General features: G+C 71.0%; 46 protein-coding genes and 1 pseudogene (2 of these 47 only partly in view). 24 read left to right on the plus strand and 23 right to left on the minus strand.

What is annotated here, in order from left to right; translation table 11 throughout:
* Nucleotides 1-210, minus strand: the 5' portion of a protein-coding gene (locus tag AB0I54_RS09110; RefSeq protein ID WP_363295512.1) for a deoxyribose-phosphate aldolase. The gene continues 681 nt to the left of window position 1, outside the view; the window shows 210 of its 891 coding nt (coding positions 1-210); its start codon is at nt 208-210; its stop codon lies off the left edge, out of view.
* A 44-nt stretch (nt 211-254) separates the two neighbouring features.
* Nucleotides 255-1205 carry a 5-dehydro-2-deoxygluconokinase gene (iolC, locus tag AB0I54_RS09115; protein WP_363295265.1) on the minus strand — a complete coding sequence of 317 codons (951 nt, stop codon included), beginning with the start codon at nt 1203-1205 and terminating at the stop codon, nt 255-257.
* 307 nt (nt 1206-1512) lie between these two features.
* Between iolC and AB0I54_RS09120 the strand changes: the two genes are divergently transcribed.
* Complete coding sequence (locus tag AB0I54_RS09120; RefSeq protein ID WP_263208920.1) at nt 1513-1713, plus strand: MerR family transcriptional regulator; 201 nt, start codon at nt 1513-1515, stop codon at nt 1711-1713.
* Between the two features lie 67 nt (nt 1714-1780).
* Here the strand turns inward: AB0I54_RS09120 and AB0I54_RS09125 are convergent, their stop codons facing one another.
* Both AB0I54_RS09125 and AB0I54_RS09130 read right to left on the minus strand, forming a co-directional pair.
* Complete coding sequence (locus AB0I54_RS09125; RefSeq protein WP_363295266.1) at nt 1781-2824, minus strand: zinc-dependent alcohol dehydrogenase family protein; 1044 nt, start codon at nt 2822-2824, stop codon at nt 1781-1783.
* A 31-nt stretch (nt 2825-2855) separates the two neighbouring features.
* Complete coding sequence (locus AB0I54_RS09130) at nt 2856-5066, minus strand: MMPL family transporter (RefSeq protein WP_363295267.1); 2211 nt, start codon at nt 5064-5066, stop codon at nt 2856-2858.
* A 175-nt stretch (nt 5067-5241) separates the two neighbouring features.
* Here AB0I54_RS09130 and AB0I54_RS09135 point away from each other — a divergent pair, with 175 nt between their 5' ends.
* From AB0I54_RS09135 to AB0I54_RS09150, 4 genes are all read left to right on the plus strand, one after another.
* On the plus strand, nt 5242-5913 hold the full coding sequence (locus AB0I54_RS09135; protein ID WP_363295268.1) for a TetR family transcriptional regulator: 672 nt from the start codon (nt 5242-5244) through the stop codon (nt 5911-5913).
* Between the two features lie 108 nt (nt 5914-6021).
* Complete coding sequence (locus tag AB0I54_RS09140) at nt 6022-6972, plus strand: PrsW family glutamic-type intramembrane protease (RefSeq protein WP_363295269.1); 951 nt, start codon at nt 6022-6024, stop codon at nt 6970-6972.
* A 73-nt stretch (nt 6973-7045) separates the two neighbouring features.
* Nucleotides 7046-7285: a heavy-metal-associated domain-containing protein gene (locus tag AB0I54_RS09145; RefSeq protein ID WP_316754217.1), complete on the plus strand. Its 240-nt coding sequence runs from the start codon at nt 7046-7048 to the stop codon at nt 7283-7285.
* 114 nt (nt 7286-7399) lie between these two features.
* On the plus strand, nt 7400-9673 hold the full coding sequence (locus AB0I54_RS09150; RefSeq protein WP_363295270.1) for a heavy metal translocating P-type ATPase: 2274 nt from the start codon (nt 7400-7402) through the stop codon (nt 9671-9673).
* 1067 nt (nt 9674-10740) lie between these two features.
* Here the strand turns inward: AB0I54_RS09150 and AB0I54_RS09155 are convergent.
* Together AB0I54_RS09155 and AB0I54_RS09160 are read right to left on the minus strand one after the other, a co-directional pair.
* Nucleotides 10741-12030 (minus strand): citrate synthase, encoded by a 1290-nt coding sequence (locus tag AB0I54_RS09155; protein WP_363295271.1) that lies wholly within the window; start codon nt 12028-12030, stop codon nt 10741-10743.
* Between the two features lie 197 nt (nt 12031-12227).
* A complete protein-coding gene (locus tag AB0I54_RS09160) occupies nt 12228-14486 on the minus strand; it encodes an ATP-dependent RecD-like DNA helicase (RefSeq protein ID WP_363295272.1) in 2259 nt (752 codons plus the stop codon).
* A gap of 106 nt (nt 14487-14592) precedes the next feature.
* Between AB0I54_RS09160 and AB0I54_RS09165 the strand changes: the two genes are divergently transcribed.
* Nucleotides 14593-15495 (plus strand): ribokinase, encoded by a 903-nt coding sequence (locus tag AB0I54_RS09165; protein WP_363295273.1) that lies wholly within the window; start codon nt 14593-14595, stop codon nt 15493-15495.
* Nucleotides 15496-15869: 374 nt separating this feature from the next.
* Here AB0I54_RS09165 and AB0I54_RS09170 read toward each other — a convergent pair whose 3' ends face one another.
* The 3 genes from AB0I54_RS09170 to AB0I54_RS09180 are packed head-to-tail and all read right to left on the minus strand — an operon-like array spanning nt 15870 to nt 18999.
* Nucleotides 15870-16670, minus strand: a complete 801-nt coding sequence (locus tag AB0I54_RS09170; RefSeq protein ID WP_363295274.1) for a sugar phosphate isomerase/epimerase family protein — start codon at nt 16668-16670, stop codon at nt 15870-15872.
* A gap of 29 nt (nt 16671-16699) precedes the next feature.
* The gene (locus tag AB0I54_RS09175) at nt 16700-17851 is read right to left on the minus strand and encodes a dihydrodipicolinate synthase family protein (protein WP_363295275.1); all 1152 of its coding nucleotides are present in this window, start codon (nt 17849-17851) and stop codon (nt 16700-16702) included.
* On the minus strand, nt 17848-18999 hold the full coding sequence (locus AB0I54_RS09180; RefSeq protein ID WP_363295276.1) for a Gfo/Idh/MocA family oxidoreductase: 1152 nt from the start codon (nt 18997-18999) through the stop codon (nt 17848-17850). Before AB0I54_RS09180 ends, AB0I54_RS09175 begins: the two co-directional genes overlap by 4 nt.
* 306 nt (nt 19000-19305) lie before the next feature.
* On the opposite strand from AB0I54_RS09180, the gene AB0I54_RS09185 reads away from it, so the two are divergent.
* From AB0I54_RS09185 to AB0I54_RS09200, 4 genes are all read left to right on the plus strand, one after another.
* Nucleotides 19306-20352, plus strand: a complete 1047-nt coding sequence (locus tag AB0I54_RS09185; RefSeq protein ID WP_363295277.1) for a LacI family DNA-binding transcriptional regulator — start codon at nt 19306-19308, stop codon at nt 20350-20352.
* A 233-nt stretch (nt 20353-20585) separates the two neighbouring features.
* Nucleotides 20586-21518, plus strand: coding sequence for a bifunctional helix-turn-helix transcriptional regulator/GNAT family N-acetyltransferase (locus tag AB0I54_RS09190; RefSeq protein WP_363295278.1), 933 nt, complete (start codon nt 20586-20588; stop codon nt 21516-21518).
* 16 nt (nt 21519-21534) lie between these two features.
* On the plus strand, nt 21535-22335 hold the full coding sequence (locus AB0I54_RS09195; RefSeq protein WP_363295279.1) for a sugar phosphate isomerase/epimerase family protein: 801 nt from the start codon (nt 21535-21537) through the stop codon (nt 22333-22335).
* Nucleotides 22336-22456: 121 nt separating this feature from the next.
* Nucleotides 22457-23725, plus strand: a complete 1269-nt coding sequence (locus tag AB0I54_RS09200) for an MFS transporter (protein WP_363295280.1) — start codon at nt 22457-22459, stop codon at nt 23723-23725.
* Here the strand turns inward: AB0I54_RS09200 and AB0I54_RS09205 are convergent.
* On the minus strand, nt 23700-24302 hold the full coding sequence (locus tag AB0I54_RS09205) for an alpha/beta hydrolase (protein WP_363295281.1): 603 nt from the start codon (nt 24300-24302) through the stop codon (nt 23700-23702). The genes AB0I54_RS09200 and AB0I54_RS09205 overlap by 26 nt on opposite strands.
* Entirely contained in the window at nt 24299-25567 is a 1269-nt protein-coding gene (aroA, locus tag AB0I54_RS09210) for a 3-phosphoshikimate 1-carboxyvinyltransferase (protein ID WP_363295282.1), read from the minus strand. Before aroA ends, AB0I54_RS09205 begins: the two co-directional genes overlap by 4 nt.
* 398 nt (nt 25568-25965) lie before the next feature.
* Here aroA and AB0I54_RS09215 point away from each other — a divergent pair, with 398 nt between their 5' ends.
* Nucleotides 25966-27798 (plus strand): glycoside hydrolase family 3 protein, encoded by a 1833-nt coding sequence (locus AB0I54_RS09215; protein ID WP_363295283.1) that lies wholly within the window; start codon nt 25966-25968, stop codon nt 27796-27798.
* Between the two features lie 113 nt (nt 27799-27911).
* Entirely contained in the window at nt 27912-28532 is a 621-nt protein-coding gene (locus tag AB0I54_RS09220; RefSeq protein WP_363295285.1) for a hypothetical protein, read from the plus strand.
* Nucleotides 28533-28571: 39 nt separating this feature from the next.
* Here the strand turns inward: AB0I54_RS09220 and AB0I54_RS09225 are convergent, their stop codons facing one another.
* From AB0I54_RS09225 to AB0I54_RS09245, 5 genes are all read right to left on the minus strand, one after another.
* Nucleotides 28572-30005 (minus strand): aminopeptidase, encoded by a 1434-nt coding sequence (locus tag AB0I54_RS09225; RefSeq protein ID WP_363295286.1) that lies wholly within the window; start codon nt 30003-30005, stop codon nt 28572-28574.
* 84 nt (nt 30006-30089) lie between these two features.
* A complete protein-coding gene (locus tag AB0I54_RS09230) occupies nt 30090-30479 on the minus strand; it encodes a hypothetical protein (protein ID WP_363295287.1) in 390 nt (129 codons plus the stop codon).
* A gap of 112 nt (nt 30480-30591) precedes the next feature.
* On the minus strand, nt 30592-34335 hold the full coding sequence (locus AB0I54_RS09235) for an ABC transporter ATP-binding protein (protein ID WP_363295288.1): 3744 nt from the start codon (nt 34333-34335) through the stop codon (nt 30592-30594).
* A 110-nt stretch (nt 34336-34445) separates the two neighbouring features.
* Nucleotides 34446-35471 (minus strand): esterase-like activity of phytase family protein, encoded by a 1026-nt coding sequence (locus AB0I54_RS09240; protein ID WP_363295289.1) that lies wholly within the window; start codon nt 35469-35471, stop codon nt 34446-34448.
* Between the two features lie 53 nt (nt 35472-35524).
* Nucleotides 35525-36448, minus strand: a complete 924-nt coding sequence (locus tag AB0I54_RS09245; protein ID WP_363295290.1) for a serine hydrolase — start codon at nt 36446-36448, stop codon at nt 35525-35527.
* 251 nt (nt 36449-36699) lie between these two features.
* Here AB0I54_RS09245 and AB0I54_RS09250 point away from each other — a divergent pair.
* Nucleotides 36700-37494: pseudogene (locus AB0I54_RS09250) on the plus strand (hypothetical protein); the annotation flags it as partial.
* A 32-nt stretch (nt 37495-37526) separates the two neighbouring features.
* On the opposite strand, the gene AB0I54_RS09255 reads toward AB0I54_RS09250, so the two are convergent.
* The 3 genes from AB0I54_RS09255 to AB0I54_RS09265 are packed head-to-tail and all read right to left on the minus strand — an operon-like array spanning nt 37527 to nt 41721.
* Nucleotides 37527-39212, minus strand: coding sequence for a thiamine pyrophosphate-binding protein (locus AB0I54_RS09255; protein ID WP_363295291.1), 1686 nt, complete (start codon nt 39210-39212; stop codon nt 37527-37529).
* 23 nt (nt 39213-39235) lie between these two features.
* Nucleotides 39236-40204, minus strand: coding sequence for an agmatinase (gene speB / locus AB0I54_RS09260; RefSeq protein WP_020940210.1), 969 nt, complete (start codon nt 40202-40204; stop codon nt 39236-39238).
* Between the two features lie 56 nt (nt 40205-40260).
* A complete protein-coding gene (locus AB0I54_RS09265) occupies nt 40261-41721 on the minus strand; it encodes a sodium:solute symporter (RefSeq protein WP_363295292.1) in 1461 nt (486 codons plus the stop codon).
* 206 nt (nt 41722-41927) lie between these two features.
* On the opposite strand from AB0I54_RS09265, the gene AB0I54_RS09270 reads away from it, so the two are divergent.
* A complete protein-coding gene (locus AB0I54_RS09270; RefSeq protein ID WP_363295293.1) occupies nt 41928-43400 on the plus strand; it encodes a PucR family transcriptional regulator in 1473 nt (490 codons plus the stop codon).
* Between the two features lie 65 nt (nt 43401-43465).
* Entirely contained in the window at nt 43466-44254 is a 789-nt protein-coding gene (locus tag AB0I54_RS09275) for a phosphatase (RefSeq protein WP_363295294.1), read from the plus strand.
* Nucleotides 44255-44358: 104 nt separating this feature from the next.
* Here the strand turns inward: AB0I54_RS09275 and AB0I54_RS09280 are convergent, their stop codons facing one another.
* The 4 genes from AB0I54_RS09280 to AB0I54_RS09295 form a co-directional block, all read right to left on the minus strand.
* Nucleotides 44359-44745 carry a hypothetical protein gene (locus tag AB0I54_RS09280; protein ID WP_363295295.1) on the minus strand — a complete coding sequence of 129 codons (387 nt, stop codon included), beginning with the start codon at nt 44743-44745 and terminating at the stop codon, nt 44359-44361.
* 331 nt (nt 44746-45076) lie between these two features.
* Nucleotides 45077-45943 carry an acyl-CoA thioesterase II gene (gene tesB, locus AB0I54_RS09285; protein ID WP_363295296.1) on the minus strand — a complete coding sequence of 289 codons (867 nt, stop codon included), beginning with the start codon at nt 45941-45943 and terminating at the stop codon, nt 45077-45079.
* Nucleotides 45944-45979: 36 nt separating this feature from the next.
* Entirely contained in the window at nt 45980-47137 is a 1158-nt protein-coding gene (locus tag AB0I54_RS09290; RefSeq protein ID WP_363295297.1) for an acyl-CoA dehydrogenase family protein, read from the minus strand.
* 521 nt (nt 47138-47658) lie between these two features.
* Complete coding sequence (locus AB0I54_RS09295) at nt 47659-48258, minus strand: TetR/AcrR family transcriptional regulator (RefSeq protein WP_363295298.1); 600 nt, start codon at nt 48256-48258, stop codon at nt 47659-47661.
* A 95-nt stretch (nt 48259-48353) separates the two neighbouring features.
* Here AB0I54_RS09295 and AB0I54_RS09300 point away from each other — a divergent pair, with 95 nt between their 5' ends.
* The 9 genes from AB0I54_RS09300 to desA all read left to right on the plus strand — a co-directional run.
* On the plus strand, nt 48354-49970 hold the full coding sequence (locus AB0I54_RS09300) for a carboxyl transferase domain-containing protein (protein ID WP_363295299.1): 1617 nt from the start codon (nt 48354-48356) through the stop codon (nt 49968-49970).
* Nucleotides 49971-49981: 11 nt separating this feature from the next.
* Nucleotides 49982-51922, plus strand: coding sequence for an acetyl-CoA carboxylase biotin carboxylase subunit (locus AB0I54_RS09305; RefSeq protein ID WP_363295300.1), 1941 nt, complete (start codon nt 49982-49984; stop codon nt 51920-51922).
* Nucleotides 51919-52863 (plus strand): hydroxymethylglutaryl-CoA lyase, encoded by a 945-nt coding sequence (locus AB0I54_RS09310; protein WP_363295301.1) that lies wholly within the window; start codon nt 51919-51921, stop codon nt 52861-52863. The genes AB0I54_RS09305 and AB0I54_RS09310 overlap by 4 nt, the downstream gene beginning before the upstream one ends.
* Nucleotides 52864-52868: 5 nt before the next feature.
* Nucleotides 52869-54032, plus strand: coding sequence for an acyl-CoA dehydrogenase family protein (locus AB0I54_RS09315; RefSeq protein WP_363295302.1), 1164 nt, complete (start codon nt 52869-52871; stop codon nt 54030-54032).
* Between the two features lie 238 nt (nt 54033-54270).
* On the plus strand, nt 54271-54591 hold the full coding sequence (locus AB0I54_RS09320; protein WP_363295303.1) for a hypothetical protein: 321 nt from the start codon (nt 54271-54273) through the stop codon (nt 54589-54591).
* A gap of 125 nt (nt 54592-54716) precedes the next feature.
* Nucleotides 54717-55151 carry a hypothetical protein gene (locus AB0I54_RS09325; protein ID WP_363295304.1) on the plus strand — a complete coding sequence of 145 codons (435 nt, stop codon included), beginning with the start codon at nt 54717-54719 and terminating at the stop codon, nt 55149-55151.
* 169 nt (nt 55152-55320) lie between these two features.
* Nucleotides 55321-56367 (plus strand): ABC transporter substrate-binding protein, encoded by a 1047-nt coding sequence (locus tag AB0I54_RS09330; RefSeq protein ID WP_363295305.1) that lies wholly within the window; start codon nt 55321-55323, stop codon nt 56365-56367.
* A 56-nt stretch (nt 56368-56423) separates the two neighbouring features.
* Nucleotides 56424-57257: a siderophore-interacting protein gene (locus AB0I54_RS09335; RefSeq protein ID WP_363295306.1), complete on the plus strand. Its 834-nt coding sequence runs from the start codon at nt 56424-56426 to the stop codon at nt 57255-57257.
* A 154-nt stretch (nt 57258-57411) separates the two neighbouring features.
* Nucleotides 57412-57671: the 5' end (the start) of a lysine decarboxylase DesA gene (gene desA, locus AB0I54_RS09340; protein WP_363295307.1), read on the plus strand. The gene runs 1207 nt beyond the window's last position; the window shows 260 of its 1467 coding nt (coding positions 1-260); its start codon is at nt 57412-57414; the stop codon falls past the right edge of the window.

The following is a 57671-nucleotide window of genomic DNA, read 5'->3' on the forward strand; positions in this document are numbered from 1 at the left end:
GAGCAGGTCGGCGCGGTTGGCCATGGCCAGTCTGCGGTTGCCGACACCGAGGGCGCCGCGGGCCGGGTGGTCGGCGGCGACGATCATCAGCCGGCCGTCCTCGTTGAGGAGGGGCCGGCGGGCGCGGCGGACGGCGGCCTCGGCGATCGCCTCGGGGTGGTGGGTGCGGGTGTGGACCAGCGCGGAGACGTCCACGCGCGCGTGCCCGATGCCCTCCCCGCCCTCGTGGTGGGCGCCGCCCACCTTGCCGGCCCTCACAGCACCGCTCCCGCGGCGAGGGCGGCGGCCACCTCGTCCTGGGTGGGCATCGCGGAGGAGCACTCCAGCCGGGAGGCGACGATCGCGCCGGCCGCGTTGGCGTGCCGCATGGTCTTCTCCAGGTCCCAGCCGGCCAGCAGTCCGTGGCAGAGCGAGCCGCCGAAGGCGTCGCCGGCGCCGAGTCCGTTGAGGACGTGGACCGGGAGCGGCGGGACCTCGGCCGACTCGCCCTCCCGGTTCACGGCGAGGACGCCCTTCGGCCCCTGCTTGACGACGGCCAGTTCGACACCGGCGTCGAGCAGCGCGCGGGCGGCGGCGTGCGGCTCGCGCACACCGGTGGCGACCTCCACCTCGTCCAGGTTGCCCACGGCGACCGTGGTGTGGCGCAGGGCCTCGGCGTAGAAGGGGCGGGCGTTGTCCGGGTCGTGCCAGAACATCGGGCGCCAGTCGAGGTCGAAGACCGTCGTACCGGACTTGGCCCGGTGCGCGAGGGCCGCCAGCGTCGCCGTACGGCTCGGCTCCTCGCTCAGTCCCGTACCGGTGACCCAGAAGATGCCCGCCTCGCGGATGGCGTCGAGGTCCAGCTCATGGGCGTCGATCTCCAGGTCGGGCGCCTTGGGCTGCCGGTAGAAGTAGAGCGGGAAGTCGTCCGGCGGGAAGATCTCGCAGAAGGTGACCGGCGTGGGCAGTCCGGGGACCGGGGTGACCCAGCGGTCGTCGACTCCGAAGCCGCGCAGGGCCTCGTGCAGATAGGCGCCGAAGGCATCGTCACCGGTGCGGGTGATGACGGCGGTGCTCCGGCCCAGGCGGGCCGCGGCGACGGCGACGTTGGTGGCCGACCCGCCGAGGAACTTGCCGAAGGACGACACCTGGGCGAGTGGAACACCTGTCTGCAGCGGATAGAGGTCCACTCCGATCCGCCCCATGGTGATCAGGTCGTACGCCATCGGTTTCCCTTCGTCACGGCTCTCCCCCGGTTTGTAGTCCCGTAACCGGAGCCCTGTCAATGGTTTGTCCGGACATTCGGACCAGTGTCGGCGTGTGGGTCTGCCACGGCCGTGTCACAAACACCTGCCGCGTGTCACATACGTCACGCGTACGCGGGTCCTCGGTCACACTCGGCCGACAGGCCCTGCCCGTTGCTCACTGTGCGTCGTTCACCGTGCACAGGCTTGGCGATCGCCAGCGAAGCGCCCGGCTCCCCCGACGGCCGTCCCCGGCCGCCCCCGCGGTGCGCGCACGGAGGTGCAGCTCATGACCGACCGACGGCTCTGGTCCTACAAGGAGATCGCGGCCCACATCCGCGTCCAGCCCGACACCGTGCGGTCCTACCGCAAGCACGGGCTGCTGCCCCCGCCCGACCATGTGGAGGGCGGCAAGCCCTACTGGTACGCCGACACCGTGCGGGCCTGGGTCGCCTCCCGGCCCGGCAACCGCGGGCGCAGACAGGCCTGAACCCGCCCGGCGCGCCCGGTGTCCCACCCTGGCGTGGGACACCGGCGACACGGGCACCTCGGCCGGCTCAGCTCCAGGGTTCGACGACCGTGACGCCCGCGCCCGGTGCCGTGTCCATCGCCGCGAGTGCGGCCGGGGCCGCGTCCAGTGGGATCGTCGCGGTGACCAGCAGGTCGGGGCGGAGGACTCCCGCGCGGACCAGTTCCAGCATCGCCGGGTAGGTGTGCGCGGCCATGCCGTGGCTGCCGAGGAGTTCGAGCTCCAGGGCGATCGCGCGGGCCATGGGGACCGGCGTCGTACCGTCCGGGGAGGGCAGGAGACCGACCTGGACATGGCGGCCGCGGCGGCGCAGACCGTTCACCGAAGCGGCGCAGGTGGACGGGGAGCCGAGCGCGTCGAGGGAGAGGTGGGCGCCGCCCGAGGTGAGGTCGAGGACGGCCGCCGCCGTGTCCGGAACCCGCGTCGCGTCCACGCACTGCGCCGCGCCGAACTTCCGTGCCAGGTCCAGGGCTTGGGGTGATACGTCGATGGCGACCACCCGGGCTCCCGACGCCGCGGCGATCATCACCGCCGACAGGCCCACGCCCCCGCAGCCGTGCACCGCGACCCACTCCCCCGCCGACACCCGGCCCTGCTGGACCACCGCGCGGAAGGCGGTCGCGAAGCGGCAGCCGAGGGAGGCCGCGGTGGCGAAGGACATGCCGTCCGGGACCGCGACCAGGTTCACATCGGCGTGGTCGAGCGCCACGTACTGGGCGAAGGAGCCCCAGTGGTGGAAGCCCGGCTGGGTCTGCCGCTCGCACACCTGCTGGTCGCCCGCCGCGCAGGCGGAGCAGCTTCCGCAGGCGCAGACGAAGGGCACGGTGACCCGGTCGCCGGGGCGCCATCCGGTCACCCGCGGGCCCACCGCCTCGACGACACCGGCGAGTTCGTGCCCCGGCACGTGCGGGAGCCGGATGTCCGGGTCGTGCCCCATCCAGCCGTGCCAGTCACTGCGGCACAGCCCGGTCGCCTCGACCCGGACCACGACCCCGTGCTCGGCGGGCTCCGGGTCGGGCACCTCCCGCACCTCGGCCGGCTTCCCGTACTGCTCGAACACCACGGCTCTCATGCGCCACAGCTTCGCAGAACACGCCCGCCGTTCACACCGCCGCGGCCTCCTTCTCCTTGTCGGCCTCGGCGGGCGCGGCCGGCTCTCCCTCGCTCAGTCCGAACCGCTGGTGGAAGCGGCGCAGCGGACCCGGCGCCCACCAGGTGGCGCGGCCGGTCAGGCGCATGATCGCCGGGACCAGCAGGCTGCGCACGACCATCGCGTCCATCACGACGGCGAGCGCGATGCCCAGGCCGAGCATCTTGGTGTTGGTCACCCGGGAGGTGCCGATCGCGACCATCACCACGGCCAGGATGACCGCCGCCGCGGTGATCAGCCCGCCCGTGCGCTGCAACCCGTGCCGCACCGCCTCGTTGTGGTCGCCCGTGCGGTCGTACTCCTCCTTGATGCGGTAGAGCAGGAACACGCCGTAGTCCATGGAGAGACCGAAGGCCACACAGAACATCAGGACCGGCAGGGTCGTCTCGATGGAGCCGGGGCTGGTGAAGCCGAGCGGGCCGGAGAGATGGCCGTCCTGGAAGACCCAGACCACCGCGCCGAACATCGCCGTCAGACTGAGCGCGTTGAGCACCACCGCCTGGACCGGTATCAGCACGCTGCCGGTGAGCAGGAAGACCAGGAACAGGGTGACGATCGCGATGAACGCGGCCGCCCACGGCAGGCGCTCGGCTATCGCGTGCTTGGAGTCGACCAGGACGGCGGCCGTGCCGGTCACCTTGGTGTCGAACGGGGCGTCCAGGGCGCGCAGGTCGCCCACCAGGCTCTGGGCCGCGTCGTCGACGGCCTCGCCCTTCGGCAGCACCGTGAAGTACGCCGAGTCGCCCTTCACCAGCGGGCCGTCGACCCGTGCCACCTCCGGCAGGGCGGAGACCCGCTGCGCGTAGGCGGCGTACTGCGCCTTGGTCGCCGTCCCCTCGGCCAGCACCTCGAGTCCGCCGCCGGGGCTGCCGGGGAAGCCGTCCCGGACGTGCTGCTGCACGACGTGGGACTCGGCGCCCGACGGCAGCTGGCGGTCGTCCGCAGTGCCGAACTTCACGCCCAGGAAGGGCAGTCCGAGGAGGATCAGGAGCGCCGTGGTGCCGATGGCGAAGAACGGGGCGCGGCGCATCACCAGCGCCGCGGTGCGCGACCAGGCCGTGCCTTCCTCGCCCGAGGCCTTCGGCTCCCGGCCACGGCGGAACAGTCGGCGCAGGTCGAGGGAGTTCACCCGGTGGCCGAGCAGCATCAGCGCGGCAGGAAGCAGGATCAGGGCGGCCGCGGCGGCCAGCAGCACGACCGCTATGCCCGCGTAGGCGAACGAGCGCAGGAAGTACTGCGGGAAGAGCAGCATCGCCGCCAGGGACACCGCGACCGTGAGCGCGGAGAAGAGCACTGTGCGCCCTGCCGTGCGCAGGGTTGTGCCGACGGCCGTCAACGGATCGGCGCCCGTGGACAGTTCCTCGCGGAAGCGGCGGACGATGAAGAGTGCGTAGTCGATGGCGAGGCCGAGTCCCAGGGCCGTGGTGAGGTTCAGCGCGAAGACGGAGACGTCGGTGAGCTCCGTCAGGCCGCGCAGCACCGCGTTCGTTCCCAGGATGGCGACGATGCCGATGCCCAGCGGCAGCAGGGCCGCGACGGCGCTGCCGAAGACCATCACCAGCAGCAGGAGCGTCACCGGAAGGGCGATCAGCTCGGCCCGGGCCAGGTCCTCCTTGATGATCGTCTGCATCTCGTGCCGTACGGCGACGATGCCGCCGACCTTGACCTTCACCGGACCGTGCGCCCCGCGGTAGTGGGGCGCGATGCGGTCCAGGGTGTCCCCCATCGCCTTCTCGTCGCCCGTGATGCGGGCGGCTATCAGCGCCTCGTGGCCGTCCTTGGCGCGCAGGGCCGGAGCCGCCGAAGGATCGGCCTGCCAGTAGGAGCCGACGCCCACGACGCCCTTCTCACCGGACAGGCGCTCGACGAGGGTGCGGGCCTGGGCGGCGACCGCCGGGTCGTCGACCGAGGCCCGGCCGGAGTCGACGAGGAGCAGGAGGTTGGGCTGGGAGTCGGGGAACGCGCGCTCCAGTGCCTTGGTCGCATAGGTGGACTCGGCGTTCGGGTCCTCCCAGCCGCCGCTGCCGAGGCGGTCGGCGACGCCGCTGCCGGCCAGCACCGCGAGCACGGTGAGCACCAGGGCCGCGAGCAGCGACAGCCGCGGCCGGGCGGTCACGAAGCGGGTCCACCCTCCGACCCGGGGTGGCCTGTTGACTTCGGTCATCGTGCGGTGTCCCCTTCACCGTGACCCGTGCTGTACGCAGGCAGGCAGCATGGATCGGTCATTGCCATAGACTGACAAACACGAGAGATCGCTCGCGTTTCTCAAGAATGCGAGCGAGCACTCGCGTTTGTCAATCACGCTCGGAAGCTGGGGATAAGCCGTGCCCGATAAGGCCGTGCCCGATAAGCCGGGGAAGGAACAGGGCAAGGAACAGCCGCGCCGCCGCCAGGCCCGCGGCGAGCGGCGCATCGCCCAGTTGCTGGAGGCCGCGGCCTCCGTCTTCTGCACGACCGGCTACACGGCGGCCAGCACCAACGCCATCGCCCGCGAGGCGCGTGTCTCACCGGGCACGCTCTACCAGTTCTTCCCGAACAAGGAAGCGATCGCGATCGAACTGGGCGACCGGCTCATGCACGAGATGCGGGAGACCTACGGCGAGGCGCTCGCGCCGGTCGGCCCCGACACCCCGCTGGAGGAGGCCGTCTCCGCGGCCGTCGACCGCTTCATGGCCTTCAACACCGAGCACCCCGTCTTCTTCGCGCTCATGCACGGCCCCGACATCCCCGGCCGGATGGCCGAGCAGCACGACGCGCTGCACACCACCCTCGTCGGCCGCATCGAGGGGCTGATCTCCTCGTACCTCCCCGACGCGCCCCCGGCCGACGTCACGCGCACGGCGCAGATCTGCCTCGGCATCTACAAGGCGGGACTGGAGCTGGTCCTCACCCATGAGGGTGCGCAGCGCGAGGCGTACATCCAGGAAGTGAAGAACGTCCTCATCCGCTATCTGGAGCCCCTGGTCGGCAGCCGACTCGGCGTCAGTGACAGCCGCCGGGCAGCGACATAGGGTGCACCGGTCGTATTCACCGCATTCCCCTCGTCCTGCGGCACAAGGCACATCTGCTTAAGGTGCGGATGAATCGCCTCAGCCAGCAGGAGCACGAGGGGACTTGCCGTGACCCACTCTCCGCCGCCCGGCGCACCCCGCGCCCGCATCCCCGGACCCAAGCAGCCCCCACCGCCCTACCCCCGCATCCGCGCCGGTCTGTGGCGGCGCTGCCTGGCCGGCGGGCTCGGTCTGTGGGTGCTGACCGCGCTGGTGACGTACGCGACGAGGAGCTTCGCGCCGCTGCCCACCCTGATCCTGCTCGGCGGCTTCCTGGTCCCCGTCACCTTCGTGCTCTGGGCCTATGAGCGGCACAGCCGCGACCTTGGGGTCAGCGCGATCCTCGGCTGCCTCCTGGCCGGCGGCGCGCTCGGCGTGCTCGGCGCGTCGGTGATGGAGTACCACCTGCTCCGCCCCTCCCTGTCGCTGTTCGTCGGCGTCGCGCTGATCGAGGAGGCGGCGAAGCTCGGCGCGCTGGTGTTCGTGCTGCGCCGGCAGCCGGGGATCCGCGGCACCCGGGCCGGGATGGTGCTCGGCGCGACCGTCGGTCTCGGCTTCGCGGCGCTGGAGAGCGTCGGCCACGCGTTCGACGCGGCCGTCTCCGCCTACGGCGTCGATCTGCGGACCCTGCTCGAAACCGAGCTTCTGCGCGGGGTGGTGGCGCCCTTCGGGCACGGCCTGTGGACGGCGATCACGGGCGCCGTCCTGCTCTCCCACCGCCGCCCGAACGGCCGCTTCCGGCTCGTCTCCCCGGTCGTCGCCGCCTACGCCGGCGTCTGCCTGCTGCACACCCTGTGGGACTCCACGCACGGCGCGGCGGTCTGGATCGTGGCCCATCTGGTCGGCACCGGACCGGACCGGCAGCCGCTCGCCCAGGGGTACCTCCCCGCGCCCACCGAGGTGCGGGACCACCTCTTCGCGCTCTTCTCGATCGGCACTCTGGTGCTCGTGTCGCTGCTCGGCGTCGGCTGGGCGGGCTCGCTGGCACGCCGGGACACCTCTTGGAGAAATACCCCCTAGGGGTATAGTCTGAGGAATGAGGGCCTCATCGTGGGCCCCACCGGCCTCACACGCCTCGACGAGGAGCAACAACATGACCACCCAGACCGACACCCCGGGCTCCGTCACCACCGTCTACAAGGTGAGCGGGATGAGCTGCGGACACTGCGAGGGCTCCGTCTCCAGTGAGATCTCCGAGATCCCCGGCGTCGACTCGGTGAAGGCCGTCGCGTCCACCGGCGAGGTCACCGTGGTCTCCGCCGCCCCGCTCGACGAGGAGGCCGTCCGCGCCGCCGTCGACGAGGCCGGCTTCGAGCTCGTCGGCAAGGCCTGACCCTCCGGGCCCGGCGCAGCGAGCGGGGCCCGAAACCTTTCGCCACCGACCGGGCCGTACCGACCAGCTGATACTGGCTTCCGTACGGTCCGGTCCGATGTCTGGAGTCCGGACATGACCAGCAGCACCACAGACACGACCAGCAGCACCGCGGATACGCCGATACACACCGGGACCGCCGAGGTCGAGCTCGTCATCGGTGGGATGACCTGCGCCTCCTGCGCCGCCCGGGTCGAGAAGAAGCTCAACCGGATGGACGGCGTCACCGCCACGGTGAACTACGCGACGGAGAAGGCGAAGGTCTCGTACGCCGAAGGCGTGCAGGTCGCCGATCTGATCGCCACCGTGGTGAAGACGGGGTACACGGCCGAGGAGCCCCCGCCGCCGCTCCCCGAACCCGAGACCGGGCCCGAGAACGCGGAAGCGCCCGAGGCGGACCCCGAACTCACCGCCCTCCGTCACCGTCTGCTGGTCTCCGCCCTGCTCGCCGCCCCGGTGGTGCTGCTGGCCATGATCCCGGCGCTGCAGTTCGACAACTGGCAGTGGCTCTCGCTCACCCTCGCGGCCCCGGTCGTCGTCTGGGGCGGTCTGCCCTTCCACCGGGCCGCGTGGACCAACGCCCGGCACGGCGCCGCCACCATGGACACGCTCGTCTCGGTGGGCACGCTGGCCGCGTTCGGCTGGTCGCTGTGGGCGCTGTTCTTCGGCGACGCGGGCATGGCGGGCATGCACGACGAGTTCCGGTTCACCGTCTCCCGCATGGACGGCGCGTCCACCATCTACCTGGAGGTCGCCGCCGGAGTCGTCGCGCTGATCCTGCTCGGCCGCTATCTGGAGGCCCGCTCCAAGCGGCGCGCCGGGGCGGCGCTGCGGGCGCTGATGGAGCTGGGCGCCAAGGACGTCGCCGTCCTGCGGGACGGCCGTGAGGTGCGCGTTCCGGTGGCCTCCCTGGCGGTCGGCGACCGGTTCGTCGTACGGCCCGGCGAGAAGATCGCCACCGACGGCACCGTGGTCGAGGGCGTGTCCGCGGTCGACGCCGCCATGCTGACCGGCGAGTCGGTGCCGGTGGACGTGTCGGTCGGCTCCAAAGTGACGGGCGCGACGGTCAACGCCGGGGGCCGGCTGGTCGTCGAGGCGACCCGGGTCGGCGCGGACACCCAGCTCTCGCGGATGGCGAAGCTCGTGGAGGACGCTCAGAACGGCAAGGCGGAGGTGCAGCGGCTGGCCGACCGGGTCTCGGCGGTGTTCGTGCCGGTGGTCATCCTCATCGCGCTGGGCACGTTCGGCGTGTGGCTCGGCGTCACCGGGGACAGCGTGGCCGCCTTCACCGCGGCCGTCGCCGTGCTGATCATCGCCTGCCCGTGCGCGCTGGGCCTGGCCACGCCGACCGCGCTGATGGTCGGCACCGGCCGGGGCGCCCAGCTCGGCATCCTGATCAAGGGCCCGGAGGTCCTGGAGTCCACGCGCCGCGTCGACACGGTCGTCCTGGACAAGACCGGCACGGTCACCACCGGCCGGATGACCCTCCAGGAGGTGTACGCCGCCGAGGGCACCGACGAGAAGGAGCTGCTGCGGCTCGCGGGCGCCCTGGAGCACGCCTCCGAACATCCGGTCGCCCGGGCGGTCGCCGCGGGCGCCGAGAAGCGTGTCGGGACGCTGCCGGACGTCGAGCACTTCGAGAACGTCCCCGGGCGGGGCGTGCGCGGGCGCGTGGCGGGGCGTGAGGTGGCCGTGGGCCGCCTTTTCGAGACCCTTCCGGAGGATGTGGCCCGCGCCCGTGACGAGGCCGAGAAGGGCGGTCGTACGGCCGTCGTGGTCGGCTGGGACGGAACGGCACGGGGTGTCCTCGCCGTCGCCGACGCGGTCAAGCAGACCAGTGCGGAGGCGGTGCGCGAGCTGCGCGCGCTCGGGCTCACGCCGGTGCTGCTCACCGGGGACAACCGGGCGGTGGCCGAGACGGTCGCGCGTGCCGTGGGGATCGACGAGGTGATCGCCGAGGTGCTCCCCGAGGACAAGGTGGCGGTCGTACGACGGCTGCAGGGCGAGGGGCGGACGGTCGCCATGGTGGGTGACGGCGTCAACGACGCGGCCGCGCTCGCCACCGCCGATCTGGGTCTTGCGATGGGGACCGGTACGGACGCGGCGATCGAGGCGGGCGATCTGACGCTGGTGCGGGGGGATCTGCGGGTGGCCGCGGATGCCATCCGGCTGTCGCGGCGGACGCTGAGCACGATCAAGGGCAACCTGGTGTGGGCGTTCGGCTACAACGTCGCCGCGCTGCCGCTGGCCGCGGCCGGGCTGCTGAACCCGATGATCGCGGGGGCGGCGATGGCCTTCTCGTCGGTGTTCGTGGTGACGAACAGCCTCCGTCTCCGTACGTTCCGCTGAAGTTACCGACAGTAAGGCCAAGTCGAAGTAAGAGTCCCCCTAGAGTCCAACGCGCGCCTCACATAAGCTCTTCACAAGGCTCGCGCATCATCCTTACGCTTGGGCTTCGATCGTCGTATCGGGGCTCTTGCGTATCTAACGGACATATGCAAGAGACGCAGATCACAGTGATGTGAACGTAACCATCGAAGGGGTTCGAAGGTCTAAGTTGGCGATGTCGTACAGCGTCTTGGGGGGCGTTGGGCGGCATCTGGGGATGTCTTGGGGGACTTCCTCAGAAATGCGTTGCCGGGGCGCGTACTTCGGGAAGCTTTGAGCGGCCCTCCCGATCGGTACGGGTCCCGGCAGATCGCACCGCATCACTGGAGCACGACCGGGTACGGCGAGTTCTGCTCGTTGTGCTCAACCAGCGATTCAGGCGCTGTCCTCGCAAGCGCCCGGCCGGATCCCGTGGGGGGAATCCGCACCGGGACATGGGAAGGCGCCCTGGTCGTCGGCCCGTGGGGGGACCGACGCTCCAGGGCGCCTTCTGTCTGTCTCTCTCTTTACGGCTCGCTTCGCCGCCGGGGCGCCGCAGTACGGATATTCCAGCAATCCCGCGCCCTCCACCGGCAGGCCCGCGCCGCCCCACACCGGGACGAAGTCCCGCACGCCCGACCCGAGGCCGCGCCGCCCCGGGGTCAACCCCAGACCGAGGGACCCCGCCGAACCGGCGCCCCCTACCGGCAGGCATCAGCGCTCCCCGCCAAAACGACAGCGGCCCCCGCCGCAGCCGCGACCATGCCCACCGGGCCACGAAGCCCCCGCAGCACCGAAGCCGACGGAGCACCAGCCAAGCGGCGGGAGCCTCAGACCAGCAGCAGGGACACCAGCGAACCGGCGCCCCCCACCGGCAGGCATCAGCGCTCCCCGCCAAAACGACAGCGCGCCCCGCCGCAGCCGCGACCATGCCCACCCGGCCACCAAGACCCCCCAGCACCGAAGCCGACGGAGCACCAGCCAAGCGGCGGGGAGCCTCGGACCAGCAGCAGGGGCACCGGCGGACCGGCGCCCCCCACCGGCATGTGTCAGCGTTCCTCGACCGGGATGAAGTCGCGCTCCACCACGCCCGTGTAGATCTGGCGCGGGCGGCCGATGCGGGAGCCCGGCTCCTTGATCATCTCGTGCCACTGGGCGATCCAGCCCGGCAGCCGGCCGAGGGCGAACAGGACCGTGAACATCTCGGTCGGGAAGCCCATGGCCCGGTAGATCAGACCGGTGTAGAAGTCGACGTTCGGGTAGAGGTTGCGCGAGACGAAGTAGTCGTCGGAGAGCGCGTGCTCCTCCAGCTTCAGCGCGATGTCCAGCAGCTCGTCGGACTTGCCGAGGGCGGAGAGGACGTCGTGCGCGGCGGCCTTGATGATCTTGGCGCGCGGGTCGAAGGACTTGTACACCCGGTGGCCGAAGCCCATCAGGCGGACGCCGTCCTCCTTGTTCTTCACCTTGCGGATGAAGGAGTCGACGTCGCCGCCGTTCGCCTGGATGCCCTCCAGCATCTCCAGGACGGACTGGTTGGCGCCGCCGTGCAGCGGGCCCCACAGGGCGGAGATGCCGGCCGAGATCGACGCGAACATGTTCGCCTGCGACGAGCCGACCAGGCGAACCGTCGACGTCGAGCAGTTCTGCTCGTGGTCGGCGTGCAGGATGAGCAGCTTGTCGAGCGCGGAGACGACGACCGGGTCCAGGTCGTAGTCCTGCGCCGGGACCGAGAAGGTCATACGGAGGAAGTTCTCGACGTAGCCGAGGTCGTTGCGCGGGTAGACGAACGGGTGACCGATCGACTTCTTGTACGCGTAGGCCGCGATCGTCGGGAGCTTGGCGAGCAGACGGATCGTCGAGAGGTTGCGCTGCTTCTCGTCGAACGGATTGTGGCTGTCCTGGTAGAAGGTGGACAGCGCCGAGACGACCGACGACAGCATCGCCATCGGGTGGGCGTCACGCGGGAAACCCTTGTAGAAGTTCTTGACGTCCTCGTGCAGCAGGGTGTGCTGCGTGATGTCGTTCTGGAAGGAGGTGAGCTCGTCGATGGTCGGCAGCTCACCGTTGATCAGCAGATAGGCCACCTCGAGGAAGGTGGAGCGCTCGGCCAGTTGCTCGATCGGGTAGCCGCGGTACCGGAGGATGCCCGCCTCGCCGTCGAGGTAGGTGATCGCGGATTTATAGGCGGCGGTGTTGCCGTAGCCGCTGTCCAGAGTCACCAGACCGGTCTGGGCGCGGAGCTTCCCGATGTCGAAGCCCTTGTCGCCGACGGTGCTGTCGATCACCGGGTAGGTGTACTCGCCGTCGCCGTACCGCAGTACTACAGAGTTGTCGCTCACGTCTTCCCTCACCGACGTAGTGCCTCATCTTCGAGGTGCCCTGACTGTCTCTACCATCCCCCATTTGGCTCAGGAGAGTGCACTCGGGGTCGACCATTGGGCCTACTGACGGCACTCAGTGCCGCCAACCTGCTCATCCTGCCCGGTTGTTTCCCCATCTGGAAGTGCTCTGTGACCTTCGCGACTCATTTGATCGATCATTTTTTGGGAGCGAGCCGGAAGTCCAGTGCCGTACAGCGTCGCCCGGCCGACACCGTGCGCACCGCCTGGCCGATCGCCTTGCGTGAACCGACGAGGACGACCAGCTTCTTGGCGCGCGTGACCGCCGTGTAGAGGAGGTTGCGCTGCAGCATCATCCAGGCACCCGTGGTGACCGGGATCACCACCGCCGGATACTCACTGCCCTGCGAGCGGTGGATGGTCACCGCATACGCATGCGCCAGTTCGTCCAGCTCGTCGAATTCGTACGGAACCTCCTCGTCCTCGTCCGTCAGCACCGTGAGGCGCTGGTCGACCGGGTCGAGCGAGGTGACCACGCCCACGGTGCCGTTGAAGACACCGTTCTTGCCCTTCTCGTAATTGTTGCGAATCTGGGTGACCTTGTCTCCGACCCGGAAGACCCGGCCGCCGAACCGTTTCTCGGGCAGGTCGGGGCGGCCGGGCGTGATGGCCTGCTGGAGCAGGCCGTTGAGCGTGCCGGCGCCCGCGGGACCGCGGTGCATGGGCGCCAGGACCTGGACGTCCCGGCGCGGGTCGAGCCCGAACTTGGCCGGAACACGCCGGGCCGCCACATCCACGGTGAGCCGCCCCGCCTCCTCCGTGTCGTCCTCGACGAAGAGGAAGAAGTCCTTCATGCCGTCGGTGAGCGGATGCTGCCCCGCGTTGATCCGGTGCGCATTGGTCACCACCCCGGACTGCTGCGCCTGACGGAAGACCCTGGTCAGACGGACCGCCGGGATCGGGCTGCGGTCGGCCAGCAGATCCCTCAGCACCTCTCCCGCGCCCACGCTGGGCAGCTGGTCCACGTCCCCCACGAACAGCAGATGGGCCCCCGGAGCCACCGCCTTGACCAGCTTGTTGGCGAGGAGCAGGTCCAGCATGGAGGCCTCGTCCACGACCACCAGGTCGGCCTCCAGCGGGCGGTCCTTGTCGTACGCCGCGTCGCCGCCCGGCCTGAGTTCGAGGAGCCGGTGGACGGTGGACGCCTCGGCTCCGGTCAGCTCGGCCAGGCGCTTGGCGGCCCGGCCGGTGGGCGCGGCGAGCACGACCCTGGCCTTCTTGGCGCGGGCCAGCTCCACGATCGAGCGGACCGTGAAGGACTTGCCGCAGCCTGGCCCGCCGGTCAGGACGGCGACCTTCTCGGTCAGCGCCAGCCTGACCGCGGCCTCCTGCTCCGGGGCGAGCTCGGCACCGGTACGGGACTTCAGCCAGCCCAGCGCCTTCTCCCAGGTCACGTCCCGGAAGCCGGGCATCCGGTCCTCGTCGGTGCGCAGCAGGCGCAACAGCTGGGCGGCGAGGGAGAGTTCGGCGCGGTGGAAGGGGACGAGGTAGACGGCGGTGACCGGCTCGCCGCCGTCCGGGCCCGGGACCTTCTCCCGTACGACACCGGGGTCGGACCCGTCCTCGGGCGGCTCCGCCAACTCGGCGAGGCACTCGATGACCAGCCCGGTGTCGACCTGCAGCAGCTTCACCGCGTCGGCGATGAGCCGCTCCTCGGGCAGATAGCAGTTCCCCTGGTCGGCGGATTGCGAGAGCGCGTACTGCAGTCCGGCCTTGACGCGCTCCGGGCTGTCGTGCGGGATGCCGACGGACTGGGCGATCTTGTCGGCGGTGAGGAAGCCGATGCCCCAGACGTCGGCGGCCAGTCGGTACGGCTGGTTCTTCACGACCGAGATCGAGGCGTCGCCGTACTTCTTGTAGATGCGCACCGCGATGGACGTCGAGACCTCCACCGTCTGCAGGAAGAGCATGACCTCCTTGATCGCCTTCTGCTCCTCCCAGGCGTCGGCGATCTTCCTGGTCCGCTTGGGCCCCAGGCCGGGGACCTCGATCAGCCGCTTGGGCTCCTCCTCGATGATCCGCAGGGTGTCCATGCCGAAGTGCTGGGTGATGCGGTCGGCGAAGACCGGTCCGATGCCCTTGACCAGCCCGGATCCGAGGTAGCGCCGGATGCCCTGGACCGTGGCCGGCAGGACCGTCGTGTAGTTCTCGACGGTGAACTGCTTGCCGTACTGGGGATGAGAGCCCCAGCGGCCCTCCATGCGCAGGGACTCGCCCACCTGGGCGCCGAGCAGCGCGCCGACAACGGTGAGGAGATCGCCGGCGCCTCTGCCGGTGTCGACCCGGGCGACCGTGTAGCCGTTCTCCTCGTTGGCATACGTGATCCGTTCGAGCACGCCTTCCAGCGTGGCCGATCGCCGCTCCCCGGGCTGGGAAGCCCCCGCCTGATTGGACATGATCCGACGCTACAGGGGGCCTGTGACAGTCCGGGAAGCCCACGGGCAACGGGCGGGATGTACAGGCGCGCCATACACGTCGGAACAGTCGGGACAGGAGCCTCATATGTACGACTACGACCTCCTGGTCGTGGGATCGGCCAACGCCGACCTGGTGATAGCTGTCGAGCGGCGTCCCGGCGCCGGAGAGACGGTGCTAGGCGGAGACCTGGCCGTCCACCCCGGCGGCAAGGGCGCCAACCAGGCGGTCGCGGCCGCCCGGCTCGGGGCCCGTACGGTCCTGCTGGCCCGGGTCGGGGACGACGCCCACGGCCGACTGCTCCTGGAGTCGCAGCGGGCGGCCGGTGTCGACACGGTGGGGGTGCTGGTCGGCGGTGCGCCGACCGGGGTCGCGCTGATCACGGTGGACCCGTCCGGGGACAACAGCATCGTGGTGTCGCCGGGCGCGAACGGCCGGCTGACGCCGACGGACATACGGGCTGCCGGGAGCCTCTTCCACGCCTCCCGGGTGGTGTCGGCGCAGCTGGAGATCCCGCTGGAGACGGTCGTGGAAGTCGTACGCGGCATCGCCCCCGACAGCCGCTTCGTCCTGAACCCCTCCCCGCCGCGCCCGATCCCGGCCGAGGTGCTGGCCGCCTGTGACCCGCTGATCGTGAACGAGCACGAGGCGAGGGTCGTCCTGGGGGACGCCTGTGTGAGCGAGCGGCCCGAGGACTGGGCGCGGCTGCTGCTGGCGAAGGGCCCGCGGTCGGTGGTCGTGACGCTGGGCGCGGAGGGCGCGCTGGTGGCCGACGCCCAGGGCGTGGCGCGTGTTCCGTCGGTGAAGGTGGCCGCGGTGGACACCACCGGCGCGGGCGACGCGTTCACCGCGGCACTGGCCTGGCGCCTGGGGACGGGCGCGTCCCTCACTGAGGCGGCGGCCTACGCGGCCCGCGTGGGAGCCGCCGCCGTGACGAAGCGGGGCGCGCAGGAGTCGTTCCCGACGGAAGAAGAGGTCGCGAGGCTCTGAGAGAAGGCGCCGGCCACGTCGGCAGGCGCCGGACAGCTTCGAGGGGGCCTGGTCCGTCGACCAGGCCCCCTCGGCTCTTCCCCTCCGTATCAGAACCCCCGCGATCCCCCCGGATCCCCCTCCAGAAGTCCTGACGCCAAGTACGACACGGCGGGTGGGAAAAGGGTTGTACGGGCATTCCAAGATTTTTTCAGCCTCATGCGGCCGAGCCAGTCCGCGTTGCCGAGCAGGTGCGGCTCGTCGGCGGCGACGGTCTGCGACAGCAGTTCCCCGAGCAGCGTGACCTCGGTGAGGTTGTATCAGCGGTCGTGACGGTCGAAGCGGGCCGTCCGCGTTCCAGCCGCCCCAGTACCGCGCCCATTTCCGTTACATGATCATTTGATCACGTGTTCCATGAATCGCGCCGCGGTCTCCGCGAGCACCTCCCGCCCGTCCCGCGCCCACAACTCCTCGTTGAACAGCTCCACTTCGATGGGACCGGTGTAACCGGCCGCCTCCACGTACCGCGTCCACTCCCGCATGTCGATCGAGCCGTCCCCGAGCTGCCCGCGTCCGTTGAGGACGCCCTCCGGCAACGGGGTGGTCCAGTCGGCGAGTTGGAAGCTGTGGATACGGCCGCCCGCGCCCGCCCGCTCGATCTGCGCGGGCGCCGAGTCGTCCCACCAGATGTGGTAGGTGTCCACCGTGACGCCCACCTGGTGCGCGGGGAAGCGTTCCGCGAGGTCCAGGGCCTGGGCGAGGGTGGAGACCACACAGCGGTCGGAGGCGTACATCGGGTGGAGGGCCTCGATGGCCAGCCGTACCCCCCGGGACTCCGCGTACGGGCCCAGCTCCGCGACCGCGTCCGCGATGCGCTCGCGGGCGCCGTACAGGTCCCGGGAGCCGGCCGGGAGGCCGCCCGAGACCAGCACCAGGGTGTCGGTGCCGAGCGCGGCCGCCTCGTCGACGGCGCGGCGGTTGTCGGCAACGGCGACGGCACGCGCGTCCGGGTCGACGGCCGTGAAGAAGCCGCCCCGGCACAGGGTGGTCACCGTCAGACCCGCGTCACGGACGAGCTTCGCGGTCTCCTCAAGGCCGTACGTCTGCACGGGCTCCCGCCACAGGCCGACGTTGCCGATGCCCAGCTCGCGGCAGGCGTCGACCAGTTCGGGCATCGACAGCTGCTTCACGGTCATCTGGTTGATGCTGAAACGCTCAAGACCGGTCACTGGTTCACCCCGTACAGACAGAGCAGACTCTTCATCCGTTCCTCCGCGAGCTTCGGGTCCGGGAACAGGCCGAGGCCGTCGGCGAGTTCGTAGGCGCGGGTGAAGTGCGGCAGGGAGCGGGCCGACTGGAGGCCGCCGACCATCGTGAAGTGCGCTTGGTGCCCCGCGAGCCAGGCCAGGAAGACGACCCCGGTCTTGTAGAAGCGGGTCGGGGCCCGGAAGAGGTGGCGGGACAACTCGACGGTCGGGTCGAGCAGTTCACGGAAGCCGGCCCGGTCGCCCGTGTCGAGGACCCGGACCGCCTCCGCCGCCAGGGGACCGAGCGGGTCGAAGATGCCGAGCAGTGCGTGACTGAAGCCCTTCTCGTCGCCCGCGATCAGTTCGGGGTAGTTGAAGTCGTCGCCGGTGTAGCAGCGCACCCCCTGCGGGAGCCGGCGGCGCAGATCGATCTCCCGCTGGGCGTCCAGCAGGGAGACCTTGATTCCGTCGACCTTGTCCGGGTGCTCGGCGATGACCTCCAGGAAGGTGTCGGTGGCGGCGTCGAGGTCCGCCGACCCCCAGTAGCCCTCCAGCGCCGGGTCGAACATCGGCCCGAGCCAGTGCAGGATCACCGGTTCGGAGGCCTGCCGCAGGAGATGGCCGTACACCTCCAGGTAGTCCTCGGGCCCTTCGGCGGCCGCCGGCAGCGCCCGCGACGCCATCAGGATCGCCTGCGCCCCGGACTCCTCGACGAGCGCGAGCTGCTCCTCGTACGCCGCGCGGATCTCCACGAGTGACCCGCCGGTGATCTGATCGGTGCCGACTCCGCAGGCGATCCGCCCGCCGACCGCCTTCGCCTCGGCGGCGGACCGCCGGATCAGCTCGGCCGCGCCCGCCCAGTCCAGTCCCATTCCGCGCTGTGCGGTGTCCATGGCCTCGGCGACGCCCAGCCCGTGGGACCACAGATGGCGGCGGAAGGCGAGGGTGGCGTCCCAGTCGACGGCGGCCGGCGAGTCGGGCGACACGTCGGCGAACGGATCGGCGACGACATGCGCGGCGGAGAAGACCGTACGGGAGGTGAAGGAACGGCCCGGGGCGAGCGCGAGCGGCTCCGCACGAGGCTCGTAGGCCCGCAACCGGCCGCCACGTCCAGGGAGTCGAATGGTCACAGCGAGATCTCCGGAACCTCGATACGGCGGCCCTCGGCCGAGGACTTCAGGCCCAGTTCGGCGAGTTGGACGCCACGCGCTCCTGCGAGCAGGTCCCAGTGGTACGGCGCGTCGGCGTACACGTGCTTCAGGAACAGCTCCCACTGCGCCTTGAAGCCGTTGTCGAACTCGGCGTTGTCCGGCACCTCCTGCCACTGGTCGCGGAAGACCTCGGTGGCGGGGACGTCCGGGTCCCACACGGGCTTGGGGGTGGCGGACCGGTGCTGGACGCGGCAGTTGCGCAGCCCGGCGACGGCCGACCCCTCCGTCCCGTCGACCTGGAACTCGACGAGCTCGTCCCGGTTGACCCGCACCGCCCAGGAGGAGTTGATCTGGGCGACGGCACCGCCCTCCAGTTCGAAGATGCCGTAGGCGGCGTCGTCAGCGGTGGCGTCGTAGGGCTTGCCGTCCTCGTCCCAGCGCTGCGGAACATGCGTGGCGGCGAGCGCCTGCACGGTCGCGACCCGCCCGAAGAGCTCGTGCAGCACGTACTCCCAGTGCGGGAACATGTCGACGACGATGCCGCCGCCGTCCTCGGCACGGTAGTTCCACGAGGGCCGCTGGGCGGACTGCCAGTCGCCCTCGAAGACCCAGTATCCGAACTCGCCCCGGACGGACAGGATCCGCCCGAAGAACCCGCCGTCGATGAGCCGCTTCAGCTTGAGCAGCCCCGGCAGGAAGATCTTGTCCTGTACGACACCGTGCTTGATCCCCTTCTCATGGGCGAGGCGGGCGAGTTCGAGGGCGCCCTCCAGCCCCGTGGCGGTGGGCTTCTCGGTGTAGATGTGCTTGCCTGCGGCGACGGCCCGCATGATGGCCTCCTCGCGGGCGGAGGTGACCTGGGCGTCGAAGTAGATGTCGACGGTCGGGTCGGCGAGGACCGCGTCCACGTCCGTCGACCAGTGTTCCAGCCCGTGCCGCTCGGCGATCTCGCGCAGGGCGTGCTCACGGCGGCCGACGAGGACCGGTTCCGGCCACAGCACGGTGCCGTCGCCGAGGTCGAGGCCGCCCTGGTCGCGCAGGGCGAGGACCGACCGGACGAGGTGCTGGCGGTAACCCATACGCCCGGTCACGCCGTTCATGGCGATACGCACGGTCTTGCGTGTCACGTCATTCCCTTCGTAGGCGTTCGACGCCTGGATACCGGTCTTCTCTTGCCTTCCCCGGTACTACTGGTAGACCGCACAGCAAGCGCTTTCTACCACAGGAGAAGCTAGCCTCTGACCCATGGTCCGGACAAGGCCGTGTCCACATCGAGTTGTTCGAGGGGGCGAACAAGAGGGGTCGTGGGCCGTAAGGTCTGCTCGAACTGCACAAAACCGTGACCGTGGAACCGTTCCCCGTGCGCGGCCTGTGTATGACGACGTACGCCGCACGTGGACGTACGACGAGAAGCGCGACCGGAGGACGACGAGATGACGGTGACCCTGGCGGACGTGGCGGCCCGCGCCCAGGTCTCGCCCGCGACGGTGTCGCGCGTGCTGAACGGCAACTATCCCGTGGCCGCCTCCACGCGGGAGCGGGTGCTGCGGGCGGTCGACGAGCTGGACTACGTCCTCAACGGCCCGGCGAGTGCCCTCGCGGCGGCGACCTCGGACCTGGTCGGCATCCTGGTCAACGACATCGCGGACCCCTTCTTCGGCATCATGGCGAGCGCGATCCAGGGCGAGATCGGCGGTCCCGGCGGGCGCGCGGGCGGCGAGAGGCTGGCGGTCGTCTGCAACACCGGAGGCTCCCCGGAGCGCGAACTGACCTATCTGACCCTGCTCCAGCGGCAGCGGGCCGCGGCGGTGATCCTCACGGGCGGCGCGGTGGAGGACGAACCGCACGCGGCCGCCATGACGGCCAAGCTCCGCAAGCTGACGGAGGCCGGAACACGGGTGGTCCTGTGCGGACGGCCGCCGGCCCCCGACACCCAGGCCATCGCCCTCACCTTCGACAACCGCGGCGGCGCCCGCCGGCTGACCGAGCACCTGATCGGCCTGGGCCACCGCCGCCTCGGCTACATCGCCGGCCCCGAGGAGCGGACCACGACCCGGCACCGTCTGGAGGGACACCGGGAGGCGCTGGAGGCGGCGGGCATCGAGGAGGACGCGCGCTGGACCGTCCACGGCCGCTACGACCGCCGGTCGGGCTACGAGGCGACGCTCGAACTGCTGCGCAGGGACCCGTCCCTGACGGCGGTGGTGGCCGCGAACGACTCCGTCGCCCTGGGCGCCTGCGCGGCCCTGCGCGACTCCGGCCGCCGCATCCCCGAGGACGTCTCGGTGGCGGGCTTCGACGACCTGCCCTTCAGCCTCGACGCGGTACCGTCCCTGACGACGGTACGCCTGCCCCTCTCCGAGGCCGGAGCCCGAGCGGGCCGCATCGCCATGGGCCGGGAGGAACCCCCGCCCGGCGGAATCGCCACGGTACGCGGAGAACTGATGGTCCGAGCCTCCTCCGGAGTACCGCGGTCCTAGCACCGCCGCACCCCACGACTCGGCCCGCCCTACCCACTCCAGCAGAGACGGAGTGTCCAACAGAGACAGAGCGGAAGCCCTGGGCCACCCACACCCGGCGAGGCGCGACCGCGTCCCCGCGGCCCAACGGCAACCGGACACTCCGCCGGAGCATGGACGCCCCCGTCCCCGTGCCCTAGCCTCGAATCGGCGGTATCTCTGACTGAGTCAAGCATCCGGGGAGCCGAGTGATCATGAGCGTTCAGGACATCCGTGCCTTCAACCGCTTCTACACCAACGTCATCGGCGCCCTCGACTACGGCCGCCACCTCTACGCGCCCTACACCCTCACCGAGTCCCGCGTCCTGTACGAGCTGGCGCACTCCCCGCGCACCGACGCGGCCGATCTGCGCACCGAACTCTCCTTGGACGCCGGTTACTTGAGTCGGATCCTGAACAAGTTCGAGCAGGACGGCCTGGTCGAGCGCTCGGCCTCCGAAACGGATCCGCGGCGGCGGCGCATCGCGCTCACCCCGCGGGGGCGGGAGGCCGCCGAGCTGCTCGACGAGCGGGCCCGGGAGAGCGTCGGCTCGCTGCTCGGCACCGTGCGCCCCGGTGACCGGCCGCGCCTCGCGGAGGCGATGCGGACCATCCGTACCCTCCTGGGGGACAAGGCCGCCCCAGGTCCGGGCGAGGTCGTGCTGCGCGAGCCCGGTCCCGGTGACCTCGGCTGGATCGTGCAGCGCAACGCCGCGCTGTACGCCGCCGAGTACGACTGGAACGCGGACTACGAAGGGCTGGTCGCGCGTATCGTCGCGGACTTCGCGCAGGACCACGACCCGCATCTGGAGCGGGTGTGGATCGCCGAGCTGGGCGGGCGGCCCGTGGGATGCGTGATGTGCGTACGGGACGAGGCCCCGGCCACCGCCCGCCTCCGCCTCCTCCTCGTCGAGCCCGACGCGCGCGGCCTCGGCATCGGCGACCGGCTCGTCGAGGCCGTCATCGACTTCGCGCGCGGTGTCGGCTACCGCGAGCTGGTCCTGTGGACGAACGACGTCCTCTCCGCCGCCCGCCGTATCTACCAGCGCCACGGCTTCGCCCTGGTCACCGAGGAGGCCCACCGCTCCTTCGGCAAGGATCTGACGGGACAGGACTGGCGTCTGGATCTGCACGGATCGGGCGATTGACGAGTAGGGTCCAAACATGAAGCTCGCCTTCTCCACCCTCGGTGTTCCCGGTCTGCCCGTACCTGAGGTACTGGCGCTCGCGACCGCGCACGGCTATCACGGCGTCGAGCTGCGCGCCCATCCGGAGGAGCCGGTGCACATCGGCCTCGGACCGGACGAACGGACCGATGTGGCCGCCGAGTTCAAGGCGGCGGGGATCGAGATCATGGGCATCGCCGGGTACACGCGCGTCGCCGCGCCGGGTGACGACGAACCCGTGCTCGACGAGCTCCGCGGGCTCCTCGATCTCGCCCATGACCTGAGCGCCCCCTTCGTCCGGGTCTTCCCGGGCGCCGCCCCCGGCCGGCCCCGGGAAGAGGCCGACGCCACGGCCGCCCGGCGGCTGGGCACCGCCGCCGAGCACGCCTCCGCACTGGGCGTACGCATCCTGCTCGAAACCCACGACTCGCACCGCACCGGCGCCGACGCGATCCGCGTCCTGGGCCTGGTCGGCCACCGCCAGGTCGGCGCGCTGTGGGACGTGATGCACACCTGGCTGGGCGGCGAGCAGCCCTCGGAGTCCTACGCGGCGCTCGCCCCGTATCTCGGATACGTCCAGGTCAAGGACATCGCCTCGGCCGACGACACCACCCCGCTGCCGCTCGGCGCCGGAGTGCTGCCGCTCACCGAGTGCGTGGACGTGCTCTGCCGGCACAGCTGGGAGGGCTGGCTGTGCTGGGAGTACGAGAAGCGGTGGTACGAGGCGGCACCGCCGCTTCCGGAGCTGCTGGGCAGGGGCCGGGAACATCTCGCACGACTGCTCACCGACGCCGCCTGAGACTCCCTCCCCAGTACCTGAGACTCCCTCCCCGGTAATTGGTTGGCCCGCCCCGCAGCCCCGCGGTTAGCCTCCCCCGGGTGACTCACCCACCCGCCTCGCCGCACCCCGTCATGCCCTCATGAGCCTGACGAGGCTGACCGGCCTGACACGCCTGTCGCGTTCCCTCATCGACGTCACGCCCCTGCGCACCTCCCCCGTCTTCCGGCGGCTGCTGATCGGCCGGACGGTGTCCTCGCTCGGTGGCTTCATGACCATGGTCACCGTCATGTACCAGGTCTGGGACATGACCCACAGCGCGGCCTGGAGCGGTGCGATCGGGTTGGCGCAGGCGCTGCCGCTGGTGGTGTTCGGGCTGTTCGCCGGGGCCTGGGTGGACCGGGCCGACCGGCGCCGGGTCTTTCTGACGGCGACCGTCGGCCAGGCGGCCTGCTCCGTGCTGCTCGCCGTGCAGGGCTTCACCGGGCACGTCCCGGTGTCCGCCGTCCTCGCCCTGGTGGCCACGCAGTCGGCCTTCGGCGCGCTCGGCGCACCGGCGGCGGGCGTCTTCGTCCCCCGACTGCTGCCCAAGGACCAGGTGGCCGCGGGACTGGCCCTCAACCAGATCACCGGCAAGTCGATGATGCTGGCCGGCCCCGCACTGGGGGGTGTGCTGCTGGGCTCGCTGGGCATCGGCGCCTGCTACCTCCTGGACGCCCTGAGCTTCGCCCTCGCCTTCTACGGCGCCTTCGGCCTGCCCGCGCTGCCACCCGAGGGCGAGCCGTCGCGGGCGGGCCTGCACGGGGTGCTGGACGGGCTGCGCTTCCTGGCCCGGCACCGGGTGGTGCGGGGCGCGCTGATCACCGACCTGGCCGCGACCGTGCTGTCCTTCCCGACCAGCCTCTTCCCCCTGGTCAACGCCGAGCGCTTCGGCGACAACCCGCGCACCCTGGGCCTCCTCCTCTCCGCGATGGCGATCGGCGGCATCGGGGCGACGGCCCTGTCCGGCTCGGTGACCCGGCTCGGCCGGCCGGGCCGGGTGATGCTGTGCGGGGCGGGGACCTGGGGCGCCGCACTCGTCCTGTTCGGCATGTCCACCGACCCGTGGACCGGCCTCGGCCTCCTGGTCGTGGCCGGAGCGGCCGACGCCCTGTCCGTGGTCTCGCGCTCGACGATCGTGCAGACCCGTACCCCCGACGCCCTGCTGGGCCGGGTCACGGCGGCGGAGACGATCGTCGGCCAGGCGGGCCCCAGCCTCGGCAACGTGCGCGGCGGTCTGGTGGCCGGCTGGACCTCCGGTGCCACCGCCCTGATCACCGGCGGGCTGCTGTGCCTGCTGGCGGTCGGCGCGGTGGGCGCCACGACACCGGAGCTGCGCGACGGGGCTAGTGCGCCGCCGGACGAGCGGTGAGCGGCGCGGAGGCTTCCAGGCACCACTCCAGTACGGCGGGCCAGGAGCCGTAGCCCGCGACGAGGTCGAGATGGCCGGCGCCCGGGATGATCTCGGTGGGGATGCCGAGCGGGTCGCCGTAGAGGGTGCGCGCGCCCTCGGGGCAGTACGGGTCGTCGTCGCCGGCGACGAGCCGGGTGGGCCCGGGGAGGGCGAAGTCCGGGGCGGGCGGCACGAACCCGGCGATCTCCGGATGCCGTACGAGCACGGAGGCGGACGGCGGCGCGACGAGCAGCACCCGGTCGGCCGCCCGTTGCTCCTGCATGCCGCGGGCGGCCGCGTGCAGCCAGAGCACGGCGGAGGCGCTGTGCGCGAGGACGACGCGTTCCCCGGCCGGGTCGAGCCCGCCGAGGTGGCGGGCCAGTTCGCCGAGCCAGACGTCGAGGTCCGGGTCGTCGGGGTCGGGCAGTTGCGGATAGGTGACCCGGTGTCCCAGCTCGGTGAGCCGGTCGGCCAGCCAGTGCTGCCAGTGGTCCGCGGGGCGGCGGTTCTGCCAGCCGTGCAGGATGAGGTAGGAGCCCGGAGTGTGCTTGGTCATGCGTTCGATGATCCCAGTGACCCCAGTGAACCCAGTGCGGCCCTCAGGTTCCCGAAGGCCCCGTGGAACCCGGGGAACGTCTTCCGCACGCACCCGGGTTCGTCGAACGACACTCCCGGCACCCGAAGTCCCGTCACCGCGAAGGACATGACGATGCGGTGGTCGCCGTAGGACTTGAGCTGGACGTCGGGCAGGGGTTCGCCGGGCTGGATCTCGATCCGGTCGGGGCCGGTGGACACGGAGATCCCCAGCCGCCGGAGGTTCTCCGCGCAGGCGTCCAGCCGGTCGCACTCCTTCACCCGCGTGTTGGCCACGTCCTCGATGCGGACCGGGCCGGAGGCGAAGGGCGCGATCGCGGCCAGCGTGGGCATCGTGTCGGAGATGTCCCGCATGTTGACCGTCAGGCCCCTCAGCACCCCCGTCCCCCGCACCGTCGTGCGGTCGGGTCCGATCTCCACCTCGGCACCCATCCTGCGCAGTACGTCCACGAAGGCCAGGTCCCCCTGGAGGGCACCGGCGCCCAGCCCGGGGACGGTGACCTCCGCGCCCGGGGTGACGGCCGCCGCCGCGAAGAAGTAGCTCGACGTCGACGCGTCCGGCTCCACCGCGTATGTCGTGGCCCGGTAGCCGCCCGGCCCGACCACGAAGACGTCGCCCTCCCGCCGTACTTCGGCCCCGAACTCCCGCATCATCGCGATGGTGATCTCCACGTACGGCGCCGAGACCAGGTCCGTCACCCGGATCCGCAGGCCCTTGCGGGTCAGCGGGCCCAGCAGGAGCAGGGCCGTCAGGTACTGGGACGACTGGCCCGCGTCCAGGACCACCTCGCCGCCCTCGACGCCCGCCGCCTCGATGCGCAGCGGGTGGTGCCCCTCCGCCTCCTCGTGGCGCAGGTCCACGCCGAGGTCGCGCAGGGCCCGGGTCAGCGGGGCCAGGGGACGGCGGCGCATCTGGGGCGAGGCGTCGAAGCGGTAGCTGCCGTGGCCGGCCGCGGCCAGGGTGGGCAGGAAGCGGGCCGTGGTCGCGCCGTCGCGGCAGTAGACGTCGGCCTCGGGCAGCGCGGGGCCCTCGGGGCGGCCGTCGATCTGCCAGGTGTCCGGGGTGCGGCCCACGCGGTAGCCGAGCCGGGTCAGGCCCTCGGCGAAGCCCTCGGTGTCGTCCGAACGAAGCGGGCGTACGAGGGTGGTGACTCCGTCGGCCGCGGCCGCGAGGAAGAGGGCGCGGGCGGTGATGGACTTGGAACCGGGGATGTCGACTACGGGCATGCCCACATGATCCGGTCAACGGCCCGGCGTGTGCCGGTGCGTCCGCCGACTGGACCGCGCGCCGTCGCACGCGCCTCCCCCGGCACCCCCGCCACCCCTTCACCGACTTGCGGGAATCCACCCGGGCGGGGGAACCCTGCCCCACCCCGGTCCGTCCAACCCGCAGGCTGCCGGACGAGTCTCCGCGGTGCGGTGTCGGCCTCGCTGCTGGCTGCGATCGCTGACCACCCTCTCCGCCGCACTGCGGCCGGCAGCACGCCGTCATCGGCGCGCCCCCCTCCAACTGCGCCGATGGCGGCCCCGGTCTGGTTACTGTGCATTCCCTTGACTGGCAGAAACTTCCTGGATATGGGTGACTTCTCGGAAGTTTCCTTCAGTGATCTCCGAAAGGAGCGCACGTGCCCGACACCAGCACGGGAAGCACAGGAAGCACCGCACGTCCGTCCAGACGAACCGTCCTCGCCGCCACCGCCGGCGTCACCGCCTCGCTGACGGTCGGCGGTACCGCGAACGCCGCCGGTCCCGGCGAAATGAGGCTCCGCGCCCTCATCTCCCGCATGACGCTGGAGGAGAAGGTCGGCCAGCTCTTCGTGATGCGGGTCTACGGCCACTCCGCCACCGCCCCCGACCAGGCCGACATCGACGCCAACCTCAAGGAGATCGGCGTACGCACGGCCGCCGAACTGATCGCCAAGTACCGCGTCGGCGGCATCATCTACTTCACCTGGGCCCACAACACCCGCGATCCCCACCAGATCGCCGATCTGTCCAACGGCATCCAGCGGGCCTCGCTGGAACAGCCCCGCGGGCTCCCCCTCCTCGTCGCCACCGACCAGGAGCACGGCATCGTCTGCCGGGTCGGCAAGCCCGCCACGCTCTTCCCGGGCGCCATGGCCATGGGGGCCGGCGGCTCCCGCGCCGACGCCCGCGCCCTCGGCCGGATCTCCGGCGCCGAACTGCGCGCCATCGGCATCAACCAGGACTACTCCCCCGACGCCGATGTGAACGTCAACCCGGCCAACCCGGTCATCGGCGTACGGTCCTTCGGCGCCGATCCGGACGCGGTCGCCGGGCTGGTGGCGGCCGAGGTGACGGGATATCAGTCGGCGCGGGTCGCGGCCACCGCCAAGCACTTCCCGGGCCACGGCGACACCGCCGTGGACAGCCACTACGGCTTCCCGGTCATCACGCACAGCCGGGAGTTGTGGGAGCGGCTGGACGCGGTGCCCTTCCGGGCGGCGATCAGGGCGGGCATCGACTCGATCATGACCGCGCACATCCAGTTCCCGGCGCTGGACGACTCCGGCGACCCGGCCACGCTCTCCCACCCCATCCTCACCGGCATCCTCCGTGAGGAACTGGGCTACGACGGAGTCGTCGTCACCGACTCGCTCGGCATGGAGGGCGTGCGCACGAAGTACGGGGACGACCGGGTGCCGGTGCTCGCCCTGAAGGCGGGAGTCGACCAGCTCCTCAACCCGCCCAACCTGAGCGTGGCGTGGAACGCCGTCCTCAAGGCCGTACAGAACGGCGAGCTCACCGAGGCGCGGCTCGACGAATCGATCCTGCGCATCCTGCGGCTGAAGGCGAGGCTGGGGATCCTCGACCAGCCGTACGTCAGCCCGTCCGGCATCGACCACGTGGTCGGTACGGCGGCGCACCTCGCGATGGCCGACCGTATCGCCGAGCGGACGACGACCCTCCTGGTCAACGAGGGCGGAGTCCTGCCGCTGTCCCGTCTGACGCACCACAAGATCCTGGTCGTCGGCGCCGATCCCGCCTCCCCGTCCGGCACCACGGGCCCGCCCACCTCGGTGCTGGCCGCCGCCCTCACCGAACTCGGCTTCACGGCCACCGCCCTGCCGACCGGCACGGCCCCCTCCGCCGCGACCATCGCCAAGGCGGTCACGGCGGCGCGGGACGCGGACGCGGTGGTCGTCGGGACGTACAACGTCACGGCGGCCGGCAGCCAGAAGACGCTGGTGGAACAGCTGGTGGCGACCGGGAGGCCGGTGGTGGCGATCGCGGTCCGCAACCCGTACGACGTCGCCCAGCTCCCCTCCGTCCAGGGCTGCCTGGCCACCTACTCCTGGACCGACGTCGAACTGCGCGCCGCCGCGCGGGTCGTCGCCGGGCGGGTCGCACCGCGCGGGAAGCTGCCGGTACCGGTGCAGCGGGCGGACGATCCGACACAGGTGCTGTACCCCATCGGCCATGGGCTGTCGTACTAGGCGTACGTCGCACACCGGGCGTACCACCGCCGACAGGCGGAAAGCCTCCCACACCGCTGGCGTGTGCCCGCCGTCGCGGGCCACGCTGTGCGGGGGTGTCTGGGGGGATCGCCATGCGCGGGAGACGGTCGGTGGGGGTGGTGTGCGCACTGCCGGCACTGGTCGTCGCCCTGATGACGACCGGCTGCCAGCGCTCGCAGGGCCCCGGCGAGCCCGTCGCGAGACCGACGCCCGCCCGAACCTCCGGATACGGCGTCCAGTTCCTCGCGACCCACGAGTGCAGTTCCTTCGGCACGACGAGCGTCACCGAGGTCCCCTGCACCAGTGAGCGTGCGGCCGCACGGGTCGTCGCCCGCTACGACGGCAGGATGGGCGACGGTCCCCTCTGCCCGGCCACGACCGACTTCGTGCTCCACATCAGCGAGCAGCGCCCGTCGAGCGACGAGGACGGCGACGGGGCGATCCCGCGGGGCTACGCCTGTATGCGCAACCTCGAACCGCCGCACCCCGGCGACCCCGGCGGCGGGGGCGGCCCCCGCACCATCGTCGGCGACTGTGTCTACGGCTCCGGCGACGGCCAGGTCCGGGAGACGGCCTGCGACGGCTCGGGCAGACGGAAGCCGCAGTACAAGGTCGTCGAGGCGGTGGCCGGCCGCACCGAGTGCCCCGCGTCGACGGCCCTGTACGTGCAGCTCGGGGGTCCGGAGCCGGTGGGATGCGCACGGCCCGTGTGACATCCCACCGGTCCCACCGGTCCCCTCAACGGCACACCGCTACGGCCGAAGCACGGGCTCCCGCTCCACGTCGGCCCTGTCCAGCTTCGCGTCGTAGCGGGCCAGCGGCTTCGCCGCCGACGGGTTCGCCTGTACCGCGGGCGACGCGACCCCCGCCCACTCCAGGATGCGGGCCGTGGCCAGGGCCTTCTGGTCGGGCACCAGGCCCGCGACGTTCGCGCCGTGGTTCAGGCCGGGCGCGGTGAAGACGTAGGAGTCACGGGCGCCCGCGCCCAGCCGGAAGCGCTCCGAACCCCACGGGTCGTTCTGGCCGTAGACGAAGAGCATGTGGTGGGCGCGGTGGCGGACCCAGGTGTCCACGTCACGCATGACGGCCGGCTGCCAGCGCATCGGGATCGAGCGCGGTACGAAGTTCCGCGGGGGCTGGTAGCCGTAGCGGATCAGGCCCTTCTCGATGTGCGGGAAGTGGATCGTGGGCGCGCCGAGTTGGGTGCCGGCCTGGTAGTAGTACGGGGTGTAGGTCTCCAGGCCCTGGTCGGCGTAGGCGGAGAAGCCGGAGATCGTGTCGATGGAGGTCCAGATCTCGTCGTCGGTCGCCCGCGCCGCGTTGGCGGGGATCTTGTCGCAGTCGGACAGCAGGCTGTACTGCCAGAAGCCCCAGACGTAGTCGAGGACGACCGCCTCGTAGGCGCGGTCCAGGCCGCCGACGGTGGTGAAGGTGAGGCCGTTGGCGGCGGCGTACGCCTCGTACTTCTTCTCCAGGGGCGCTCGGCGCACCAGCGCCTCGCGCTGGACCGCGTTCAGCCGGTCCCGGCACTCCTTGGTGCCGACGTTCTCGAAGAAGCGGTCGTAGGCCGAATCCTCCTTGTTCACCACGTCGTTGGGGGCCACGTACGCGACCACGCCGTCCATGTCGCGCGGGTAGAAGCGCTCGTAGTAGGTGGCGGTCATGCCGCCCTTCGAGCCGCCCGTCGCCAGCCAGTTGCCCGTGTAGAGCGGCTTGAGGGCCTCGAAGACGCGGTGCTGGTCGCTCGCCGCCTGCCAGATGTCGAGCTTGGTCCAGTCGGCGGGGTCGGGGCGGGACGGGGTGAAGAAGCGGTACTCCAGGGAGACCTGGTTGCCGTCCACGATCTGGGTCGGCTCGCGGCGGCCGGGGTTCGTGGAGACGTTGTAGCCGCTGGTGTAGAAGACCGTCGGGCGGCTGACGTCCTTGTGCAGCACGGTGATCCGCTGCTGGAACGTGCCCTTCGACGGATGTCGGTGGTCGATCGGCTGGGTGTAGTTCAGGACGAAGTAGCGATAGCCGTCGTAAGGCTTCTCCTGGATCAGGCTGATCCCCGGTATCGCGAGCAGCCGGTCCTTGATGTCGACGTCCGTGCCGCCCGTGGCGTCGGCGGCGGTGGCCGCTCCCGCCGTGCTCAGCGTGCCTAGAAACACCATGAGCGCGAGCAGCCATCTGAGTGCCTTGCGCATGCACACTCCCCTGTGAGACAGATGTGCGCCGGAAACTATCGGAGCAACATCCGTCACACCAGGGGGAATTGAGCTAGCGCCGGATCAGCACAGGATCCAGCCGGAACTCACCTTGCCCGCACCCACCGAGCCCTTCACCCATACGCAGCGGTGACCGGCGTGCACCGTCACCGGGCCCGCGCGGTACGCGAAGCGGCCCTTGTCGACGACCGGGCGGTTGCCGCGGGCCTGCACGCTGACCGACATCGAGCGCTTGGTCCCGGGATGGTCGGGCACGGTGACGGCGCAGACGTAGCCGTTGCTCCGGTAGACGAGCACGGTGCCGGTGGAGAAGGGCAGGGTCTTCACCTTGCGCCCGGTGCAGGAGCCGTCCGCCGCCTGGGCGCTGCCCGGTGCCACGAGCGCGAGCACTCCGGACGCGGCCAGCACGGCCGCGCCGAGCGCCAGCCGTCGGCGTATCGCACCACTGTCCACTGTCGTCCCTCCCGTACCGCAGTCTTGCATCCATCGATGTACGTACTGATGTACGGACGCACGACATATGTCGGATGGTTGCGCGACCGTCGGAAGTGCCCGCCCCCGGACGTCAGCGGGACACGCCCACCGGCTCCTCGGGTTCGGCCCGGCCCACGAAAGTGCGCCACAACTCCGCGTAGTGTCCGCCGAGTCGGAGCAGCTCCTCGTGCGTTCCGTCCTCCACCACCCGCCCGTGGTCCATGACCACGACCCGGTCCGCACGGGCGGCGGTGGTGAGGCGGTGGGCGACGACCAGTGTCGTCCGACGGCCGGCGAGACGGTCCGTGGCCTGGTTGACCAGGGCTTCCGTGGCCAGGTCCAGGGCCGCCGTCGCCTCGTCGAGGAGCAGGACGTCCGGGTCGACCAGTTCGGCGCGGGCGAGTGCGATCAGCTGGCGCTGGCCCGCCGAGAGGTTGCGGCCGCGCTCGGCGACCTCGTGGAGGTAGCCGCCCTCCAGCGTGGCGATCATGTCGTGGGCGCCGACCGCCCGCGCCGCCGCCTCGACCTGGGCGTCGGTGGCGTCGGGCCGGCCGTAGGCGATGGCGTCGCGCACGGTGCCCTGGAAGAGGTACGCCTCCTGCGGGACGACGCCCAGGCGGTGCCGGTACGACGTGAGGTCGAGCGCCCGCAGATCCGTGCCGTCGACCGTCACCCGGCCGCCCGTCGGGTCGTAGAACCGCGCCACCAGCTTGACCAGGGTCGACTTGCCCGCCCCCGTCTCGCCGACGAAGGCGACGGTCTGGCCGGCCGGGATCGTCAACTCTATGCCGCTGAGCGCCTCTTCGTCGGCGCCGTACGCGAAGCGCACGTCCTCGAAGGCGATCTCGCCCCTCAGCGAGCGGACTTCGAGCGGCTCGTCGGCGGGGCTGGTGGAGGTCGGCTCCCGGAGCAGCTCCTGGATGCGGCCGAGGGAGACGGTGGCCTGCTGGTAGCCGTCGAAGACCTGGGAGAGCTGCTGGACGGGGGCGAAGAAGAGGTCGATGTAGAGCAGATAGGCGACCAGTGCGCCCGTGGTGAGCGTCGCCGCCTCGATCCGGTGGGCACCCGCGATGAGGACCGCGGCGGCCGCGACCGACGACAGCAGCTGGACGAAGGGGAAGTAGACGGATATCAGCCACTGACCGCGGATCCTGGCGCGCCGGTAGGCGTCGCTGCGCTCCGCGAACCGCCGTCCGCCGTCCCGCTCGCGCCGGAAGGCCTGCACGATCCGCAGCCCGGAGACGGACTCCTGGAGGTCGGCGTTGACCACCGACACGCGTTCACGGGCGAGTTCGTACGCCTTCACGCTCGCCCGGCGGAAGAAGAAGGTGGCGACGATCAGCGGGGGCAGCGTCGCGAAGACGACCAGCGCCAGCTGTACGTCGAGCACCAGCAGGACGCCCATGATGCCGAAGAAGGTGACGAGCGAGACGAACGCCGTGACCAGACCGGTCTGCAGGAACGTCGACAGGGCGTCCACGTCCGTCGTCATCCGGGTCATGATCCGGCCGGTCAGCTCGCGCTCGTAGTAGTCGAGGCCCAGCCGCTGGAGCTGGGCGAAGATCTTCAGGCGGAGGGCGTAGAGGACGCGTTCGCCGGTGCGTCCGGTGATCCGCGTCTCGCCGATCTGGGCCGTCCACTGGACGAGTACGGCGAGCAGGGCGAGCAGGGACGCCGACCAGACCGCGCCGAGGGCGAGCCGGGTGACGCCCTGGTCGATGCCGTGCCGGATCAGGATCGGCAGCAGCAGTCCCATGCCGGCGTCCACGGCGACCAGCAGCAGGCCGGCGAGGAGGGGCAGGCCGAAGCCGCGGAGCAGCCGGGTCAGCCCGTAGGAGTTCTCCGGCCGGACCGCCCTCGTCTCGTCGACGTCGGGGGTGTCGGTCGCCGGGGGCAGCGCCTCGACCAGGGTGAGGAGTTCGGGAGTGGCCGGGGAGTCGGCCAGCGCCTGGTCCTTGGGCCGGCGGTCGCCGGTCCACAGATGGGGGGTCACCGCGCGTTCGGCGTCGAACTCGGCGTCCAACTCTTCACGGACGCTGGTGTCCTCGTGCGGCAGGGCGGGCTCGGTGTGGCCCGGGGAGACGCCGCCCAGCTCGTCGGGATCGGTGAGCAGGCGACGGTAGAGGGCGGATCGTTCCTGCAGTTCCTGGTGGGTGCCGATGTCGGCCAGACGGCCGCCGTCGAGGACGGCGATGCGGTCGGCGAGGTTGAGGGTGGAGCGGCGGTGCGCGATGAGCAGGGTCGTACGGCCCTCCATGACCTGCTTCAGCGCCTCGTGGATCTCGTGCTCCACGCGCGCGTCCACCGCGGAGGTCGCGTCGTCGAGGACCAGCAGACGCGGGTCGGTCAGGATCGCGCGGGCGAGCGCGACGCGCTGGCGCTGGCCGCCGGAGAGGGTGAGGCCGTGCTCGCCGACCGTGGTGTCGTAACCCTCGGGCAGCTCGGCGATGAAACGGTCCGCCTGGGCGGCACGGGCGGCCTTCTCGATCTCCTCCTGCGTCGCGTCGGGGCGGCCGTACGCGATGTTGTTGCGCACGCTGTCCGAGAACAGGAAGGAGTCCTCGGGGACCAGGCCGATCGCGGCCCTGAGGGAGTCCAGGGTCAGCTCGCGCACATCGTGGCCGCCGACCAGGACGGCGCCGTGGGTGACGTCGTAGAAGCGCGGGAGGAGCAGGGAGACCGTGGACTTGCCGGAGCCGGAGGAGCCGACGACCGCGAGGGTCTCGCCGGGGCGGATCTCGAAGCTGAGCCCTTCGAGCACCGGGCCGGCTGCGCCGGGTGCGTCGCCGTACCCGAAGGACACGTCGTCGAACTCGACCGTCGCGGGCGCGTCCGCGGGGAGGGTCTTGGTGCCCTCCTCGAACGTCGGGGCGGTGTCGATCAGCTCCAGCACGCGCTCGGTGCTCGCACGGGCCTGCTGGCCGACCGTGAGGACCACGGCGAGCATCCTGACCGGGCCGACGAGCTGGGCGAGATAGGTGGAGAAGGCGACGAAGGTGCCGAGGGTGATGTGGCCGCGCACGGCGAGCCAGCCGCCCAGCGCCAGCATCGCGACCTGGCCGAGCGCGGGGACGGCCTGGAGGGCCGGGGTGAACCTGCTGTTCAGCCGGATGGTGCGCAGCCGCCCGGCGAAGAGGCGGCGGCCGACCTCCCGCAGCTTCCCGGTCTCCTGGTCCTCCTGCCCGAAGCCCTTCACCACGCGTACGCCGCTGACGGCGCCGTCGACCACACCCGCGACGGCGGCCGCCTGGGCCTGGGCGTACCAGGTGGCGGGGTGCAGGCGGGTGCGGCTGCGCCTGGCTATCCAGCCCAGCGCGGGCGCCACGGCGAGGGCGACCAGGGTCAGCGGGAGCGACAGCCAGGCCATGATCACCAGGGAGATCAGGAACAGCAGGACGTTGCCGATGGTCATCGGCAGCATGAAGAGCAGGCCCTGGATCAGCTGGAGGTCGCTGGTGGCGCGGCCCACCACCTGGCCGGTGGACAGCTCGTCCTGACGGCGGCCGTCGAGGCGGGTGATCGTGCCGTACATCTCGGTCCGCAGGTCGTGCTGGACGTCGAGGGCGAGACGGCCGCCGTAGTAGCGGCGGATGTAGGTGGAGACATAGACGAGGACGGCGGCGCCGATCAGGGCGCCGGCCCAGGGGGCCATGGAGCGGCTGTGGTCGCCGACCACATCATCGATGATCACCTTGGTGATCAGCGGGACCAGCGCCATGACGGCCATACCGGCCAGCGAGGAGCCGAGGGCGAGGACCACGTCCTTCGGGTAGCGCCAGGCATAACCCACGAGTCGCCGTGCCCAGCCCTGTGTATCCCCCTGCTGCGCTGCCACGCCGGTGCCCTCCGTTGAAAATGACGTCCCGGAAGGCACCAACGCACGCAGAAGCGGATTTCATCCCTCCGCAACACATGGAAACGATCGGACGCGTATCCGCGGGTGGGTCAGACGCGTATCCGCAGGTAGTAGAACCGCGTCGTCTGTGCGGCGTTCTGGTTGTCGTCGCTGACCAGCAGGACCTTCAGACGGCCGGTGCGGTCACGTCCCGTGATCGTCATGCCCTCGATGTTGTCCAGCAGGGGGTTGGGCTGGGGCTGCTTGGCCGTGGCGCCGAGGGACGGGCAGTCGGCGATGTCCGCGAGCAGGGTCTTCTTGATCAGGTGAACGTCCGGTTGCCCCGTCAGGTTCTCGACGCCGCTGGTGTCCGTGGCACGGCCGAGGTCGGCCCGGTAGAGGCGGACGGTGTTGCCGACGCCCGCGGTGAAGCCGCGCTCCAGGACGAGGAGGCGGCCGTCCGGGGTGGCCTGGACCTCGGGGACGCCGAGGCCTGCGTCGGTGCGGTAGGCGTACTGGGCGGCGAGCTCGAAGCGGCCGTGGTGACGCTTCCAGGTCTGGAAGCGGACGAGGCCGGCGGAGTCCCCGGAGATCGCGTACTCCATGGAGGCGAGCAGGGTGCGGCCGCCGGGCAGCAGGGTCAGGCCCTCGAAGGTCTGGTTGCCCGTCGCGCGGCCGGCCGGGGCGACCAGCAGGGAGGACGGGACCGGGAGGCGGTCGAGGATCTTCCCGTCGCGGGAGTAGCGGCGGACGGAGGGCTCGGTCTCGGAGGTGATGAGCCGGGTGCCGTCCCGGTCGATGACCAGCCCCTCGGAGTCGAGGTCGGCGCCCTTCTCGTCGGCCAGGTGGACGGCCGAGGCCGGCTGGAGCGTCTTCGGGTCCAGATCGAAGAGGGAGGAGCGGTCCTCCAGGGCGGCCAGCGAGCCGTCCCAGTCCATGGCGAGGGCGGAGAAGTTGCCGACGAAGGTGCCGTCGTACGTCGTCTTGTCGAGCGCGTCGGAGAAGCGGTCGATGGAGACGGAGGGCGAACAGGCGTTGTCCGCGAGGGAGTCGGCACCGGCGGGCCCGGCGGCGGCCAGACAAGTGGCCGCCGCCAGGCCGGCGGTGAGGGTGGCGAGTACGGTTCTCAGGCGCATGGGCGTCACCGTAGGGCGGCCCGGTGACGTGCGGGAGACCGCCTCGTGAAGCGTCAGCCCTGCGGCGGCACCGCCACGGACGCCTCGCTCGGCGCGCTGGTCGGGGTGTAGCGCGTGACGGCGGACGTCGTCGGCACCAGATCCTTGTGGATGGCCTTGGCCACGTTCTGGATGGTGGTGACGCCGTAGCTCATGGTGCTGTTGTCCTGCGTCAGCACCGTGATCATGTAGTCGTGGCCGGCGCCGTTGAAGGTGCCCAGGCTGTGCACCCGCCAGCCGTGCGTGGAGCGCTGCAGCCAGCCGTTCTTGACGTGCACGGCGACCGAGGAGGGCGCACCGGCGGGCGTGCCCCAGCGCTGCGACGAGATGACCTGGCCCATCAACTTCAGGATGTAGGCACGGGAGTTGTCGCTCAGCACGGTGTTCTTGGCGGTGATGAGCTTGAGCAGCTTCTGCTCGTCGGTGACGTTCTCCCGGGTCAGGCCCCAGTAGCCGTTGGCCCCCGGCGTGGTGTTCGTCATGCCGGCGGCGGCCAGGAAGCCCTTGATCTTCGTCAGGCCCAGCTGCTTCCACAGCTTGCTGGTCGCGGTGTTGTCCGACTTGGTGATCATGGCGGTGGCGAGCGACTGCTCGGTGCTCGTCAGATACCGGTTGTGCTTCTTCGCGTCCCACAGCAGCGTGGCGAGGACGGTGACCTTGACCGTGCTGGCCGAGTCGTACGCGGTGGTGGGCCGCAGGGTGCAGGTGGTCTTGGTGGAGCGGTCGTACAGGCCGACCGCGACCGTGCCCTTGCGGGTCGCGAGCGCCGCCGTGATGTCCTTCTTGAGCTTGTCGGCCAGGCCCGCCTTGGCGGAGGTGCAGCTGACCGTCGGCGTCGCCGCGGCGGCCGGCGTGGCGGCGGCGATGCCCGGTATGAGCACTGCGGCGCCGACGGCGGCCGCCAGCACTCTGGCGCGTCTGGATGTCCGGTGAGTCATACCCGTGTTGACTCACACGTTCACCCGAATGGTTGTACGTGCGGATCTTGTCATTGGGCAAAGCCTTTGCAAGCCGTTGCCACACCCTGGGCGTTTTCACAGCAATTCGCCAGGTTTGGCACAGCGCTCACCCACCCCCGCTGTGCACGATGCGCGTTGTGACATCTGCCACCGATCCCCACCCCCACACGACCGTGCCCCCGATCCGCCGTCGGAGGCCCCGCCGGACGCGGCACCGCGCTGGTCGCTCCGCCCTCGCGGTCACGGGTGCCTGGGCGATCGTGCTGCTGCGTCGGACCTCCGACTGGAACAACTGGCTGTGGCCGCTGAACGGTCTGGTGATGACGGCGGCGATCGCGGGCCGGTTCGTCTTCCGGAACGGCAACCGGGCACGGCTGCTGGCGGCTTCGGTGACCGCGGCGGTGGTCGCGGCCCTGGCGGGCCCGGCCGCGTCCGCCTGGTCGGTACCGTCGGGTTCGGGCGGCGGAATGGGCGGTACGAACCCGACGGCGGGCCCGTCGACGGGCAGCGGCTTCGGCGGCGGGCCGGGCGGCGGACCGGGCGGTGGGGGCAACCGGGTCGGCGGCAGCGGCACGGGCGCCGGTCCGGGTGCAGGTACGGGCGGACGCCCGGGCGGCGACATGGGCGGAGCCGACACCGAACTGATCTCGTACCTGAAGAAGCACCAGGACGGCGCCAAGTTTCTGCTCGCGGTGTCCAATTCACAGAGCGCCGCCCAGATCGAACTGAGCAGCAGGGTGCCGGTCATCTCCATGTGGGGCTTCACGGGCACCGACAACGCGATGACCGTGGCCAAGCTGAAGGAGCTGGTGCAGAAGGGAGAACTGCACTACGTCCAGCTGGGCAGCACCGGCATGGGCGGCGGCCCCGGCGGTGGCGGCACCCTCAGCTCGGCGGTCACGTCATGGGTGGAGAAGCACGGCGCGGCGGTGCGGGAGAGCGCGTACAGCAAGACCACGACGTCCGACTCCGCGCAGAGCGGCCGGTCGACCGTCTACCGCCTGGACCCTTCGGACGCCGGCTGACCCCGGCTGCCCCCGGCACGCACTGCGTCCGTTCAGCCCAGATGCGTCGGCGCGAACATCCGTAGTACCGCCGGGAGCACGACCACCGACGGGCCCGGTGACGCCAGGGCCTTCGCCAGGTCCTCCTCCAGTGTCTCGGGGCTCGTGCGGGTAGCCGGGACGCCGAAGGACTCGGCGAGGGCCACATAGTCCGGGCGGGTCAGTTCCGTTGCCGTCGCCTGCCCGAAGGCGTCGGTCATGTACTCGCGCAGGATGCCGTAGCCGCCGTCGTCGACGATCAGCCAGGTGACGTTCAGGTCGTACTGGCGGGCCGTCGCCAGCTCGGCGATCGAGTACAGCGCGCCGCCGTCGCCGGACACCGCCAGCACCGGGCGGGTCGGGTCGGCGGCGGCCCCGCCCAGCGCCGCGGGGAAGCCGTAGCCGAGGCCGCCGGCGCCCTGGGCGGAGTGCATCAGATTCGTGTTGCGCGGATCGAAGGCCGACCACGCCCAGTACGCCAGGATCGTCATGTCCCAGAAGGACGGGGAGTCGGCGGGCAGTGCCCTGCGCACCGAGGTCAACACGTCCTGTTCCAGAGTCAGTTCCTGTCCGGCGATGCGCCGCGCGACACGGGAGAGCAGGTCACGTACGCGCTCCGGTGCCGTCGGGTCCGTACGCTCCCGCGCCGTCTCCAGGAGCGCCTGCAGCGCGAGGCGCGCGTCCGCGTGGATGCCCAGCGCCGGGTGGTTGGACTCCAGCTTGCCGAGGTCCGCCTCGATCTGGATCACTCGGCCGCGGGGCTTGAACGTGTGGTAGTTGGAGGAGAGTTCGCCGAGGCCCGAGCCGACGACGAGGAGTACGTCGGCGTCCTCCAGGAAGTCCGTGGTGTGGCGGTCCTCCAGCCAGGACCGGAGGGACAGCGGGTGTGTCCAGGGGAAGGCGCCCTTGCCGCCGAAGGTGGTGACGACCGGGGCGTCGAGCAGCTCGGCGAGCTGCCTCAGCTTGCCGGCGGCGTCCGCCCGTACGACTCCCCCGCCCGCGATGATCGCGGGACGGGCGGCACGGGAGAGCAGGTCGGCGGCCACAGCGGTCAGTTCGGGGCGGGGGGCCAGTTCGACCGGGGTCGCGTCGACCGCCGTCACGACCGGCAGCGAGGTCTCCGCCAGGAGCACGTCCTGCGGGATCTCCACCCACACCGGGCCGTGCGGGGCCGTCAGCGCCGACTTCCAGGCCGCCGCGATCGCGGACGGGATCTGGGAGTGGGTGCGGACCGTGTGGACCGACTTGACCACGCCCCGGAACGAGGCCGCCTGGTCCGGGAGTTCATGCAGATAGCCGTGCCGGCCGCCGCCCAGCCCCGCGGTGGGGACCTGGCTGCTGATGGCCAGGACGGGGGCGCTGGCCGCCGCCGCCTCCTGGAGCGCGGCCAGGGAGGTGAGGGCCCCCGGGCCGGTCGAGAGCAGCAGCGGCGCGGCCTCGCCGGTGATCCGGCCGTAGGCGTCCGCCGCGAAGCCCGCGTTGTTCTCCATGCGCAGGCCCACATAGCGCAGGTCCGAGCGGCGCAGGGCGTCGAACATGCCGAGGGCGTGCTGGCCGGGCAGACCGAAGACGGTCGTCGCGCCCAGCCCGGCCAGGGTCTCCACGACCAGGTCCCCGCCGTTGCGGCCGGGGGGAGGGTTCAGCGCGGCCTCCGTCTGCGCGGGCGTCGGGCGGAGCACCAGGTCGTGGTCGTGCGTCACTGCTCTCGGTCTCCTAAGGAGCGTCAGGCGTTGCGGGCCGCCGCGATCTGGCGGCTCATGATGGTGGTCAGTTCGTAAGCGGTGTGCGAGGCGGCCACCGACGTGATCTCCGCGTGGTCGTACGCGGGGGCCACCTCGACGACGTCCGCCGACACCAGGTTGCACGACGCGAGACCGCGCAGGATCTCCAGCAGCTCGCGGGAGGTCATGCCGCCGGCCTCCGGCGTGCCGGTGCCGGGCGCGTGCGCCGGGTCGAGGCAGTCGATGTCGATGGAGATGTACAGCGGACGGTCGCCGATGCGCTGGCGCAGCTGGTCGGCGACCTCGTCGGCGCCGCGGCGGTAGATGTCCGCGGAGGTGACGATGCCGAAGCCCATCTTCTCGTCGTCGGTGAGGTCCTGCTTGCCGTACAGCGGGCCGCGGGTACCGACGTGGGAGAGCGCCTCGGTGTCGAGGATGCCCTCCTCGACCGCGCGGCGGAACGGGGTGCCGTGCGTGTACTCGGCGCCGAAGTAGGTGTCCCAGGTGTCGAGGTGGGCGTCGAAGTGGAGCAGGGCGACCGGGCCGTGCTTCTTCGCGACCGAGCGCAGCAGCGGGAGGGCGATGGTGTGGTCGCCGCCGAGGGTCATCAGCCGGGCACCGGTGCCGAGCAGCTCGTCCGCCGCCGCCTCGATGGTGTCCACGGCCTCGTTGATGTTGAACGGGTTCACGGCGATGTCGCCGCCGTCCGCGACCTGGGCGAGGGCGAAGGGGGAGGCGTCCTGCGCCGGGTTGTAGGGGCGCAGCAGCCGGGACGCCTCGCGGATGGCGTTGCCGCCGAAGCGGGCGCCCGGCCGGTACGAGACGCCGGAGTCGAACGGCACGCCCACGACGGCGACGTCGGCGGTGCCGACCTCGTCGAGGCGGGGCAGCCGGGCGAAGGTCGCGGGACCCGCGTACCGCGGGATGCGGGAGGAGTCGACGGGGCCGCGGGGCGTCTCGTTGCTGCTCATACTGAAATGCCTTCTTTCTTGCGCTTGGTCGCGCATGTACTGCTTGTCATACGACTCTACTGGTGAGCCGGGACCGGTTCGGACACGAGTTCAGGGGACCGCCCGGCCAGCCGCTCGCGCCAGGTGGCGAGGACGGCCGCGTCGGTGGGCTTCGTCGCCAGGGAGACGGCGACGTAGGCGACGAGGGAAGACAGCAGGCCGTAGTAGACGGGCTCATTGGCGAGGATGCCGTATCCGGCCATCAGGCCGATCACCGCGAGGCCGCCGACGATCACGGAGGCGAGGGCGCCCTGGACGGTGCCGCGCTTCCACATCAGACCGCCGAGGATCGGGACGAGCAGCCCGCCGACGAGCAGGTTGTAGGCGACGGTCAGCGCCTCGACGACGTTGTTGAGGGCGATGGCGGTGCCGATCACGGCGAGGCCCATGAGCAGGATGAAGGCGCGGTTGCCCTTGACCTCGTCGTGCTCGTCCCGGGTGCGGCGCACGGCACCGCTCAGCCGGGACCAGATGTCGTTGTTGGCGACGGTGGCACAGGCGATCAGGGCGCCGGAGGACGTGGACATCACGGCGGCGAGCGCGGCGGCCAGCACCAGTCCGCGGACGCCGACGGGCAACTCGTCCTTGACGATGGTCGCGAAGGCGTCGTCGGCGTTGCCGAGCTTGGGGTACAGGACCCGGGCGGCCGTGCCGATGACGGCTCCGGCCAGGGCGTAGACCAGACAGTAGGTGCCGGCGACTGTGCCGCCCCACTTGGCCGTGCGGTCGCCGCGGGCGGTGAAGACGCGCTGCCAGATGTCCTGGCCGATGAGCATGCCGAACGTGTAGATCAGCACGTACGTGAAGATCGTCTCGCCGCCGATGCCCAGCGGGTCGAAGTACTCGGTGGGCAGCTTGGCCTTCATCTCGGAGAAGCCGCCGGCCTTGACGACCGCGATGGGCAGCAGGAGCAGGAGCACGCCGACCGTCTTGACCACGAACTGCACCATGTCGGTGAGGGTGATCGACCACATGCCGCCGAGCGTGGAGTAGGCGACGACGATCGAGCCGCCGAGGATGATCGCGACGGTGCGGTTCATGTCGAACAGCACGTCGAAGATCGTGGCGTACGCGATGGTCGAGGTCACCGCGAGCATCAGGGTGTACGCCCACATGACCACACCGGAGATGACGCCGGCCCGGCCGCCGTAGCGCAGGTCCAGCATCTCGGAGACGGTGTAGACCTTGAGGCGGGCTATGCGGGCCGAGAAGAAGACGGAGAGGGCCAGCAGGCCGAGGCCGATGGTGAAGACCATCCAGGCGCCGGAAAGGCCGTACTTGTAGCCGAGGCCCACACCGCCGATGGTGGACGCGCCGCCGAGGACGATCGCCGCCATGGTGCCGGAGTACATGGCGGGCCCGAGGCGGCGCCCGGCCACCAGGAAATCGCTCTTGGACCTGGCGCGGCGCATGCCCCACCAGCCCATGGCCAGCATGCCGGCGAGATAGACGACGATCACTGTGTAGTCGACGGCCATGAGGGGCCCTCCTTCGCGCACATTCCGGTGGCGTGTCGTGCAGTTACGTGGGGGGTTCCTGGGAACAGGGACGTCGGCAGCGGATCGCGGGGACATCCGCCCGTACCCGCGGCTGCCGGTCTGGACTGACACTAGGTGGCCGGAAAGAGACTGCGAAGTGTACGTTTCATCCATTCGAGCGGAACGGGATGGAGGGAACGCACACCATGTCGGACACACACGCACCAGCGGTCCCACCCACCCCACCGGTCCCACTGACGGCCCTGCTGGCCCGCGAGGACCTCGCCCTGCGGCAGATCGCCGGGCCCCCGGCCGAGGGCATCGTGATCCACTGGGCGCACACCTCGGAGATGGCCGACCCGTACCCGTATCTGCTGGGCGGTGAGCTGCTGCTCACGGCGGGCGTGCACGTCCCGGAGGCGGCGGGCTCGGGGTCCTACTTCGACGGCTATGTCTCCCGGATCGTGGCGGCGGGCGGCACCGCCCTCGGTTTCGGCCTCGCCCCGGTCCACGACACGGTGCCGCGCGCCCTGGTGGCGGCCTGCGACGCCCATGAGCTGCCCCTGCTGGAGGTCCCGCCGCAGACCACGTTCTCGGGGATCGCCCGCGCGGTCTGGCAGCTCATGGCCCAGGCCCGGCTGGCCGAGCTGCGCCGCACGACCGAGGCCCAGCAGAGCCTGGCAGCGGCCGCCTCCCGCCCCGACCCGGTCCCCTCGGTCCTGCGCCAGCTGGCCCAGCGGCTCGGCGGCTGGGCGGCGCTGTACGGGCCGGACGGCACCCGGATCGCGACGGCGGGCCGGGGCCCCGAGGAGGAGGTGCGGGAGGCACTGGAGGAGCTGGCGGGGGTGGTACGGCCCACCCGGGGACAGGCACCCACCTCCGCCGCCGGCACCGCCGCGGACACCCATCTCGCCGCCTACGCGCTCGGCACCGGGCAGGGCTTCGTCCTCGGGGTGGCCACCGCCCGTCGCGAACCCGGCGACCACACCATCGCCTCCGTGGCCGCCGTCCTGCTCTCCCTGCTGACCGGGGAGCATCAGAGCGGGGCCGGCGCGGCACGCTCCTCGGCGCTCGTACGGCTGCTGCTGGGGGCGCCGCCCGAGGACGTGGCCCCGCTGGTGGGGGGCGAGCGGTGGGTCGTGGTGCACGCCCGGCCGGATGCGCAGCTGCCGGACGCGGTGGCCGCCTCGGCGCTGGGCGCCGCCCTGGGCTCACCGCTGGTCGACCTCGCCCGTGACGTCGTACGGGTCCTCGTGCCGGCCGACCGCGAACCGGCCCCGCAGCCCGGCTGGACCCTCGGCGTCAGCGCCGCCGTCGCCCCGCACGAGTGGCCGTCGGCCGACACCCAGGCGGCCCGCGCCCTGGCCCGCGCCCGTGCCACCCGCACCACGCTGGTCCGGCGCGGCGACCGCCCCGGACTCGACGACCTGGTTCCCGGCGCGGAGGCCGAGGCGCACGCCCGTGCCGTGCTCGCCCCGATCGCGGCCAACCCGGCGCTCACCGACACCCTGCGCGCCTGGCTCTCCCTGCATGGCAGTTGGGACCGCACGGCGGTGGCGCTGGCGGTGCACCGCAACACGGTGCGGCAGCGGATCGCCCGCTGTGCCGCGCTTCTCGACGCGGACCTCGACGATCCCGATGTGCGCATGGAGCTCTGGTTCGCGCTGAAACACCTGTGAGTGACCCACGTCCCAGCGCACGATACGCAGGGAAATGGCACGGCGCGCTGCCCCACAATGGGTGCATGCCGATACCCGGGACACCCAGCCGCGCCGAGCTCGTCGACCACCTTGTGAGGACCCGTATCGCGGGCGACGTCGCCACCCCCCGCGAGAACAATCTGAACCATTACCGCAGGCTGGCGAACGGCGAGCGCAATTTCTGGTTCGGGCTGGAACTCGGCGACCGCTGGCGGGACGAGCAGGACGTGCTCGCGGTGATGGCGGAGCGGGTCGGGGTGAACGACGACCCCGAGTACCGCTACGGACAGGACACGATCGACCCCGAACTCACCGTCGACGCCCTGCAACGGCTGGCGGGACGGCTGCGCAAGGCGGCCGACGGGCAGCAGCGGGTGCTGTTCGCCACCGGCCACCCGGGCGGTCTGCTGGACGTGCACCGCGCCACGGCCGCCGCGCTGCGCACCGCCGGCTGCGAGATCGTGGTCATCCCCGACGGGCTGCAGACGGAGGAGGGTTACGTCATGCAGTTCGCGGACGTGGCGGTGCTCGAACATGGCGCCACGCTGTGGCACACCCACTCCGGTGAGCCGATGCGGGCCATTCTCACGGGACTTGAGCGCGAGGGCCGTCCACTGCCCGATCTGGTCGTCGCGGACCACGGCTGGGCCGGGTACGCCGGTCAGGCCGGCCTCGACTCCGTCGGTTACGCGGACTGCAACGACCCGGCCCTGTTCCTCGCCGAGTCGGAGGGCACCCTGCAGGTGGCGGTGCCGCTCGACGACCATGTGGTCAGCCCGCGCCACTACGACCCCCTGACGGCGTATCTACTGGCGGAAGCGGGCCTGGCGTAGGGCCTTTGACGGCGACTCACGGCCCGGTCTCCCGATACACCGCGACGTGCGGCTCCCTCCACGGAGCCGCACGTCGTGCTCTGTGTGCGTTCGGAACCGAATGCTCAGCGACCGCCGTGTCCACCTCCGTTGCCGCCGCCGTTACCACCGTGGCCACCACCGTTGCCGCCGTGGTCACCACCGTTACCACCATGGTCACCGCCGTTGCCGCCGCGATCGCCATGGTCACCGCCGTGATCGCCATGGTCGCCGCCGTGATCGCCATGGTCGCCGCGGTTACCGCCGTGATCGCCGCGGTCACCGCCGAAGCCGTGGTCGCCGTGGTCGCAGTTGCCGCCCCACCAGTCGCCGCAGTCGTTGCTGAAGCTGCTGTGCTCGTGGGACGGGGCGGACGCCGATGCCGTGCCCGCCGCGCCGAGCGCGGCACCACCGGCCATCAGCAGACCGGCGGCGGACACCGCAACGAGACGCCTCGCGCGTTGTGCTCGCATGGGAAATTACCTTTCGTTCCATCGCCTCTCGCAACTCCCGCAGGGGAGCGCGAGGTTGATGGCCGCTGCCGCAAAGGGGTGCGGCGCGGTCTCAGGTGTCACCGCGTATTCAGGAGAGACACGTACCCGACCGCCGACGCCTGCGGGCCCGCGCACGGTTGCGCCTACGAGGCCCGCGGCCCTGGTCCCGCGGTATCGGGACCGGGTCGGCCGGTCATGCCGTGTGATGCGGCTTTCAACCAAGGAGCCTAGTACAGCATTCACATATCGGCTAGTTCGGAAGTACCGGACAAAGCACTCTTTTACGTACTTCTCATACGCTTACGGACTTCTAACGTGGAACCCGGACCACGCCTTCCTGGATGACCGAGATCGCGAGCTGTCCGTCCTGCGTGTAGATACGGGCCTGCCCGAGCCCGCGGCCGCCGTGCGCGGACGGTGACTCCTGGTCGTACAGCAGCCACTCGTCGGCGCGGAACGGACGGTGGAACCACATCGCGTGGTCCAGCGAGGCGCCCACGACGTCACCCACGGCCCAGCCGCCGCGACCGTGCGCGAGCAGCACCGAGTCGAGCAGCGTCATGTCGGAGACGTACGTGGCGAGCACGACGTGCAACAGGGGGTCGTCGTCGAGCTTGCCGTTGGTGCGGAACCACACCTGGGAGTGCGGCTCGCGCGGCTCGCCGAACTTCCCGTACGGCGGCTCGTCGACATAGCGCAGGTCGACCGCCTCGCGCGCCTCGAGGAACTTCTCGACGACCGTGCGGTCGAGGTGCTCGTAGCCGCGCAGCCGCTCCTGGGAGGTGGGCAGCGTCTCCGGGGCGGGTGCGGGCGGCATGGGCGTCTGGTGGTCGAGGCCGTCCTCGTACACCTGGAAGGACGCGGACAGGACGAAGATCGGCCTGCCGTGCTGGATGGCGACCACCCGGCGGGTGGTGAAGGAGCGGCCGTCACGGATGCGCTCGACGTTGTAGACGATGGGCGCGCCCGGGTCGCCGATGCGCAGGAAGTACGCGTGCAGCGAGTGGGCGAGCCGGTCGGCCGGGACCGTGCGTCCGGCGGCAACCAGCGCCTGGGCCGCGACCTGTCCGCCGAAGACCCGCGGGACGAAGGCGGACCGGGACTGGCCGCGGAAGATGTTCTCCTCGATCTGCTCCAGGTCGAGCAGATCGAGGAGCTCCTGGAGTGCCTGGCTCATGAGAGACGGTTGTACCGGCCAGTGATGTCGTGGGCCTTACAGGCCCATGTCCTTGGCGATGATCGACTTCATGATCTCGCTGGTGCCGCCGTAGATGCGGTTGACGCGGTTGTCCGCGTACAGGCGGGCGATCGGGTACTCGTTCATGAAGCCGTAGCCGCCGTGCAGCTGGAGGCAGCGGTCGATCACTCGGTGCGCGACCTCGGTGCAGAAGAGCTTGGCGGAGGCGGCCTCGGCCGGGGTCAGCTCACCGGCGTCGAGGGCCTCCGTCGCGCGGTCGGCGACGGCCTCGGCCGCGTCCACCTCGGCCTGGCAGGCGGCCAGCTCGAACTTGGTGTTCTGGAAGGACGCGACGGTCTGGCCGAAGACGGTGCGCTGCTGGACGTAGTCCTTGGCGAACCGGACGGCGGCCTTGGCCTGCGCGTAGGCGCCGTAGGCGATGCCCCAGCGCTCGGAGGCGAGATTGTGGCCGAGGTAGTAGAAGCCCCGGTTCTCCTCGCCGAGGAGGTCCTCGACCGGGACCTTGACGTCGACGAACGCCAGCTCGGCGGTGTCGGAGGTCTTCAGGCCCAGCTTGTCGAGCTTGCGGCCGATGGAGTAGCCCTCGGCCTTGGTGTCCACCACGAAGAGGGAGATGCCGTGGCGGCGGTCCTCGGCGGTGGGCGCGGCGGTGCGGGCGCAGACGATCATGCGGTCGGCGTGCACACCGCCGGTGATGAAGGTCTTGGCGCCGTTGAGGACGTAGTGCGTGCCGTCCTCGGAGAGCTTGGCGGTGGTCCGCATGCCCGCGAGGTCGGAGCCGGTGCCCGGCTCGGTCATCGCGATGGCCCACATCTCCTCGCCGGAGACGAACTTCGGCAGGAAGCGCTTCTTCTGCTCGTCGGAGGCGAGCAGCTTGATGTACGGCAGGCCGAGCAGCACGTGCACGCCGGAGCCGCCGAAGGTGATGCCGGCGCGGGCGGTCTCCTCGTACAGGACGGCCTCGAACTTGTACGAGTCGATGCCGGCGCCGCCGAACTCCTCGTCGACGCGGATGCCGAAGACGCCGAGCTCGGCGAGCTTGTAGTAGAAGTCGCGGGGCGCCTGGCCGGCGGCGAGCCACTCGTCGTACCCGGGCACGACCTCGGCCTCGATGAAGGCGCGGATGGTCTCCCGGAACGCCTCGTGATCCTCGTTGAACAGCGTACGGCGCACTCCGCCACCTCCACGTACTTCGGCATGTCTAAGCGCTTGCTCAGAGCAAAGGTACCGGCGAGTACGGAACCCCGTCCAGGGGGGTCCGGCCGTAACGCTCGTCACGCCGGGGCGATCTCACCCCTTGGACGCGGGGGCGGGGCGAGGTGAATTTCCGCCCCAGGAGGCCGTCGACGGGGCAGGTCACCTGCACGCGCGCGAGGACGCAGGCCTTCGCCTCGGCGTGGGCCGGTACCGGGGTCGGACGGTCGCGGCCAACCCGGGCCGGGCGGGACTCCGGAGTACCTCGCCAAGAAGATGACGAGCCCCTATCCGTCCAGCACCCTCAGGCCCGCCGGAACGTGGCACCACTGGGTGCGCGGCATCGTGAGCGGACCTCCGGTGGCGTTGGCCCCAGGGACAGGCACACCCACCACCCGGCGGCCGCTGTCCGCACTCCCGTCACGGCGAGCGTGGTTGCCGGTCGCAGGGGCCGGCGTGGTCTTCCAGTCGTCACCCCTTCGGGCGTGCTGGTCGGGCGGCTACTCCGTCTCTGCCGCCGCGAACGCCCCCCGGGCCATCCGGTGCAGCAGTTCCGCGGTGGTGCCGCGTCCGGGAAGGGAGCCCGGGCGGCCGAGGTGGGGTGTGGAGTTCAGCAGGCCGAAGACCGAGTGCACCGCCGACCGGGCCGACGGTTCCGCCAGGCCCGGATACACCTCCCGCACGACCTCCACCCACAGCTCGACGTACTGCCGCTGCAACTGGCGCACCAGCTTGCGGTCGCTGTCCCGGAGGCGGTCCAGCTCGCGGTCGTGCAGGGTGATCAGGGGGCGGTCGTCGAGGGCGAAGTCGATGTGGCCCTCGATGAGGGAGTCGAGGACCGCCGAGGGACCGGCCGCGCCGTCGGCCTCCGCCAGGCGCCGCTTCGCCCCGGTCAGCAGCTGACCGCTGATCCCGACCAGAAGCTCCGCGAGCATCGCGTCCTTGCCCGCGAAGTGCCGGTAGAGACCGGGGCCGCTGATGCCGACCGCGGCCCCTATCTCGTCGACTCCGACGCCGTGGAAGCCGCGCTCGGCGAAGAGCCGAGCGGCCTCCTTGAGGATCTGCTCACGGCGAGTGGGGGCGTCGGTTCTGGTGACCATGCAGGCAATTCTAGACAGGGAGGTTAGCGGTCGTTAACCTGAAGGAGATGGTTAACGCTCATTAACAGTCGATCGCTGGGTGAGGGGACCGCAGGATGCAAGAGGCACCGGAGCTGACGAGCGCGGCAGATCCCGCGTCGGAGGCCTGGCGAGCCAACGAGGAAGCCCACCTCGCACTCGTCGGGGAGCTGCGCGGCAAGCTGGCCGCGGCGGCGCTCGGCGGCGGCGAGAAGGCGCGCGCCCGGCACACCGCGCGCGGCAAGCTGCTGCCGCGCGACCGCGTGGACACGCTGCTGGACCCGGGCTCGCCGTTCCTGGAGCTCGCGCCGCTCGCGGCCGAGGGGATGTACGACGGCCAGGCCCCGGCCGCGGGCGTCATCGCCGGAATCGGGCGGGTCAGCGGGCGCGAGTGCGTGATCGTCGCCAACGACGCCACCGTCAAGGGCGGCACGTACTACCCGATGACGGTGAAGAAGCACCTGCGCGCGCAGGAGGTGGCCCTGGAGAACCGCCTCCCCTGCGTCTACCTCGTCGACTCCGGCGGCGCCTTCCTGCCCATGCAGGACGAGGTGTTCCCGGACCGCGAGCACTTCGGGCGGATCTTCTACAACCAGGCCCGGATGTCCGGCGCGGGCATCCCCCAGATCGCCGCCGTCCTCGGATCCTGCACCGCCGGTGGCGCGTACGTCCCGGCGATGAGCGACGAGGCCGTGATCGTCCGCAACCAGGGAACGATCTTCCTGGGCGGACCGCCCCTGGTGAAGGCCGCCACCGGTGAGGTCGTGACCGCCGAGGAGCTGGGCGGCGGCGAGGTCCACTCCCGGATCTCCGGTGTCACCGACCACCTCGCCGAGGACGACGCCCACGCGCTGCGGATCGTGCGCAACATCGTCGCCACGCTGCCCGCGCGCGGGTCCCTTCCCTGGGAGGTCCGGCCCGCCGTCGAGCCGAAGGTCGACCCCTACGGGATCTACGGCGCCGTACCCGTCGACTCCCGCACCCCCTACGACGTACGCGAGATCATCGCGCGCGTGGTCGACGGCTCCCGTTTCGCGGAGTTCAAGTCCGAGTTCGGGCAGACCCTGATCACCGGCTTCGCCCGGATCCACGGCCACCCGGTCGGGATCGTCGCCAACAACGGCATCCTGTTCTCCGAGTCGGCCCAGAAGGGCGCCCACTTCATCGAGCTGTGCGACCAGCGCGGCATCCCGCTGGTGTTCCTGCAGAACATCTCCGGCTTCATGGTCGGCAGGGACTACGAGGCCGGCGGCATCGCCAAGCACGGCGCCAAGATGGTGACGGCGGTCGCCTGCACGCGCGTGCCGAAGCTGACGGTGGTGGTCGGCGGTTCGTACGGCGCGGGGAACTACTCGATGTGCGGCCGGGCCTACTCCCCCCGCTTCCTGTGGATGTGGCCCAACGCCAAGATCTCCGTCATGGGCGGCGAGCAGGCCGCCTCCGTCCTCGCGACCGTCAAGCGGGACCAGCTGGAGGCGCGCGGCGAAGAGTGGCCCGCGCAGGACGAGGAGGCCTTCAAGGCCCCCATCCGCGCGCAGTACGAGCGGCAGGGCAACGCCTACTACGCCACGGCCCGGCTCTGGGACGACGGCGTGATCGACCCGCTGGAGACCCGTCAGGTGCTGGGCCTCGCCCTGACGGCCTGTGCCAACGCGCCACTGGGTGAACCCCAGTTCGGCGTCTTCCGGATGTGAGGAGGGGAACCGTGTTCGACACAGTGCTCGTGGCCAACCGGGGCGAGATCGCCGTACGCGTCATCCGTACGCTCCGCTCGCTGGGCGTGCGCTCGGTGGCCGTCTTCTCCGACGCCGACGCCGACGCGCGGCACGTCCGGGAGGCCGACACGGCGGTACGGATCGGTCCGGCACCGGCCGCCGAGAGCTATCTGTCGGTGGAGCGGCTGCTGGCGGCCGCCGCCCGCACCGGCGCCCAGGCGGTCCACCCGGGGTACGGCTTCCTGGCGGAGAACGCCGGGTTCGCGCGCGCGTGCGCCGAGGCGGGGCTGGTCTTCATCGGCCCGCCCGCGGACGCGATCTCCCTCATGGGCGACAAGATCCGCGCCAAGGAGACGGTGCGGGCGGCCGGGGTGCCGGTCGTGCCCGGCTCCAGCGGGAGCGGGCTGAGCGATGCCCAGCTGGCCGACGCGGCCCGGGAGATCGGTGTGCCCGTGCTGCTCAAGCCGTCGGCGGGCGGTGGCGGCAAGGGCATGCGCCTGGTGCGCGAACTGTCGGTGCTGGAGGAGGAGATCGCCGCGGCCCGCCGCGAGGCGCGCGCCTCCTTCGGTGACGACACGCTCCTGGTGGAGCGCTGGGTGGACCGCCCCCGGCACATCGAGATCCAGGTCCTGGCCGACGGCCACGGCAATGTGGTGCACCTCGGCGAGCGCGAGTGCTCGCTCCAGCGCCGGCACCAGAAGATCATCGAGGAGGCGCCCAGCGTGCTCCTCGACGAGGAGACCCGGGCCGGGATGGGCGAGGCCGCGGTGCAGGCGGCCCGGTCGTGCGGATACCGGGGCGCGGGCACGGTGGAGTTCATCGTGCCGGGCGGCGACCCGTCGTCGTACTACTTCATGGAGATGAACACCCGTCTCCAGGTGGAGCACCCGGTCACCGAGCTGATCACCGGGCTCGACCTGGTGGAGTGGCAGCTGCGGGTGGCGGCGGGCGAGCGGCTGCCGTTCGCGCAGGAGGACGTCCGGCTGACCGGCCACGCGGTCGAGGCCCGGATCTGCGCCGAGGACCCCACGCGCGGGTTCCTGCCGTCCGGCGGCACGGTGCTGCGGCTGCGCGAGCCCCGGGGCGAGGGCCTGCGCACCGACTCCGGGCTCAGCGAGGGCACCGAAGTGGGCAGCCTGTACGACCCGATGCTGTCCAAGGTGATCGCCTACGGCCCGGACCGGGAGACCGCGCTGCGCAGGCTGCGGGCGGCGCTGGCCGAGACGGTCACGCTGGGCGTGCAGACCAACGCGGCGTTCCTGCGGCGGCTGCTGGCCCATCCGGCGGTCGTCGCGGGCGAGCTGGACACGGGTCTGGTGGAGCGGGTGGTGGACGAACTCGTCTCCACGGACGTACCGGAGGAGGTGTACGAGGCCGCGGCGGCCGTGCGGCTCGACGGCCTGCGTCCTCGGGGCGACGGCTGGACCGACCCGTTCTCGGTGCCGAACGGCTGGCGGCTCGGCGGCACGCCGCGGCCCGTGGGCTTCCACCTGCGGGTGAGCGACCCCGTGGAGTACGTCCCGCGCGGCACCCACACCGTCACCGCGGACTCGGTGGCCGTCACCCTCGACGGGGTCCGCCACACCTTCCACCGTGCCGCCGACTGGATCGGCCGCGACGGCGAGGCCTGGCACGTGCGCGACCACGACCCGGTGGCGGCGTCCCTCACCCGGGCCGGGCACGCGGGCGCCGACTCGCTCACCGCGCCCATGCCGGGCACGGTCACGGTCGTGAAGGTGGCCGTCGGCGACGAAGTGACCGCCGGACAGAGCCTGTTGGTGGTCGAGGCGATGAAGATGGAGCACGTCGTCTCCGCCCCGCACGCCGGCACGGTCGCCGAGCTGGACGTGAAGCCCGGCACGACGGTCGCCATGGACCAGGTGCTGGCGGTCATCGCGCCGCACGAGGAAGAAGGAGCGGCGGAGTCATGACAGCCGAGCAACTCCCCATGGTCGTACCGGCCTCGGACCTGCCCCAGCGGGTGCGGATCCACGAGGTGGGCGCACGCGACGGCCTGCAGAACGAGAAGCTGGCCGTACCGACGGAAATCAAGGCGGAGTTCATCCGCCGGCTGGCCGACGCGGGCCTGACGACCATCGAGGCGACGAGCTTCGTGCACCCCGAGTGGGTGCCCCAACTGGCGGACGCGGAAGAGCTGTTCCCGCTCGTCAGGGAGCTGAAGGGCCTCCACCTGCCGGTGCTCGTGCCCAACGGGCGCGGGCTCGACCGCGCGCTGGCCCTGGGCGCGGACCGCGTGGCCGTCTTCGCCAGCGCGACCGAGTCCTTCGCCAAGGCCAACCTCAACCGGACGGTGGACGAGTCCCTCGGCGTCTTCGCGCCGGTGGTGGCCCGCGCGAAGGAGACGGGCGCCCATGTGCGCGGCTATGTCTCGATGTGCTTCGGCGACCCCTGGGAGGGCGCGGTCCCCATCCACCAGGTCGTGCGCGTGTCCAAGGCGCTGATGGACATGGGCTGCGACGAGCTGAGCCTGGGCGACACGATCGGGGTCGCGACCCCGGGTCATGTCCTCGAACTCCTCTCCGTGCTCAACGAGGAGGGCGTGCCGACCAATGTGATCGGCGTGCACTTCCACGACACCTACGGCCAGGCACTGGCCAACACCTATGCGGCACTGGAACACGGGGTCACGACCGTCGACGCCTCCGCGGGAGGCCTCGGCGGCTGCCCCTACGCCAAGTCCGCGACCGGCAATCTCGCCACCGAAGACCTCGTCTGGATGCTGCAGGGCCTCGGCATCGACACCGGGGTCGACCTCGGCCGTCTCGTCGCCACCAGCGTGTGGATGGCCGCCCACCTGGGCCGACCCAGCCCGTCCCGCACCGTACGTGCCCTGTCCCACAAGGAGCAGTGATCACCATGGACCACCGACTCTCCCCCGAACTCGAAGAACTCCGCCGCACGGTGGAGGAGTTCGCCCACGACGTCGTGGCGCCGAAGATCGGTGACTTCTACGAGCGGCACGAGTTCCCTTACGAGATCGTCCGCGAGATGGGCCGCATGGGCCTGTTCGGGCTGCCGTTCCCCGAGGAGTACGGCGGCATGGGCGGCGACTATCTGGCGCTCGGCGTGGCGCTGGAGGAGCTGGCCAGGGTGGACTCGTCGGTCGCGATCACGCTTGAGGCCGGGGTCTCGCTCGGCGCCATGCCGATCCATCTCTTCGGCACGGAGGAGCAGAAGCGCGAGTGGCTGCCGCGGCTGTGCAGCGGCGAGATGCTGGGCGCGTTCGGGCTCACGGAGCCGGACGGCGGCTCGGACGCGGGCGCGACGCGTACGACGGCCCGCCTCGACCCGGAGACGGACGAGTGGGTGATCAACGGCTCGAAGTGCTTCATCACCAACTCGGGCACGGACATCACGGGGTTGGTGACGGTCACCGCGGTCACCGGCCGCAAGCCGGACGGCCGGCCGCGGATCTCGGCGATCATCGTCCCGTCGGGGACGCCCGGCTTCACCGTGGCGGCGCCCTACTCGAAGGTGGGCTGGAACGCCTCGGACACCCGTGAGCTGTCCTTCTCGGACGTCCGTGTCCCGGCGGCCAATCTGCTGGGCGAGGAGGGCCGGGGCTATGCGCAGTTCCTGCGCATCCTCGACGAGGGCCGCATCGCCATCGCGGCGCTCGCGACCGGTCTGGCGCAGGGCTGTGTGGACGAGTCGGTGAAGTACGCGAAGGAGCGGCAGGCCTTCGGCCGGCCGATCGGCGCCAACCAGGCGATCCAGTTCAAGATCGCCGACATGGAGATGAAGGCCCACACGGCCCGCCTCGCCTGGCGCGACGCGGCGAGCCGCCTGGTCGCCGGCGAGCCCTTCAAGAAGGAGGCGGCCCTGGCCAAGCTCTACTCCTCCACGATCGCGGTCGACAACGCCCGCGACGCCACCCAGGTGCACGGCGGCTACGGCTTCATGAACGAGTACCCGGTGGCCCGGATGTGGCGCGACTCCAAGATCCTGGAGATCGGCGAGGGGACGAGCGAGGTGCAGCGAATGCTGATCGCCCGGGAGCTGGGCCTGGTCGCCGGCTGAGACCGCCCCGCAGTCTCGGCACCGGGCCCTCAAGCCCCTGCCGCACCCTCAACGGATAACACTTGGCCAGATTTCGTCGTGAGCGATATTCCATTGCGGTGACGCGTGCTTTCGGCACGGCGTCGCATTCGCTGACGGTTTCACGCCTGCCTCCGGGCCATTCGGTTTCCGGCCGACCGCCCGGACCATTCGACGTGCTCTCTTCTCCGCTGTGCGCCAACTGAACCAGGGGGTATTTGTGCGCACCGACGTCGTGACGGGAGTCCTCACGCCCGAGCAGGAGACGGCGGTCCGTACGGCTCCCGGCTCCACCGACAAGGCGGACATGTACTACAAGGGGGAGAAGATCGACCCCGCGTCCGACTGGAAGGGCGCGAACGTCTGCGTCGAGGTGTCGGAGGACGGCACCATGCGGTGCTTCGACAGCGACGCCGAGTCCAACAAGTACCTTGCCGCGCACGCACCCACGGCCCAGGCGCGGGTTACTCGGACCGCCCCAGCTCCTATGTGTGCCTGTGGCAGGACGCCAACTACTTCGGCCGGCGTCTGTAGTGGCTGACCTCGTTCCGGGGCAAGGTCAGTTCCGCGTTCGTGAACCGCATTGAATACACCTATGGCGGCTGCTGGAACGACAGGGCCGACGCCATCAAGTTCTGACAGATAATTCCGGCCGCAGGAGACCCCGTGAAGCGCACCCCCCGCATCGCCGCCGTTTTCGCACTCGGCGCCGTTCTCGCCGCCGGAACCGCCGCCTGCTCCACCGAGAGCACCGCGAAGCCGGACAAGATCGGGGTCGTGGAGAAGCTGCCCGACGACACGGACAAGGCACAGTCGAAGCAGAACGCCGCGGAGTTCCGGTCCTGGGTCGAGGAGCACGGAACCGCGGAGCAGAAGACCGCTGCCACCCGCGTCGACCGCATCCTCGGCGAGTGGAACGAGCAGACGGTCAACGCGTACATCTCCACCGACATCAACGGCGGGAAGACACAGGTGGCGGACCCCCAGGCGGCCGCCACCGCGATCGCCAAGGCCTTCGCCTCCTGGAAGGACTCGAAGGAAGGCTACGCGTCCGTCTACGACGTCTACGGCAACGCTGTCATCACCAACTACAAGTTCTGACGGCCGCGTTGACGATCGGGGCGTTGACGATCGGGGCGTGAAGCGACTGGGCACCGGCGGCCCACTCGCCCGGCTCCGACCCACCCTCTGGACAACTACTAAGGTTAGGCTAACCTAGCTTCGAACTTGTCCGGCGGGCGCTTCGCCCCGGTCGAAAGCAGTCATACCCATGTCCCATGCCCGTGCCACCCACCTCACTCGCCGCGGTCTGCTCGCCGCGGGCGGCGCCCTCGGACTCGGCGCCGCATTCACTGCCTGCGGGGACGACAAGGGCAAAGACGCGGGCTCGGGCGAGCAGGCGAAGGCCGCCGGGTCCGGCCCCTGGACCTTCAAGGACGACCGCGGCACGACGGTGAAGCTGGCCAAGGTCCCGGCGAACATCGTCGCGTTCACCGGCGTCGCCGCCGCGCTCCACGACTACGGCATCGCGGTCAAGGGCGTGTTCGGCCCGACGAAGACCAAGGACGGCAAGGCCGACGTCCAGGCCGGCGACATGGACGTCAGCAAGGTCACGGTCCTCGGCAACACCTGGGGCCAGTTCAACGTCGAGAAGTACGCGGCCCTCGCCCCGGACGTGCTCGTCTCCACGATGTTCGACTCCGCGGGCACCCTCTGGTACGTCCCCGACGAGTCCAAGGACAAGATCGCCAAGCTCGCCCCGAGCGTCGGCATCTCCGTCTACGACCGCCAGCTCACCGCGTCGCTGCAGCGCATGTGGGAGCTCGCCGAGTCGCTCGGCGCCGATATGAAGGCCGCCGCGGTCACCGGCGCGAAGAAGCACTTCGAGGACGCCGCCGCCCGGCTGCGCGCGGCCGCCAAGGCCAAGCCCGGCATCAAGGTGCTGGCCGGTTCCGCGAGCCCCGACCTCTTCTATGTCTCCGGCACCAACCTCTCGATCGACCTGGAGTACTTCAAGGCCCTCGGCGTGAACTTCGTCGAGCCGCCGGAGAGCGCCAAGAAGCAGGGCGGCGGCTGGTACGAATCGCTGAGCTGGGAGAACGTCGACAAGTACCAGGCCGACATCATCATGATGGACGACCGCTCCTCGACCATCCAGCCCGCCGACATCACCAAGGCGACCTGGAAGAAGCTGCCCGCGGTCAAGGCGGGCCAGGTCATCGCCCGCTCCCCCGAGCCGATCCTGTCGTACGACAAGTGCGTGCCGCTGCTCACCGGCCTCGCCGAGGCGCTGGAGAAGGCCGAACAGGTCAACTGACCCCCGGCCCCTTCCCGAACCGCTGGAGCACACCTTCCTGAACCCCAGGAGCACACATGACGACGGCCGTGGCCGCTCCGTTCCGTTTCTTCTCCCTCCGGGTCGTACGGACGAGGCGGCTCGGCCCGTCTCTGGTCCGGGTCACCTTCACCGGGTCCGACCTGCGCGCGTTCCACTCCCACGGGCGGGACCAGTCCCTGTCCCTGTTCCTGCCGCATCCCGGCCAGACCGAGCCCGTCGTACCCCTCGACCTGGGTGACGGCTGGTGGCAGGCGTGGCGCGAACTACCGGACGACGTACGGGCGGTGATGCGCTCGTACACCCTGCGGTCCCTGCGCCGCGACCCCGACGAGGTGGACATCGACTTCGTGCTGCACAGCCCGTCGGGCCCCGCCTCGCACTGGGCCTCCCAGGCCTCCCCGGGTGACCGCGTCCTCGTCCTCGGCCCGGCGATCGCCGACAACCGCGCGATCCGCTTCCGCCCGCCCGAGGGAACCGATCTGGTGGTGATGTGGGGCGACGAGTCCGCCGTACCCGCCGTCTGCGCCACCCTGGAGACCCTGCCGGCCGGCACCCGGGTGCGCGTCTGGCTGGAGGTGAACCACGCCGCCGACATCCAGGACATCGTCACCCAGGCGGACGCGGAGGTCACCTGGCTGGTGCGGGACCCGAGCGGCACCGAGGGGTCCCCCATGGCCCTCGACGTCCTTCGCGCCATCGAACTCCCGCCCGCCGAGCGGCCCTACGTCTGGATCGCGGGCGAGTCCGGATGCGTCAAGGCGTTGCGCCGGCACGTCGTCGGCGAGCGAGGCATCGACCGCCGGTGCGTCACGTTCGTCGGCTACTGGCGACGTGGGTTGACGGAGGAGCAGCTCCGCGCGTCCGAGTAACTCCGGTCCACGTGACTCCACGTGACCGCGGTCACGGAAGGGGCAGGCCTTCCTCCTTTCAACTTAGGTTAGGCTAACCTAAGTTAAGCGGAACCGCGGAGCTTCACCTCTCTCCCCGTTCCCCGCACGGACCGTCCCCTCGGAGGACCCCCACATGCGCTCGCACCTGCTCAATGACCTGACCGCGGAGCACTACCGCCGCTCCGTGACCGAAGGAGTCGAGCGGGTGGCGGCCAAACTCGCCACCACCGACCGTCCGTTCACCGGCGTCACGGTCGACGCCCTGGCCCCCCGTATCGAGCGGATCGACCTCGACAGGCCGCTGCACGACACCACGGCCGTCCTGGACGAGCTGGAGGAGGTCTACCTCCGCGACGCGATCTACTTCCACCACCCCCGCTACCTGGCCCACCT

This window comes from Streptomyces sp. NPDC050625 (assembly GCF_040654755.1).
Taxonomy (GTDB): Bacteria; Actinomycetota; Actinomycetes; order Streptomycetales; family Streptomycetaceae; genus Streptomyces.

Coding starts and splice junctions, on each gene's coding strand:
- iolC (WP_363295265.1), bottom strand. CDS start 1,205: ATGGCGTACGACCTGATCACCATGGGGCGGATCGGAGTGGACCTCTAT.
- AB0I54_RS09120 (WP_263208920.1), top strand. CDS start 1,513: ATGACCGACCGACGGCTCTGGTCCTACAAGGAGATCGCGGCCCACATC.
- AB0I54_RS09125 (WP_363295266.1), bottom strand. CDS start 2,824: ATGAGAGCCGTGGTGTTCGAGCAGTACGGGAAGCCGGCCGAGGTGCGG.
- AB0I54_RS09130 (WP_363295267.1), bottom strand. CDS start 5,066: ATGACCGAAGTCAACAGGCCACCCCGGGTCGGAGGGTGGACCCGCTTC.
- AB0I54_RS09145 (WP_316754217.1), top strand. CDS start 7,046: ATGACCACCCAGACCGACACCCCGGGCTCCGTCACCACCGTCTACAAG.
- AB0I54_RS09150 (WP_363295270.1), top strand. CDS start 7,400: ATGACCAGCAGCACCACAGACACGACCAGCAGCACCGCGGATACGCCG.
- AB0I54_RS09160 (WP_363295272.1), bottom strand. CDS start 14,486: ATGTCCAATCAGGCGGGGGCTTCCCAGCCCGGGGAGCGGCGATCGGCC.
- AB0I54_RS09165 (WP_363295273.1), top strand. CDS start 14,593: ATGTACGACTACGACCTCCTGGTCGTGGGATCGGCCAACGCCGACCTG.
- AB0I54_RS09170 (WP_363295274.1), bottom strand. CDS start 16,670: ATGACCGTGAAGCAGCTGTCGATGCCCGAACTGGTCGACGCCTGCCGC.
- AB0I54_RS09185 (WP_363295277.1), top strand. CDS start 19,306: ATGACGGTGACCCTGGCGGACGTGGCGGCCCGCGCCCAGGTCTCGCCC.
- AB0I54_RS09190 (WP_363295278.1), top strand. CDS start 20,586: ATGAGCGTTCAGGACATCCGTGCCTTCAACCGCTTCTACACCAACGTC.
- AB0I54_RS09195 (WP_363295279.1), top strand. CDS start 21,535: ATGAAGCTCGCCTTCTCCACCCTCGGTGTTCCCGGTCTGCCCGTACCT.
- AB0I54_RS09200 (WP_363295280.1), top strand. CDS start 22,457: ATGAGCCTGACGAGGCTGACCGGCCTGACACGCCTGTCGCGTTCCCTC.
- AB0I54_RS09205 (WP_363295281.1), bottom strand. CDS start 24,302: ATGACCAAGCACACTCCGGGCTCCTACCTCATCCTGCACGGCTGGCAG.
- aroA (WP_363295282.1), bottom strand. CDS start 25,567: ATGCCCGTAGTCGACATCCCCGGTTCCAAGTCCATCACCGCCCGCGCC.
- AB0I54_RS09220 (WP_363295285.1), top strand. CDS start 27,912: ATGCGCGGGAGACGGTCGGTGGGGGTGGTGTGCGCACTGCCGGCACTG.
- AB0I54_RS09225 (WP_363295286.1), bottom strand. CDS start 30,005: ATGCGCAAGGCACTCAGATGGCTGCTCGCGCTCATGGTGTTTCTAGGC.
- AB0I54_RS09240 (WP_363295289.1), bottom strand. CDS start 35,471: ATGCGCCTGAGAACCGTACTCGCCACCCTCACCGCCGGCCTGGCGGCG.
- AB0I54_RS09245 (WP_363295290.1), bottom strand. CDS start 36,448: ATGACTCACCGGACATCCAGACGCGCCAGAGTGCTGGCGGCCGCCGTC.
- speB (WP_020940210.1), bottom strand. CDS start 40,204: ATGAGCAGCAACGAGACGCCCCGCGGCCCCGTCGACTCCTCCCGCATC.
- AB0I54_RS09265 (WP_363295292.1), bottom strand. CDS start 41,721: ATGGCCGTCGACTACACAGTGATCGTCGTCTATCTCGCCGGCATGCTG.
- AB0I54_RS09270 (WP_363295293.1), top strand. CDS start 41,928: ATGTCGGACACACACGCACCAGCGGTCCCACCCACCCCACCGGTCCCA.
- AB0I54_RS09275 (WP_363295294.1), top strand. CDS start 43,466: ATGCCGATACCCGGGACACCCAGCCGCGCCGAGCTCGTCGACCACCTT.
- AB0I54_RS09280 (WP_363295295.1), bottom strand. CDS start 44,745: ATGCGAGCACAACGCGCGAGGCGTCTCGTTGCGGTGTCCGCCGCCGGT.
- tesB (WP_363295296.1), bottom strand. CDS start 45,943: ATGAGCCAGGCACTCCAGGAGCTCCTCGATCTGCTCGACCTGGAGCAG.
- AB0I54_RS09295 (WP_363295298.1), bottom strand. CDS start 48,258: ATGGTCACCAGAACCGACGCCCCCACTCGCCGTGAGCAGATCCTCAAG.
- AB0I54_RS09300 (WP_363295299.1), top strand. CDS start 48,354: ATGCAAGAGGCACCGGAGCTGACGAGCGCGGCAGATCCCGCGTCGGAG.
- AB0I54_RS09310 (WP_363295301.1), top strand. CDS start 51,919: ATGACAGCCGAGCAACTCCCCATGGTCGTACCGGCCTCGGACCTGCCC.
- AB0I54_RS09315 (WP_363295302.1), top strand. CDS start 52,869: ATGGACCACCGACTCTCCCCCGAACTCGAAGAACTCCGCCGCACGGTG.
- AB0I54_RS09330 (WP_363295305.1), top strand. CDS start 55,321: ATGTCCCATGCCCGTGCCACCCACCTCACTCGCCGCGGTCTGCTCGCC.
- AB0I54_RS09335 (WP_363295306.1), top strand. CDS start 56,424: ATGACGACGGCCGTGGCCGCTCCGTTCCGTTTCTTCTCCCTCCGGGTC.